General features: G+C 50.3%; 41 protein-coding genes (2 of these 41 only partly in view). 13 read left to right on the top strand and 28 right to left on the bottom strand.

All coding sequences use genetic code 11. The annotated features are described in order from the left end of the window. The 14 genes from ACFOET_RS00725 to ACFOET_RS00660 form a co-directional block, all read right to left on the bottom strand. Positions 1-612, bottom strand: partial view of a glucoamylase family protein gene (locus ACFOET_RS00725; protein ID WP_379018527.1) — the 5' portion only. It extends 747 nt beyond the left edge of the window; only the first 612 of its 1,359 coding nucleotides appear in the window; it begins with the start codon at positions 610-612; its stop codon lies off the left edge, out of view. Positions 613-674: 62 nt separating this feature from the next. Then, the gene (locus tag ACFOET_RS00720; RefSeq protein ID WP_379018525.1) at positions 675-1,721 is read right to left on the bottom strand and encodes a metallophosphoesterase; all 1,047 of its coding nucleotides are present in this window, start codon (positions 1,719-1,721) and stop codon (positions 675-677) included. Between the two features lie 25 nt (positions 1,722-1,746). Next, complete coding sequence (locus ACFOET_RS00715; protein WP_379018522.1) at positions 1,747-3,291, bottom strand: RagB/SusD family nutrient uptake outer membrane protein; 1,545 nt, start codon at positions 3,289-3,291, stop codon at positions 1,747-1,749. Between the two features lie 24 nt (positions 3,292-3,315). Continuing rightward, positions 3,316-6,393: a SusC/RagA family TonB-linked outer membrane protein gene (locus tag ACFOET_RS00710; RefSeq protein WP_379018520.1), complete on the bottom strand. Its 3,078-nt coding sequence runs from the start codon at positions 6,391-6,393 to the stop codon at positions 3,316-3,318. 341 nt (positions 6,394-6,734) lie between these two features. After that, a complete protein-coding gene (locus tag ACFOET_RS00705; RefSeq protein ID WP_379018518.1) occupies positions 6,735-9,659 on the bottom strand; it encodes a helix-turn-helix and ligand-binding sensor domain-containing protein in 2,925 nt (974 codons plus the stop codon). Positions 9,660-9,757: 98 nt separating this feature from the next. After that, a complete protein-coding gene (locus ACFOET_RS00700; protein ID WP_379018516.1) occupies positions 9,758-10,948 on the bottom strand; it encodes a TlpA family protein disulfide reductase in 1,191 nt (396 codons plus the stop codon). Between the two features lie 3 nt (positions 10,949-10,951). Further along, positions 10,952-12,109 carry a redoxin domain-containing protein gene (locus ACFOET_RS00695; RefSeq protein ID WP_379018514.1) on the bottom strand — a complete coding sequence of 386 codons (1,158 nt, stop codon included), beginning with the start codon at positions 12,107-12,109 and terminating at the stop codon, positions 10,952-10,954. 49 nt (positions 12,110-12,158) lie between these two features. After that, complete coding sequence (locus ACFOET_RS00690; protein WP_379018512.1) at positions 12,159-13,718, bottom strand: PKD-like family lipoprotein; 1,560 nt, start codon at positions 13,716-13,718, stop codon at positions 12,159-12,161. A gap of 41 nt (positions 13,719-13,759) precedes the next feature. Then, entirely contained in the window at positions 13,760-14,518 is a 759-nt protein-coding gene (locus tag ACFOET_RS00685; RefSeq protein ID WP_379018510.1) for a DUF4843 domain-containing protein, read from the bottom strand. A 9-nt stretch (positions 14,519-14,527) separates the two neighbouring features. Next, positions 14,528-15,958, bottom strand: a complete 1,431-nt coding sequence (locus ACFOET_RS00680) for a RagB/SusD family nutrient uptake outer membrane protein (RefSeq protein WP_379018508.1) — start codon at positions 15,956-15,958, stop codon at positions 14,528-14,530. A gap of 24 nt (positions 15,959-15,982) precedes the next feature. Continuing rightward, complete coding sequence (locus ACFOET_RS00675) at positions 15,983-19,339, bottom strand: SusC/RagA family TonB-linked outer membrane protein (RefSeq protein WP_379018506.1); 3,357 nt, start codon at positions 19,337-19,339, stop codon at positions 15,983-15,985. A gap of 203 nt (positions 19,340-19,542) precedes the next feature. Then, positions 19,543-20,517 carry a FecR family protein gene (locus tag ACFOET_RS00670; RefSeq protein WP_379018504.1) on the bottom strand — a complete coding sequence of 325 codons (975 nt, stop codon included), beginning with the start codon at positions 20,515-20,517 and terminating at the stop codon, positions 19,543-19,545. A 37-nt stretch (positions 20,518-20,554) separates the two neighbouring features. After that, positions 20,555-21,139 (bottom strand): RNA polymerase sigma-70 factor, encoded by a 585-nt coding sequence (locus ACFOET_RS00665; protein ID WP_379018502.1) that lies wholly within the window; start codon positions 21,137-21,139, stop codon positions 20,555-20,557. A 277-nt stretch (positions 21,140-21,416) separates the two neighbouring features. Continuing rightward, positions 21,417-22,493, bottom strand: coding sequence for a Gfo/Idh/MocA family protein (locus ACFOET_RS00660; RefSeq protein ID WP_379018500.1), 1,077 nt, complete (start codon positions 22,491-22,493; stop codon positions 21,417-21,419). Between the two features lie 244 nt (positions 22,494-22,737). Here ACFOET_RS00660 and ACFOET_RS00655 point away from each other — a divergent pair, with 244 nt between their 5' ends. The 5 genes from ACFOET_RS00655 to ACFOET_RS00635 all read left to right on the top strand — a co-directional run bounded on the left by ACFOET_RS00655 (position 22,738) and on the right by ACFOET_RS00635 (position 25,052). Then, positions 22,738-23,325, top strand: a complete 588-nt coding sequence (locus tag ACFOET_RS00655; protein ID WP_379018559.1) for an ABC transporter permease — start codon at positions 22,738-22,740, stop codon at positions 23,323-23,325. Next, a complete protein-coding gene (locus tag ACFOET_RS00650; RefSeq protein ID WP_379018498.1) occupies positions 23,322-23,486 on the top strand; it encodes an ABC transporter permease in 165 nt (54 codons plus the stop codon). The genes ACFOET_RS00655 and ACFOET_RS00650 overlap by 4 nt, the downstream gene beginning before the upstream one ends. A gap of 66 nt (positions 23,487-23,552) precedes the next feature. Continuing rightward, positions 23,553-23,846, top strand: coding sequence for a nucleotidyltransferase family protein (locus tag ACFOET_RS00645; protein WP_379018496.1), 294 nt, complete (start codon positions 23,553-23,555; stop codon positions 23,844-23,846). Further along, complete coding sequence (locus ACFOET_RS00640) at positions 23,830-24,276, top strand: HepT-like ribonuclease domain-containing protein (protein WP_379018494.1); 447 nt, start codon at positions 23,830-23,832, stop codon at positions 24,274-24,276. The genes ACFOET_RS00645 and ACFOET_RS00640 overlap by 17 nt, the downstream gene beginning before the upstream one ends. A 290-nt stretch (positions 24,277-24,566) precedes the next feature. Beyond that, the gene (locus ACFOET_RS00635; RefSeq protein WP_379018492.1) at positions 24,567-25,052 is read left to right on the top strand and encodes a glutathione peroxidase; all 486 of its coding nucleotides are present in this window, start codon (positions 24,567-24,569) and stop codon (positions 25,050-25,052) included. Between the two features lie 24 nt (positions 25,053-25,076). Here ACFOET_RS00635 and ACFOET_RS00630 read toward each other — a convergent pair whose 3' ends face one another. The 14 genes from ACFOET_RS00630 to ACFOET_RS00565 form a co-directional block, all read right to left on the bottom strand. After that, positions 25,077-26,252, bottom strand: coding sequence for a n-acyl-d-glucosamine 2-epimerase (locus ACFOET_RS00630; RefSeq protein WP_379018490.1), 1,176 nt, complete (start codon positions 26,250-26,252; stop codon positions 25,077-25,079). Between the two features lie 29 nt (positions 26,253-26,281). Further along, entirely contained in the window at positions 26,282-27,217 is a 936-nt protein-coding gene (locus ACFOET_RS00625; protein ID WP_379018489.1) for a DUF4434 domain-containing protein, read from the bottom strand. Between the two features lie 19 nt (positions 27,218-27,236). After that, positions 27,237-27,920: a GDSL-type esterase/lipase family protein gene (locus ACFOET_RS00620; protein ID WP_379018487.1), complete on the bottom strand. Its 684-nt coding sequence runs from the start codon at positions 27,918-27,920 to the stop codon at positions 27,237-27,239. Position 27,921: 1 nt separating this feature from the next. Then, complete coding sequence (locus tag ACFOET_RS00615; protein WP_379018485.1) at positions 27,922-28,608, bottom strand: GDSL-type esterase/lipase family protein; 687 nt, start codon at positions 28,606-28,608, stop codon at positions 27,922-27,924. A 26-nt stretch (positions 28,609-28,634) separates the two neighbouring features. Continuing rightward, complete coding sequence (locus tag ACFOET_RS00610) at positions 28,635-29,921, bottom strand: MFS transporter (RefSeq protein ID WP_379018483.1); 1,287 nt, start codon at positions 29,919-29,921, stop codon at positions 28,635-28,637. A 6-nt stretch (positions 29,922-29,927) separates the two neighbouring features. After that, complete coding sequence (locus tag ACFOET_RS00605; protein ID WP_379018481.1) at positions 29,928-31,367, bottom strand: DUF5009 domain-containing protein; 1,440 nt, start codon at positions 31,365-31,367, stop codon at positions 29,928-29,930. After that, the gene (locus ACFOET_RS00600; protein WP_379018479.1) at positions 31,357-32,550 is read right to left on the bottom strand and encodes a copper amine oxidase; all 1,194 of its coding nucleotides are present in this window, start codon (positions 32,548-32,550) and stop codon (positions 31,357-31,359) included. The genes ACFOET_RS00605 and ACFOET_RS00600 overlap by 11 nt, the downstream gene beginning before the upstream one ends. A 26-nt stretch (positions 32,551-32,576) precedes the next feature. Then, positions 32,577-33,908: an alpha amylase family protein gene (locus ACFOET_RS00595; protein ID WP_379018477.1), complete on the bottom strand. Its 1,332-nt coding sequence runs from the start codon at positions 33,906-33,908 to the stop codon at positions 32,577-32,579. Continuing rightward, a complete protein-coding gene (locus ACFOET_RS00590) occupies positions 33,908-34,615 on the bottom strand; it encodes a GDSL-type esterase/lipase family protein (RefSeq protein ID WP_379018475.1) in 708 nt (235 codons plus the stop codon). The genes ACFOET_RS00595 and ACFOET_RS00590 overlap by 1 nt, the downstream gene beginning before the upstream one ends. A gap of 15 nt (positions 34,616-34,630) precedes the next feature. Further along, positions 34,631-36,022 (bottom strand): alpha amylase family protein, encoded by a 1,392-nt coding sequence (locus ACFOET_RS00585; RefSeq protein ID WP_379018473.1) that lies wholly within the window; start codon positions 36,020-36,022, stop codon positions 34,631-34,633. Between the two features lie 68 nt (positions 36,023-36,090). Beyond that, complete coding sequence (locus ACFOET_RS00580; RefSeq protein ID WP_379018471.1) at positions 36,091-37,773, bottom strand: DUF5018 domain-containing protein; 1,683 nt, start codon at positions 37,771-37,773, stop codon at positions 36,091-36,093. A 19-nt stretch (positions 37,774-37,792) separates the two neighbouring features. Beyond that, positions 37,793-39,496, bottom strand: a complete 1,704-nt coding sequence (locus ACFOET_RS00575; protein WP_379018469.1) for a RagB/SusD family nutrient uptake outer membrane protein — start codon at positions 39,494-39,496, stop codon at positions 37,793-37,795. Positions 39,497-39,508: 12 nt separating this feature from the next. Continuing rightward, on the bottom strand, positions 39,509-42,703 hold the full coding sequence (locus ACFOET_RS00570; protein ID WP_379018467.1) for a SusC/RagA family TonB-linked outer membrane protein: 3,195 nt from the start codon (positions 42,701-42,703) through the stop codon (positions 39,509-39,511). 52 nt (positions 42,704-42,755) lie between these two features. After that, positions 42,756-44,642: an FAD-dependent oxidoreductase gene (locus ACFOET_RS00565; protein WP_379018465.1), complete on the bottom strand. Its 1,887-nt coding sequence runs from the start codon at positions 44,640-44,642 to the stop codon at positions 42,756-42,758. Between the two features lie 335 nt (positions 44,643-44,977). Here ACFOET_RS00565 and ACFOET_RS00560 point away from each other — a divergent pair, with 335 nt between their 5' ends. The 8 genes from ACFOET_RS00560 to ACFOET_RS00525 form a co-directional block, all read left to right on the top strand. Beyond that, complete coding sequence (locus tag ACFOET_RS00560; protein ID WP_379018463.1) at positions 44,978-46,213, top strand: ROK family transcriptional regulator; 1,236 nt, start codon at positions 44,978-44,980, stop codon at positions 46,211-46,213. Positions 46,214-46,472: 259 nt separating this feature from the next. Further along, entirely contained in the window at positions 46,473-47,117 is a 645-nt protein-coding gene (locus ACFOET_RS00555) for a DUF6266 family protein (RefSeq protein WP_379018461.1), read from the top strand. Positions 47,118-47,465: 348 nt separating this feature from the next. Continuing rightward, positions 47,466-48,140, top strand: coding sequence for an ABC transporter ATP-binding protein (locus ACFOET_RS00550; protein ID WP_379018459.1), 675 nt, complete (start codon positions 47,466-47,468; stop codon positions 48,138-48,140). A gap of 138 nt (positions 48,141-48,278) precedes the next feature. Beyond that, the gene (locus ACFOET_RS00545; protein ID WP_379018457.1) at positions 48,279-48,401 is read left to right on the top strand and encodes a hypothetical protein; all 123 of its coding nucleotides are present in this window, start codon (positions 48,279-48,281) and stop codon (positions 48,399-48,401) included. Positions 48,402-48,447: 46 nt separating this feature from the next. Further along, positions 48,448-50,820, top strand: coding sequence for an ABC transporter permease (locus ACFOET_RS00540; RefSeq protein ID WP_379018455.1), 2,373 nt, complete (start codon positions 48,448-48,450; stop codon positions 50,818-50,820). Positions 50,821-50,905: 85 nt separating this feature from the next. Continuing rightward, on the top strand, positions 50,906-53,323 hold the full coding sequence (locus ACFOET_RS00535; protein WP_379018453.1) for an ABC transporter permease: 2,418 nt from the start codon (positions 50,906-50,908) through the stop codon (positions 53,321-53,323). Between the two features lie 85 nt (positions 53,324-53,408). Next, complete coding sequence (locus ACFOET_RS00530; RefSeq protein WP_379018451.1) at positions 53,409-55,757, top strand: ABC transporter permease; 2,349 nt, start codon at positions 53,409-53,411, stop codon at positions 55,755-55,757. Between the two features lie 69 nt (positions 55,758-55,826). Continuing rightward, a protein-coding gene (locus tag ACFOET_RS00525) for an ABC transporter permease (RefSeq protein ID WP_379018449.1) crosses the window boundary here: on the top strand, positions 55,827-57,671 show its 5' portion. It continues 591 nt past the right edge of the window; 1,845 of the gene's 2,436 nt are visible here — the first part of the coding sequence; it begins with the start codon at positions 55,827-55,829; the stop codon falls past the right edge of the window.

Here is a 57,671-nt window from a genome sequence, read left to right as displayed (position 1 = left end):
GTAGAGCACGTTCTGTCCGCCCTGGCGGTACCAATCCCACTCAATGCCTTTCCAGAGGGCATCCGCGCGTGCAGCCAGTTGCTTCTCCCGTTCATCGCCCTGCTGGAAGTATTCCCTGACACAAATCAATGCTTGCGCCATAAAGGCGGTTTCCACCAGGTCGCCGCCATTGTCATTTTTACTGAAAGGTTTCACCTCGCCCGTCGGGCCGTCTATCCAGTGTGACCATGCCCCATGAAAACGCTCCACCTTTTCGAGAAAGCCGAGGGCCCGTTCGAAACGCTCCACACCTTCTTCCCGGGTTATGAAATTCCGTTCCATGCCCACCAATATCGCCATCAATCCAAAGCCACTGCCGCCTATGGTCACCACATCCCGGTCGTTTTGCGGATACTCCCCATCAATGTGGATGCGCTCGCGGGCCAGGCCCGACACAGGTTCCGCGCCTTCCCAAAAATATTGGAACGTCTGTCGCTGCACCAAAGTTAGCAGGGAGTCGTCGGAAAGTCTTTGCCCGGTTGATGTAGCGTCTTCCCGCGACGCCTGATTCGGGCTACAACCCATTATGCTGCCGACAGTGATCGCCACCAATACCATGCCCGTCCCAACCATGGCTGATTTCGTCTTTTTGATTGATAATTTACTGTACACGCTAAATTATATTATTATGAAACTCAATTACTCATTTTATTGCCACTTTCCAGGTAGGCATGCCGGATATGGAACTGATGCGCTTTCTCTTCTGAATACGCATCGATGTACGGAGAGTACGTCGAAATCAATACCGTTTTTTCCTGCGGTTTGATTTTCACTATCCGCAGCCAGCCGTTTCCACCGTTTACAGAGCCACGCACCCCTTCCTGAAAGTTGGCTAGACACTGATATACCGGATATCCGGCATCATTAATGCTGACCAATGTACCCACCCCGCTATTCAACACATGCCCGGAAAATACAAACCGGATATTAGCGTGTTTCCCCACCAGTTTCTCCCAGATTTGCTCTCCGTCGTTTACGGCATGCGCTGCCGTATCCTTTCCTATGCCATAACCCTGCGGGCGCCAGTAATCGCCGGGCCCCTGCCGCGTACTGTCGGAGTACATGTAGCTGTGCGTGTTGAGTATGACCAGCCGATCCGGATGATCGGCGACAACATTGTTCGCCCAGGTCAACACTGATTCACGCGGGCCGAATTCCAGCGAGAGCACCAACCATTTATAATCACCCGTTTCCAACAGGTAGTACGCATTGTCAAGTCGTCCTTCTTCAAATATTCCACCAAAAGCAGGTAGCTTGGCCATGTGCTTAACAGGAAAGAAGGTGTTGAATAGCGTTGTATTACGAACGTCCGCAAACTTGCCTGGCTCACTGCCCATGTCATGGTTCCCTACGGCTAACACGTAGGGAACCTTATCATCAAGACGCTGAAAAGCATTGCGCACCAATCGCCACTCTTCCTCGTTGTTGTTTTGTGTCAGATCTCCTTGCTGAATCACCATAGCGATATTCGATGCTTCTCGCTCAATCCAGTCGATTTGTGCTTCGAGGATTTCAGGATATTTCTCGGCATATGTCTGGGTGTCCGGTAGCAACACAAATGTAATCTCTTCCTCCTCCGTAGGTGTACAGGCGGCGATAAGCACTGCGGTCAACACGAACACGATACCGCTGCACCACCCGCCCCTTTCGTCAATCATTTCACCACTTTTCTTCAATAGCATGATATTTCCGAAATTCATTTGCTACCTATCGCTGCATGTGTTCCCTTAGCTGCGGTAAAATATCCAACTGTTCGAGCGGGTATGGCAGAAAACGATGTTCATTCGGGTTGTAATTGCGGCCTTCGTGGTTCAGTTCTTCCGTACGATTATGGCGTACCAAGTCATAAAAGCGAACTCCCCATTCCATCCCGAATTCGGCAAATTTCTCGTCCAGCACATCATCCAGGGTGACCCCATTGATTGAGCCCAGGTTTGCCCTGTCCCTCACTTCGTTAACCGCCTCGTCTGCAGACATCACAGTGCTCGTGGCCCCGCTGACCAACGCTTCGGCATGCATGAGCAGCACTTCTGAATAACGTATAACGCTAAAATTGTTATTTGTGCCGTATACGGTACGGCCGGGAGTCAGTTGGGCAGTGGGCAGGTAGTGCTTGCCACTAAGAAATCGATACCGGGGATGGTCAAGAAAGACGTCATTATCCGGCGTTCGATTGGTCACCCAGTCTGGCAGGTCAGCATAGTTCGGGTCCGATTGAATGTCGGCTATACCAGCAGGCGTAAACAGCACCGATACCGGGAGCCGGACTTCCTCGTTGCGGTCAAGCATAAACTTGACGTACTTCATTGTTGGCTCCCAAAAACCCCAGCCTCCTCCTGCACCCGAAACGGCTGGCGTCCAAGCAGCGGCCGGCGGACCATAGACAACGAACGAGAAACGATTGTCAGTTCCCGTTCCGGTGCCATAGTCCGAAAACTGGAATTCCAGCAGCTTTTCGTCGTCCAACTTGCCGGGAATTTTGAACAGCTGATAATAATCTTGCGCCAGAGAGAACAGTCCACTCTGTATTATTTGGCCGGTGGCATCTGCCACTGCTTGGTAATTCTGCCGCTCCAGGTTGGCCATCGCTTTCACGGCGAGTGCCGTATAGGCAGTGACGCCGCCGCGGATATCCGTGCGCTGGTTAGGACGTACCTCGGGCAATAAGGGGATAGCTTCGTCCATCAAGTTGGAGATATGTTCCATTACCTGCTCGAACGTCGACACCTCCACATTAAAGAGGTCTGACGGCGCGGATGAATGCGGGATAAGGATATCTCCCCACAACCGTGCAAGCTGAAGCAGCTTAAAACCCTGCATCACTTTGATCTCGGCAATATACCGCTGGGCGGTAGCTGCATCGGCGCCGGCCTCTTGGTATCGCTGTATGGATTCTATCGCGCCGTGCCAGTATATCAAGTCACTGTACAGCCGCTGCCACGTACCGTTGACGATCCAAAAATTACGGTCGTAATTAAACACGTCAGTTTGTTGCAGCGGCACCTGATCGCCGGCTGCGTTCACATCATCTCCGCGTACGCCAACTGTTGTGTGCACCTCCCAAGGCAAGTCATATAACTCCCCATAGGCGCCATATAATACCAGCACCATGTTCTGTGATTGGGAATAATCAATTTCATCCGCGATTTGCTCATTTTCAAGCGGGGTATCCAACAAATCACCACATGAAGCAGCCAGCATTAGCGCTACTATCACCATTCCAGTGTACTGGATATATCGTATCGGTTTCATATGTAATCTCTTTTAGGATATAATTTAAAGTTTGATATTTAGTCCTATCGTGTAAATCGCCGGTATGGGATAGGTCTGCCGATCAATCCCATTCGGAACCTCCGGGTTAAAACCGTTATAATTGAACACCGTCAGCGGACGTTCTGCGGTGAGGGTAACCCGGGTTTCCGGCAACATCACGCCCCAGGTTTCCTGTCCGAAAAAGGTGTAGGAAAGGCGTACATTCTGTATGCGGAAGTAAGAGCCGTCTTCGACAAGATAGTTACTCATGTTTTGGTTCCATCCCCGTCGTAACCCTGAAGCCGATGGATAACGGTTTGAGGTACCGGGCCCCCGCCATAGGTTGGTTACCAAATCAGCATCCAGGTTGGTATCGTTGGTGAAAATCAGCTCACCCCGCTTCCTATTCATGATGCTATGTCCATGCTGGCCTTGGAACAATGCTGCGAATTCCAACTTCTTATACCGGAATCCAAGGTTGGCTCCCCAGGTGAATGTCGGCAGGAAAGACCCCAAGACCATTCGATCCTCGTCGTTGATGACGCCGTCACCGTTGAGATCCCGGTAGATAAAATCACCGGCCTGCAATTGATTTTCTCTAATGAATTCCGGTGTATAGCCGCTCGCTTGCACCATACTAGATAGATTGTCGTCATCAAAACGACCTTCCTGGAACACGCCCACCACATCGTACCCAAAAAATGCCTGATAGGGATGGCCGATGATCGAGCGCTGGCGGAATTCACTACTTCCAGCATTCAGGCCATTGGGACCCCCCAATCCGAGCACCGAATTTTTGAGTGTCGCAACATTCCCTCCGATGTTGTATGAAAAATCTTCAGAAATACGGTCTTCCCAATTGAGGTTTACCTCCAGGCCTTGATTTCGTATTTCGCCAACACTACGGCGTTGCGCATTGTTAAACGCCGGCTGAATGATATTTACAGCAAGGTTGCGTGTGTCTCTGATGAAGTAGTCGGCATCCAACGACAAACGGTTGTTGAGAAAACGGGCATTCAGACCAAAGTTCGTTTCCACAGTGGTCTCCCACTCTTCGATCAGGTCGAATGTTGGGGTAAGCCGGCGCCCAACAAAGCGGGCGTCGTCGATGGCGAGGTTGTTTTCAACGAACGTAGGCCTACCTACCGCCGGACGGATCGCATCGTTGCCCAACTGGCCCCATGACGCCCTGAACTTTAAGAAGTCAACGCCATTGACGTCGAAAAAGTTTTCTTCACTAAGCACCCAGCCGGCCCCTATGGTCGCGAAGTTACCCCACTTCTTCTGGAACTTGTTGTTACCATCCCGCCGGAACGTACCGTATAATAAGTAGCGGCTATCATAGTTATAAGCAACCCGTCCGAAAAAGGAAAGGAAATGCAGACGCGCGTTGATGGTCCTACCACCCGTATCGCCTATATTGTTCAGGTCATAATCCGTAGCATTTGACAGGTACCAAAACTGCTCGGTTTCCCATGCCGGAGCCGGATTGAGTCGCGTTCCCCGCGCGAACAAGAATTCGTTAAACTCACTTCGGTAGGATTGACCCACCACCACATTGAAATTGTGCTTATTGAAATCATTCGTATAAGTGAGGTAGTTATCCCACACCTGGTCGAACCCAGAGCCATGTTCCCGCCTAAGCGCAGATTGAGACAGCGTCCGCCCGTCGTTATATTCAAAGTCTACCCGTCTGGCATTGACATTTTCCAGACTATAGTTATACGCCGTACGAAAAGACAATTGGTCTGGAATAAGATTAATATCCGCATAAAAGTTGCCAAGGACTTTGCCGATGTTATTGCGGTTATCTACGTATAGCAGCGGATACAGTGGATTTTGACTTCCTCGGTATCCGAGCAATTGGGCATTCCCCAGCTGATATGGCGTAGCCTGTGTGTTTTGATCATCATAAGGGGGCAAAATCGGAACGGCAAAATAAGCGCGGAACCACGCGGCATCGTCACCAATGTATTGACGCGCAGCACTGATATTGATATTGCCACCCACGGTCAACCAGTCTTTAACTTTAGCATCTACCTTCGAGCGGAAATTAAATCGGTTATACGAATTCCGCGCTTCATTAAGCAAGCCTTCCTGAGCGAAGTAGTTGCCACCGATGGAGTATCGAACGCTTTCGCCCCCGCCATTGAACGAGAGGCTATGGTTCTGGATAGGTGCAGGGCTCATGATTTCCCGGTACCAGTCAGTGTTTACATTGGGCACATTGGGATTTGACGGATTGGCGCCAAAACGCGCGATCGCGTTTTGTATAAAGGTACGGTCTGCCGCACCTTCGCCGAGCTCATGCACATATTGAACAAACTGCTCCGCATTGGCCAGTTGGAGGACGTTTTGCGGGTTCTGCACGCCGTAATAGCCGTCGTACACAATTTCTCCCGGGCGGTTATAACTTCCCGATTTCGTCTCGACCAATATCACACCGTTTGCGGCGCGGACACCATAAATGGCGGCAGCCGATGCATCCTTTAACACGGATATGGTCTCGATGTCGTTTGGATTGAGAAAGTCAATATCGTCAAAAAACATACCGTCTACTACATACAAAGGCGCGGCACCACCTTCAAAAGACCCTATACCGCGCAGCCGTACAGTAGGCGTGGCCCCAGGCGCACCGCTGCTGACAATTTGCACACCCGCTACCCGGCCTTGCAGTGCCTGCATGGGCTGGGCATTGGGTGTTCGGGTAATCTCTTCAGATCGCACCCGGGAGATGGCCGTTGTCAAGTCTCTCTCACGCTGTGTCCCATACCCCACGACGACTACCTCATCCAGTTCGGTACCTTGGTCTTCCATCACCACATCTATCGTGGTACGATTAGCAACGGCTATTTCTTGTGTAGCGAATCCAAGCGAGCGGAACACCAAGGTATCCGTGCCTGAAGCTACAATCGAATAGTTACCTGTCGCATCGGTTTGGGTAGCTGTGGATGCGCCCTTCACCATCACGGTAACGCCTGGTATACCGTTTGACGTTAATGCATCGGTTACCGTTCCGATCACTCGCTCACCCTGAGCATACGCGGTCGCGCTGCAAAGCAGAAATAGCCATAAAAAACAGCTGGTAAATACATGTCTCATGTCACTTAATTTAATTGGTTTTGCGTATTCTTTATGTGTTAATTAGATGCCGGCATGTCTGCTGACACCATCACCACAACCATTGTTATATGAAAACCCATGGGTTGCTCATATGTTTCGCAAATTTGTGATGTAATTAGTTGAAAGGTGAATTACCTACCTATACATTGCTACATCTACTGACCAAGCACTGCTCGATCCCCTTCTCGATTACAGCTCATACCACTGTGAGCCAGTTAGTATCAAACCAGTGACACTACAGCAAAATTGTCGAGATAGTGTATCGAATACACAGTCTGCTATGAGAGGTAATGATGTAGTGAATAACGGGTGAAATGGTATCACAGCTCCAGCAGAAACTCAGTCAGGTTTTTATTGTGTGGCAAACCGAGCTTTTTGCGCAGACGGTACCGGCGTATCTCCACGCCGCGCGTGGTGATGTTCAGCAGCGAGGCAATCTCTTTACTGTTCATGTTCATTCGCAAGTAGGCGCACAGCTTGAGATCATTCGGAACCAGCTCTGGGTAGTCGGCCTTCAACTTCTTGAAAAAGTTCTCGTGGGCTTCATTGAAGCTTTCTTCAAAGATGTTCCAGTCGCGCTCATCACTGCGGGCGTCCTCAATGATGGTTTTGATTTTGCGAAGCTGATCATTGGAGAGCTTACGCCCATCGCTGTCCCGAAGCTGTAGCAGCTCTTCATGTACGTTGTTGAGCAACTCATTTTTATACACGATGCTCATGGCTGAGTTGGCCAGCTCCCGGTTCTTGCTGGCCAGCTCCTGTTCCAGCCGCTCATTTTCCAGTATAACCAGCCGCTGTTCATTCTCCTCGGCTTCCTTTCTCAACAATTCTTGCTGCTGTCTGATCATGTTTTCCTGCACAAGCCTTTGGTGTTTATGGATTTTATGCCTGTACCAGCTACGCCCAGCAAAGAAAAGAAGTACGAACGCTATCCCATAGACCACCAAGGCAACCCATGAAAGATACCAGGGTGGCAATACCGTAAACTTGAAGTCCGTAATGGCAGATACCGTGCCATCCGGTGCCATGGCCCGTACCCGGAAAATATAATTGCCATGCCGTAGGTTGGTAAATTCTCGCTGTGCAGCCTCATTCCACTCAGACCAAGTGCGTGAATGGCCGATGAGAAAGAACTGATAGCGCAATGGTATGGCACTGTACCATGGTGCAGCGTATTCGATGCGGATGTTGTTGTTTTTATAAGGAATCGTGAGTGCACCGCCCGGCCCATACCGTATGCCGGAAAGGCTGTCAGTGATGTTGTTGACTGCACGGATCAGCGGAGCGGGCAACTGGTACTTACCCATTGTCTGATCAGCAGCTTGGTAGATCGCAAACCCATCATCCATGCTGATTAGGTATACATCGTCTTCAACTTGGCTGATGTGCTCATAAAATTTCATCATCCGTCCATTGAGGGCGGCAAACTGCGTGGAGTCGATCGTTACCACGCCCTGTGGTCCGAAAGAAACCAGCGAAATCCGGGAGCGGTTGATGAACCAATAGCGACTGCCGCCTGCATGAACTATTTTGTTTGAAAAAGCAAAGGACCCCAATTGTTCGTTCAGCTGCTCGTATGGGTAAAACCGGTCGGTGATGTCTTCATGACGGTAAAATCCACTGTCGGTAGCAAATATCGGGCTTCCACCCAGCCCAAAAACATTGATAAACGTGCTCGATGGCAAACCACTTGCGGAATCATAGACTCGCACCTCCTGTGCCCGCCTGAGCGTACTATCTAACGCCAATCGCCGCAATCCTTTGTAGCCGCTTGTCCAGATGTCGGTCAGCGATACGGGTTCAATAAACTGCGCCGGTTCATTGAATCCGCCGACGCGATGCGAAAACTGCCACCCCGCTCCTTTTCTGTTGAAGACGGCCAGTCCCGTATAGGTACCTTGTAGTAGGATATGAGCTTGATTAGGCACCCGCTTAAGCGCCCACCCCCCAGTGACAGTTGACAACTTCCATAGCTTGCTTCCTGATACTTTATAGGTTCCGTCATTGTGGCCGCACAGCAGCTCGCCATCCACCACGGTGAGGTCCCAAACTTGCCCCTGTGAGCCTTCCACCAGTGTAAATGCAAACGGTTGGTAGCCTTTGCCCATAGGCCATGGACTGTAAAACAGGCCTTGGTTGGTACCCAGATAAATATTTCCATCGAAAATGCGGGCAGCGTAAACCGTGCCGATGCTTCCGCTGTTATCCGCATAATAATACAACGGCGCATTAATTTCGATACGGTCCACACCATTGTCCAGCCCCGCCCAAATGTTCTGCTGATGATCGGAATGGATTGACAACACGGTGTTGTTCTGCAAGCCGTTGCCTTTATGCACATGTTGTACGATGTCACCCTGCTCATCAATGATTACCACGCCTTGAAGTATCGTACCGAACGCGTAATGGCCGCCCCCCAGTTTTAGACCATTGTTAAGCTGGGCTGCCCGTAGCAATCCGTCAGCTGTGTTCTGCCACTTTCGTACTATACCGGCGGTATCCATGATAAACAAACCCGACTTGGAGGTGCCGATGAGCACGTCGTCGTTTTCGAACGGCAGCATGGTCAGTATGTTAGCACCGTTTAGCTCCTCGGTGTCCCGCAACCGAACCAGCTCGTCTCCCACCAGCTCGCGAAGACCAGACGGCAGCAGTTCGACAAACAGCCGCCCCTGCACCTGATGCAGGAAAAGAAAAGGCTCACCGCCACCCTTTACAATGCGCACGCTGTTGTTTTCGTAGATATATATTGTAGAAAACGACTGGAAAAGCACCCGGTCGCCATCAATGACGATTTTCCAGACCTCGTCCTTTACGGCCTGCCCGCCATCCAGCAGCCTACTTACCGAATGATACTGTAGGTGCCCATGGTCCGACGTCTCCCAATATCCGAACTCGGCCAACCCACCAGTATAGATCCTTCCCGTGCTGTCAACGGTCACGCTCCGTACTGTACGTTTATTCGGCAGGTGATGCAGCGTCCAGTGCTGCCCGTCAAAGACCAGCATGCCGTCAGTATTGGCAACGTACATGATGCCGTGTTTACCGGTGGCAACCGCCCAGTTCTGGTTTCCGGCTTTATACTCCGATTTTGTGTACTGCTGTACTAACGGCGAGCCAATACGTTGTATTTCCTGGGCGCGTGATGCACTGAGTAAAAGGAGTAATAAGGAAACTGTGATTGCTATCGATTCTTTGAACATCCGCCCTGCACATGAATACAGGCAAACATAAGGATTTTCCACAAAAAAGCCTTCGCTTACACTGCGAAGGCTTTGGGTTATCCGCGATTTGGCTGTAGCATTTGCGGGGATAAGGCGGATGCACAAGATGTGTCTACCAGCTAAGCGCCGTTGCCAAAAATTTCAGACAGCCGTGAGTTGATCTTTGTGCTGTATCCCGTATACTTCTCTATGATTCGGCCTTCCGGATCGATTAGATACAGTGTAGGTATGCCAATGATCATGAAATTGCGCATGGTCTCTTCCTTGTCAACGCTGAGGACCTGCGGCCAAGGCATGCCCTCCTCAGCCATGGCCCTACGCCACGCTTGCTCGTCCGTATCGATAGACACACTTAGCACGTCAAACCCGTTATTTTTGTAAGCATCATAAAGCTCGCTGATTGCCGGAATGGCTTTTCGGCAAGGGCCGCACCAACTGGCCCAGAAGTCGATAAGCACATACTTCCCACTAAAGGAATCTAGGGCAACGGGATTCCCCTGTGGATCGTTGTAGGTAAAAGCCGGGGCTTTACTGCCTGGTTTCAATGCGTTTCTGATAGCCGATTGATCGGCATACTCCTTTCGCAATTGCTGCACTTCAGCGAGGTCGGGATATTCGGTGGCCAACACCCCAATCATCGTTGAAAAAAATTCGTTCTCTGCATCTGTTGGCAGCAAGCTGAGCAAGTATACCGATGCAGGGTCGGCGATGTGTTCCGCGATCATTTTCTTTAGTCGGAGCCTCTCAAATTCCTCCTTCTTTTTCACCAACCCATGGCGCTGTACATAGTGGAGCCAGGTCGAGTCCTTTCCAGCGTTTCGGCGGGCTGCAAATACCTCGTCTGCCAATACGCTGATTTCCTGGGCTGCCAAATATTGATTATACAGCGCCGTGTTGATCAATCTTGTCGAGGCTGAGGTACTTTTCACGTCTACAAACCCTGAGTTTTTGGTCTTGACACGTGCTGTGTCATACCCCCTGGCATCAATATACACGTCGCAATCAGACCAGAAGGTCGCGGTCTGCCATTTCAGAATGTCAAGTTGATAGAGACATGGACTTACAGCACTTGCATGCAGGCGGAAGCTCCCGTCGGCGTTTACCTGCGCTGAATCGATAAGCTTGCGTGCTTTACCGGACCCCTGGTAGAGCCATACCTGATTGTATTTTTCCAGCACCGGCGGATTGAGGAAAGCTACGTGGCCCTCGATCACCATTTGTTGGTGGTCACTTTGTTTGCGCTGTGCATATAAGGTTAGGCTGCCCGCTACCGTACATGCGAGAAGCAAACTTAAGATCTTCGTCTTCATTAGTTAATGATTAAAAATGTCTTTAAGTTGGTCATCCAATTGCTGAGCCCCAGATCCTAGCCAACGCGCGATAATTTTTCCTTCCCTATCCAGCAAGATCTGCGTAGGATAGCCTTCGATTTGATACAGCTGGGTAACATCCTGCTTCATGTCTACTTCGTTGTTCAGCACATTGGTCCATGTTAGCCCATCGGCTTCAATGGCAGCTTTCCAAACCTTCTCAGCCTGTTCCTGGCTGTTTACCTTCTCGCTGGCGACGCCGAGAATCTCCAATCCATCGGCCTGATATTTTTCATAGAGCGACTTAAGGTGCGGATTAGCGGCCCGGCAAGGCCCGCACCAGCTGCCCCAGAAGTCGAGCAGCACATATTTTCCCCGGAATTGGCTTAGACTTACAAGCTTGCCATTTACATCAGGCTTCGTAAAATCAGGCGATACACCACCTACATGAAGAGACTTGGCTGCTGCAATGCGCTGCACAAGTCCCCTTCCGTATCTGGTATTTTTATAAGTGTCCGCCAATTTGTTATAGGCGGCTTCCAATTCTTCCGGCTGATATTCACGGGCGTTGCGCGACAGGTAATATACGCTGGCAAATGCGCCGGGATTCTCATTGATATAGCGCTTACGGGATGCGGAAATAGCTTGATGTAGCTCAACCATGCGTTTCATGGTGGCCTCCTGTTCTTCTTTCAGTCCCATAATCCGGAGCTCAACCATCCGCTGTCGCAATTGATCCATTTCCAGTACGTCTTTTTCTTCGGCTTTCCGAAACGCGGTGAAGCTTTCATTCAGTTCATCACCAGTCACCGACGCCAGATGGAGATTCCGGGTACTACCCTTGATAGTGAGGGAAGCGTTGGGTGTCAATACAATTTCAAGCGGCTGCGCGGGCATATACATGCCAGTTTTGCCTCCGCCCAAATACAGATTACGGTCCACAGATGTTGTGAGCGTCGTTACAAACGGCTCTTCGCTCGCCGGTCCGCTTAGCGTAAACGAACCGTTTATAGCCTGTACGGAAACATCCCCATTGGGGCCTTTTACAATGATTTGTTCATTCTCTTGGCCGTCAAGGTGACCGCTGATGGTAAACTGCTGGGCCTTTGCCACAGTTAGCGTACAGGCCACGGCCCAAGCAATTGCGATTTTTCGCGTCATGTTACTTTATTTATGTTATGATCTTATTTAATAAACTTATGTACTGATCTTATAAGAAAGGTTTCCAGCCCATGGCCTTTATTTTGCCAAAGCCGCTGTATGACTTCTCCGTACCGGCAATAATAGCACCACTCGACGGGTTGACCTCCATTTGATATACGGTCCCGGTTCTGGTAGCTTCATTATAGGTGGCAATGTAGAGGATCCTGCAAAGATTTTTTGGATCAAAGAGCACACCGGCAGCCCGATTGGTATTGTAATATTTTTGCAGCGCAATATCGGTAATGGTTTGGCCCTCAGGGGCGGTCCACAGCATCTCGGTGGCGCCCGGTGTATAACGGAATTGATATAGGCTGGCATTCGCACTGTAATAAAACACTTCGCCGAAGTATCCGGCAGCAATAGCGTTGATGTTACCAATATCCGGACAGGTATTCATGTCGTATTTGCCCTTGCCAATGAAAGCAGTCTCTCCTTCCATGAAGTTAGCCGTCAGCAGGTAGTGGCCGCCGTAAGTATCCCTCATGACCATATGTTCCCAATTGTTCCATCCCAAGTCCGCGAAGATAAGCTCCATTCCTACCTCATTCACATCAAAAGGCGTGCCCTCGCTTTGGACTGTCGAAATCGGAACCACTTCAGAGCCCCGCTGCATCACTTTCATAAACCGCTGGTTGGTTTGGTCATACAAGATCGCTTCAAAAGCCGGCGATGTCGCTGTGGCAATCCACGGCGCCAGCATTCCATAACTGCCCCCCAGGGCATCGTTAAATGCTCGGTCGCCCGGTGCGATTACGGTGTAATCCAGTACATGTAGTCGGTTATCATTGATCAAGAACTCCTTCCGGCTCGGAGTCGCGGTCACCAATGCAGGTGCGGCCACTGCCGGTCTGGTCCAGAACAGTCCATCGTCAAAAGAAGCGACGCGTTCAAACGTGTTCAGGTTTATCGAGGCAATGTCTTCGCTACTTTGCACATAGAGCTTCATTCTTCCTGGCATGTTGGCGGTGGAATAAATGATGGAACCAGGTGTACCTCGCAAGGGGGCACCATTTGAGGCGGAATAGACATCCATGAACACCCGTTCGGCCACCTGTGTTTTGGAAATGTCATTATTGCTGATAATCCCGACGTCGGTCGCGCCGTTGCGCTCGTACAGCACCATCCAGCCCTCTGCCAGCGCAGGCGTGATCGCAACATTGAATTTGGAGAATGCCTTGACACCGGTCTCCTTGTCGGTGACGGTAAACAGCACTTCCCAAGTGAGCTCCCGTTGATTCATCTCGGCATGGAGCGCGATGGAGTCAGATAGGGTATGCCTCTCAATGATTTCCCGGTCGATCTGCGCCGGATACATTTCCCACGAAAACTCAAGCTGAGGGAGTTTGGCGTCAGCAGGGTCGACGGTAACACCCCCATAGCGTACTTTTGGGCGGATAGTTAGGGTATCGAACCGAAGGAGGGTATATGATTGCGGCACCCCTTCCACATCAATCTCCATCGGCGCCAGGGTCAGGTGGTCATAGTTCCCCCTGTCCTTATGGCAAGAAACCGTACTGGTTGCGGCGATAAGCGCTAAAAAAGCAATTAGTATTCGATTTATATTCATGGTCATCAATATTTTAATGAATAAAACTCATTTTTATCCAATTACGGGAAAGTAACGATTTCGCCATGTTCGTCCCTGAGAGGTGCTTCGGGGTTGTTGGCATTGTACTGCAGAAGCTGAGTTCTGCATCGATTTTGCCAATATTGCGCTTGCGTGTAGCTTACCTCATCCGGCGGGATTGGCGTACCACTATAACGGACCTTAAAAGTTGGTGCCCGTCCGATCGCAGTGGTGATGAACTGGAATTTAACATCGCTGTAAGCGCCGAAAAATCGCATAAGGGGCTGGTACGGTGCAGGGTCAATGTCCCAGTGCGCCGGCTTGGCAAACTGATCCATGAGCACTATGGCGATGTCCGATCGCTCTTGGATACCCCGCCTGAACACCCCGTCTTCCATCAATCCAAAAACAATTCTCCCCGGTTGTCCGCTAAATGTGTCCGTCCGTTTGATAAAAATCGAATACACGCCTTCATAAGCATGCGCAGGCAAGATATATGTCGGAAACTCATAGTGGACCCCCTGCTTGATCCGTGCAGTATCACCACTGATGGCGATCAGTTTAAATTCTCGGTCGTGGTTGGCCGGAAGGCCCATCAGACGCACCGAAAAGCTGATCGTATCCGCTTCCTGCACAGGCCTAAAGGCAAAGTTATAAACCATGCTGTCCGGCTTTTGCACATTGGACCCTAGCCAGATATTCAACGCGCTGAAGGATGGCTCGTACCGTGCGTCTATCTCCTTTTCGCAACTAAAAAGCACTACGGCACACAAAAAAATGCAAGTTATTTTGTTCATCATGAGATCCTCCTATCTATTATCAACTCGTCCTGGTGCATTATTGAATTCACTTACTGGGATAGGCAGTTTATAGCCTTTCAGCGCAATGATATCATAATTAGCCGCGCGCGGTATTCTAGGTGTGTTTTTCCGCTTCTGGAAAAAAAACCATTGGCCTTCGCCGATCAGTTCTTTCCGGAACTCCTGTGCCAGCACGAGGTCAAAATTGGTGGCGTCCACCGGAATCGCGGCCAGCCCCCGGTGTTGCCGTACCGTGTTGATCATTTCCCCGGCTGCTTCCATATCGGTATCCCGCAATGCTTCGGCTGCGATAAAATACATTTCTGCCAGTTTAATCAACGGGATTTTGTTACGGTATTCGACCGGCCATGTATCCGAATCCAACTGTTGGTATTTCTTTAGGTATTGATCACCTGCATTGGAGGCTGTAAACCAATATAGATACCTGAAATCTTCCACGGCATTATCATAGTAAGCCAGCCGCGTGTCTTGACCAATGTAAAACACGTTGTTACCACCAGTGGCGGTAAAGCTATTCTGATAGATGGTATTGAGCCGTACAACATGCAACGCAAACAGATGCTCAGTAGAGAAAGTCAGGTCAACATTTTGGCTCACAAGGTTCGCCTGCTGTACCCATGGAAATTTATTGGATTGAATCACCTCCATCGCATTGGCCAGCGCCCGGTGGTAATCTTTCTTGTATAAGTAAACACGGGCCAGCAGGCCTTTTACTGCATAGTAGTTCAAGTGCACCTGCCGGTTCATGAGGTAGCCGTTGTCATCAATGGAGGTCACCGTCCGCCCAGTAACCAGCGGGTCTCGCTTCAACAGTTCGGCTGCTTCATCCAAATCGGCGAGCACCAGATCGAGCACCTCGTTTACAGTCAATTGCGATGCAACTTCCTTACCAGAAGCCGTAAAATAGGGAATTGCCTTTTTGTCTGGATTCTCTTCATGGCTTGCCCCGAAAACCCGGAGCACATCAAAATGCAGGAATGCGCGTAAGGCGAGAGCCTCTCCTTTGATCACTTCATAATTATCTACGCTGAAGATTTCGCGCTTGTCGTCAATCTCTTCCAGCAACTTGTTGTTGTTGGCAATGGCGTTGTAGATGCCATTCCAGATCGCGTCGATTCGGTTCAGTGACGTCAAGCTGCTCTCGTAGTCAAACATCCGGTCCGGATCGTATGTGATCGATTGGAAGTCCCACTCGTAGCCGATCACACCCATCAATCCGAATGTCATCTCCCGGCCATACAGCGATTCGGTGGTCAAGGTACTATATACACCAGCTAGCGCCTCCTTGAACCCGGTTTCTGTCGCAAACAGGTCCAGGTCCCTCACCTGGGATTTAGGTTCGACATCCAGCCAATCGTTGCAAGACGACAGGGATGCTGCCAGCAACGTAAGAAATATCGTGTTGATATATGCTTTCATCTTTATTTCATTTTATTTAACAACTTAAAAGGTAGCCTGTACTGACAGGGAGAAGGTACGTGCAAACGGAAAATCAAGCCCGCGTTCCGCTCTTATGTTCGACAGCCGAGCTATATCATTCGAGAATGCCGTCACACGCAAGCGTTGCATGCCGGTGCGCTCCAAGAAAGACGTGTTCATAAAATCGTACGAAACGTTGACCGAGCCCAGCTGAAGCTCATACAGGTCTTGGACAAACCTTGACGTTGGATTTGTGCGCGTCGGAACGGCCGAAATACGCTTATAAAGCACTTCATCACCAGGTGCCGTCCAAGTGTCCGTAAATACGCGGCGATCCACGTTGTACTGGATGTCTACGTTCTCCACGCGATCTACGAGGGTTTGATTGTAATATTGCCCGCCGATCCGATAGATAAATCCGCAGTTAAATCCCCACCCCCTATGTTGCGCATTGATGCCAAAACTCCCCCGCAGTTTAGGATTGGTATCCCCAACTACAACTTGATCATTCGGATTCCATACATACGTCAATTCGCCATTTGCGGTGCGAAAGATTTCACTCCCTGTGATTGGGTCGATCCCCTGCGAAGGCACCGCCCACAATGCCGAGGTAGACTCTCCCTCGCGGTATCGGACGAATGGCCGGGTTGATTCGCCCCGCTCCTCTTCCAATTCATCGTTCAGGCTATTCAGCGCATCAGAAATTTTCATCAGTCTATTTCGGTTTGCCCCAACGTTCAAGAAAAAATTCAAGAAACTATTGGTCGATGGGGCATGAAACACCCGGAGGCTCATTACGGCGTCGACCCCCGTGTTTCTTACTTCCCCAAGATTTTCCTTGATTGTATTGAACCCAACCGAACCCGGCAACGGCAGGTCGGTTAACAGGTTGTTTGTCGTGGAGATGTAATAGTCAAACCGCAAAGTGAAACGTTGCCACAGGTGAACATCTGCGCCGAAGTTGTAGTCTTGTGTCTGCTGCCATTTCAGTTCATCATTGGCCAACCCCATTAGTCGTGCTCCTACAATGTTGTCGTAGTATACATCGGTAAAATAGTTATAGGTTGCCATCGCTTGGTAGGGATTGAAATTCTGGCTGCCGGTATAACCGGTAGACGCCCGCAAGCGGAATTGATCTAGCCAACTTTGATTGTTTAAGAACACCTCCCGGTGCAAGTTCCAGCCTATCCCGGCAGACCAGAAGTTGCCCCACCGATTATCCAGACCGAACACGCTGGAACCCTGTCTCCGGAAAGTAAGGTCGACCAGGTAACGTTCATCAAACGAATAGTTGAGGGCAGACAATAAGCCCGTTTCTCTTGTCAAGGCATCAGTCCCTGTTGGCCGGCCGTCCTGCATATACTGGCGGGCAAAATTGATGTTGTCTACCCGGTCGTTTAGAAACCCTTCCGCCTGCATACCATGGTTTTCACTTTTTGTTTCATACAGGTTCCAGCCGGCGTTCAAAAAGACTAAGTGCTTGCCGAGCAGTTTTGAGTAATTCAACGTTATGTCCGATTTGATCGAGGTAGCCGTGCCATTGGTGATGCTGTATTGCCCCCGCCGGAAAAAATCCTCCGCAGCGTATTCCGCAAAGCGGGTATGGTTGGCAGGATAAAAATCCTCGCGCTTGTTTGTGGTATGCGTATAACCGAACCGGCCGATGACTTTCAAATTATCCATTATGGACCACTCCGCCTGGAAATTGTTCATGATATCGGTATAATTCGAAAAGTTCTTAGTACCTAAGTTCGCATCGTATAACGGGTTAAAATAATTAATTGGCGTGCCGGCTCCGGAAGAAAACTGCCCCACCACTTTTTTGAGCGAGCCGTTTTCTTCATATGGTGTCCAATACGGGTTCAGCCGCGAATACGCAGAAAACGAACCATACGGTGAATCGTTTGCATGGTTTCCGGTTACCATCAGGTTGTTGCGGAACAAAAAATTGTCCACACGGTAAGAAAGGTAAACATTGCCTGAAACCGTGCGGCGGCCCGACTCCTTCATGACACCGGCGATTTCATTGAACGTAAAATCAGCGCCATAGCGAAGGTGTGGATCGCCGCCTTCCAACATGAGTGTATGTTTATGCCCAGCCGCCGTCTTGACGGGCTGCGCAAGCCAATCGGTATTCACGCCGCGAGCCACTTCTGTATACAACCGGTTATATTCTTCCTTCAAGAGCTGATCGTTGTAGTAGTAGGATGAGGAGTACCTCCCCGCATTGAGTTCCACTTGCAATTTTTCAGCCGCGCCAGCCAGCTGATATGACGTCAGGTCCGGCGCGGTGATGTTGAAATCGCCCGTATAGCTCAGCCGCAATTTACCCATTTCAGGCCGTTTGGTTTCCACGACAATCACACCATTGGCCGCCCGGGACCCATAGATGGCTTTTGCAGGCGCGTCTTTGAGGATCGTTACAGAAGCTACCCGGTTGATATCCAAATCATAAATTTTCTGAAGGTCGCTTTCAAAACCATCCAAGATAAAAAGCGGCATATTGGGGCTGCCCGCGTATTCACCCCGGATGTCAGGCAGGCTGTTAGCGCCCCTAACCTGCAGGTCAGGCAGCACATTGGGATTAGAGCCCAGTTCAACATTCTCAATCTGCACAAAACTTGGATCAAGCATCTTCAAGCTTTGAATAACATTCTGATTTCCTACCGTACGCAAATCCTCAGCGTTGAATGTCGCCGCCGAACCGGTAAAGCTTTCCGCCCGGCGTGTGAAGACTCCCGTTACTACGACAGACTCCAACGTGTTGTCATCTTGTTCGAGCATTACATTGATCTCCGTTGCCGAACCCGGTTTGATCTCCTTCGGAACATAACCTATTGAGCTGAAGACCAATGTAGAAGCATTTGTGGGAACCACAATTATGTAATCGCCGTTAATATCGGTCTGTGTCGCGGTAGCTCGATTCTCTTTGAACACCACAGTCACCCCCGGTATCGGCACATCACCCCTATCGAGCACCTTCCCCTTGATTCTTGCGACCTGGGTTGATGTCATCCCCATCATTGGCACCGACGTCGGCTTCGTCACAGTTTGGGCATCAACGGCCTTTTTGGTAATGATCAGTTTGGTTTCTCTCTGGACGAAGGAAAGGCCGGCCAAGCTAAGCATGTTTTCGAGAATATCAGCCACAGCCATGTCTTTGGCTGATAACGTCACCCGGTGAGCGACCACCATCTCTTCACTGTATATGAAATTGAAATTGGTCTTTCTTTGTATTTGGTCTAGTGCTTCTTTAAGTGGTATGTCCTTGAAATCGACATCGATTTTCGTCTGGTTCGCCAGCTGTCCATGTGCTAATAGCACATTCATTACAAATACAATGGCTAGCAGACAGGAAAAAACGTTTCCTGCTTTTTTCATCTTAATAAATTGTTTTCAATGGCATAGCAATACGTGGGTCTGAGTTAGGTAAACTCACGCAGGCTTCCTACCTTTGAATGTGTTATTTTAGTAATAATTCAGATTTAAAATGCGCGACGACCCGTAGTGAAGTGATTGGCGTTACCTTGCTTAGGGTCTATGAAACCGGAATATTCCATATTTCGGTTTCTTCTCTTGGGTAGTTATTTCATCATAGGCCTATTATTTTGCTGGTTTGGTCTAGTAATCTCAACAGTATTTTGCACAATCCGGTACTCCACGCCGCCTGCCAGCGTCAACAGATCCAGTACCTCCAGTAGGCCGTCGGCCTTTTCGAACCTGGCCGTAAAGCGAAGGGCTTTCAAGTCAGCATCCCCAAATTGGATGACCACTCCAAACTTATTTTCAAGTATGCGTGCTACGCTCTTGAAATCCTGGTCAACAAACGCGAGGCGCCCGTCTCTCCATAAAGCTACATCTTCGGCCTTTACCACTCTCCGGCTCGTTATGCCCGATTCCTTTTCATAAACCAATTGATCGTTGGGCGCTAGTATTTCATTTGCTATGCTGACCTGGCCACTCGCAACGGTGATCTGTTCTGTCTCCATCCAAGCATACGCATTGATATTGAACGAGGTGCCGAGCACGCGGGTAGTCGTAATGTTCGTCCTTGCAAAAAACGGCCTGTTAGGGTCCTTTTGAACCTGAAAAAACGCCTCTCCGTCCAGCAGCATCACCTCCCTTTTGTCGCGTGCGAACCGCGACGGGTAACGGATAGTACTCGATTCATTCATTGAAATCTCCGACCCATCACTTAATGTCAGTGTTTTGAGTTCTCCTTCGCCGGTACTGACCACAATTAGCTCAGCTGGAAAAATGATACGCTGGAGCTCATGACGGTACTCAACACCTAACCAGCCGACGACAGCAATGAGCAAAACAGACGCGGCCGCACTTATAGTTTGATAAAGCCTTCGATTTCTTTTCTGATCACGTTGAATATCATCCAGCAAGCGCTGTAGGACGGCTTGGCGAACTTCACCCTTTTCACCCATTCTCGATCGATCCCACATCTTGGGCCGGTTCTTCAGCGAATCAAAAGCCTCATCCAGTCCCACGCCAGGATTTTCTGGTTGCGGTCGCGGTCTACGGAAAGCTCTTGATAGCGGGTTCTTCATGACATGCTTTACAGTAAAGACACATCAAAGTGGCGGATCACCCAAATAGAAAATAAAAAATTAGCAGGCGAAGAAAATCCTGCATACGCCACCTAATCCTTTTTAAGGCTATGTTGATTTGATTTTCGACGGTTTTGGTTGAAATGTTTAGTCTTTCGGCAATTTCCTTATTACTTAGGTGCTCCTTTCTACTAAGAATAAGAATTTGTCTGCATTTATCCGGCAAGTCGTCCAGGCTACGCTCAAAAATGCCGCGAATCTCTTTTAAAGCCAATTCGTGATCGGCTTGTTCGGAAGCCAAAAGGAGCATTTCCTGTTCCGCTATGGCTACGTGTTTTCTTTGTGCCCGGATTTTGTTTAATACGGTGTTTTTAACGGCCACATACAAAAAATTACGGAGCGAATTGATATTAATTTTTCTCCGGGATTTCCATAGCTTCAGAAAAACATCGTGCACCACATCTTCACAGACTTCCCGATGAGGGAGGAAATGAAAGGCACAGGTATACATCTCCTCCCAGTATTTATCATAGATCGCCACGAAAGCCGCTCGGTCATCATTTTTTATCAGACCAACAAGACCTTCGTCGGATAAATCTGTCAAAACGCTTGCTTTTTTCATTAGGAACAGTCAAAACTACAAATATTCAGCACTTATTTTTATTATGCTACCATTTTTTTTCACAAGAACCAAAGATTTTTTGCAAACACCGGAGCGCGGCGCCATTATCGAATTGTCAATTGGCATTCCCGCCGAATACTCGGCTACCGATAGCTAACAAATAGCAATAAAAAACGCCATCCTCAAGAAAGATGGCGTTTTCTATATTTAAATGGAGTAACGTTATTTCACTGCTTCAACCGCCACGACTTTAAGGTTGCACACGCACCTTCCGCCGCTATGAGAGAAGCGCAACCGGCATCCCAGTTTTAACCGACTCATCACAAGCAAAGGCAATGCGAAGGCTGTCTAAGGCTTGTTCGGTCATTTCGGTCAGTTCCAGGTCTTCCCGTATTGCCTTTAGAAAAAACCGCTGCTCCCGGTTGCATAACTCTTGATGGTCGGGCTCGTCCGTCAGGTCTATCCACTCATCTTCTTTGATGAATGCATTTCCATTGTCAATATCGGCATGGTGGAAACGGAGCGACTCGGTTCTCGTATGCGCTGATACGCTGTCGGAATTCCCGCTTGCGCCCGCTTCCCGTGCAACGATGGAAACAGCGCCTTTTGGCCCGATGACATCCTTGATGAAGAAAGCTGTTTCGCTCACCATCGGTCCCCAGCCCGCCTCATACCAGCCTACAGAGCCGTCCTCAAAACGGATTTGGAGCTGACCGTAGTTGTAGTTGCCTTCCGGGATGTCGTCCGTGAGCCGCGCGCCGATGGCATTCACCTGAACCGGACGGCTTCCGGTCATCTGGCACATCACGTCGATGTAATGCACCCCGCAGTCTACAATGGGGCTCAGGCTATTCATCAGGTTGCGGTGCACGTCCCACATCCGGCCGTGGCTCTGTTGGTTCAGGTTCATCCGCATCACCAGGGGCTTGCCCAACCGGCCGCTCAGCTCGACAAACTTCTGCCACGAAGGGTGGTAGCGCAGGATATAACCAACCACCAGCTTTTTGCCCGCCCGTGTTGCGGCCTCGGCCACCCGCCTTGCACCGTCAACCGTATCGGCCAGTGGCTTTTCAATGAACACATGGCACCCGGCCTCCAGTGCCTGGACGGCGTACATCTCGTGTGTATCCGGATAAGTTGAAATACAAACCGCATCCGGGCGCGTGTCATCCAGCGCTTTCTCAAAATCGTCGAACAAGGCGTACCCACCCCCAAGCTGCTCGTTCAGCCGCTTTTTGCTGGCACCGCGGGCAACCAATCCGCAGATCTCAAATTCATTCATCTGATGGTAGGCTAGGGCATGGGAGGCTCCCATATTGCCGCAGCCAACGACCAATATACGTATCTTTTCCATGCGTCTTGTATTCTCTTATTGCTAAGTGGGTTGTTAAAACTTTTTTTCCCCCGGCCAAATTAACCAAAACAGTTGTAATACAGGAAATGGTTGTTTTGTTAGTGCACAAACTGAGGCAATTCAACAAATGACAGATTAAATAAACCCACACGGTAATTCGGCAACGGCCAATCCAACCATACCGTCCGATATCGAACAGCAGGTGTCCGATTCCGAATAGCACACGCTTCATAAAAAACTAGGCATTACCGCTGCCTCGCTCATTTTCCTGTGGATGGAAGATGAGGTGAGCTATGATGAATTTCCCAACAAGGAAAACAGCTACATCGTAAAGTCGAAGCAGACGTTTGACGGCATTTCTAACGTCTTTGATGGGGTTCCGGGATTGTTGGGCCCTGCGATTAAAGAAGAAATACCGGGCATTAAGTACGCCGCCCGTGTGGCGTGGAAGCAGTCGTCATTATTCAGTGTTGATGACCAAGGCATCTACCAAAAGGGCTACTATGCAGAGCCTGATTTCATGGATATATTTGCGCTGCAATTTGTGGAAGGCGACAGGGCAACCGCCATAAAGAAACCGAATGACCTGGTCACCACCCAGTCTACGGCAGAGCGGCTCTTTGGGAAGGAACCGGCCTTAGGCAAAACGGTCAGGATCGACAACAAAGACAACCACTTGATATCCGGCGTGGTGAAAGACCTGCCAAAGAACAGCACTTATCAATTCGACTGGCTTGCTCCTTTTGAGGCATACGAGAACCAACAACAGCTGATGGTACGGCAGTGGCTCAATTTTTCACTAATGACCTTCGTGCCATCGCTTGGTGGATGATGAGCGACTGGCTCTCCAATTACCAGTACCGCACCGAGCTGCATTGGTGGGTGTTTGCGCTGGCTGGGGCCGGCGCGATGGTCATCGCCCTGCTTACCGTGAGTTCCCAGGCCATTAAGGCCGCGTTGACGAATCCGACGAAGAGTTTAAGGGATGAATAGTGCATATCGCTAAATACTTCCATATTTGCAGTTGCATATTAGCAATAAAATCACGACTTTAGCGCTATGGAAAAGGTGCGTGATTTTGCTTCGTTGCAATCCTATCTAAGATCTAACCAAATTTTTGATCGCTATGGATTAGATCAAATTGGGGTCTTTGGGTCACTGTCCCGAGACGAGGCGTTCCATGATATTGATTTAATGATCGATACACCAATCCCGTTTGAAGCCCTGATTAACCTTCAGGCACAGCTTGAGTCCGACTTAAATACTCCGGTCGACATTTTGATTAAAACGTTAGCAGAACCTATCATATTACACCGAGCCATGAAGGATATGCGGTATGCAACAAAATCCTGATAACGACTTAACTTACCTCCTTCGTATACTGGAATCCATACAGAAAATTCATCTATATGCGTCGCCGTACGACGATGTGCTTGATTTCTTCTTTGCCAACGACCAAAAAGATTTCAACGCAAGTCTTATGCTGATAATTAATATCGGTGAACAGGCTACACGGCTCTCCGACTCGTTAAAATCGGATTATCCGGCCATACCCTGGCGATTGGTTGTTGGGTTCCGAAACAGGGTCGCTCACGACTATGCCGGACTGGATACTTTTAAGGTCTTTGATCTGATCAAAAACCACCTCACGCCATTGAAGGAACGCATCGAGGCCCTCATTAACGACCGTCTACTCAACAACAGTCTATGGAAAGAGGAATTGACAATCGCCAAAAACAGCACGTATTATAAGCATATTGATTTTGCACGACTGGTTAAATAACCCCATCCAGTAATTCGGCAACGGCCAATACAACCACACCGTCCGATATCGAACAGCGGGTGTCCGATTCCGAACAGCACGCGCTTCTTCAAAAAACATAAAACAAGTTTTAAGAAAGTCCTCGGAAATTAACACAGGCTACGCTAAGGGGATTATAGGTTTTCGAAGATAACCTAAGAAAGCTATCGTATCGGTGATAAAGTCAAATTGGTGCTCGAAGAACATCGATAGCCCTGAAACCCAAAAGCCAAGCCGTGGAAAAGATAGGAATATTTACGTACCTTAGCTTCATGGCAACAACGTTTTACGATTTATCGGCCAACACGCCACAGGGAAGGACCGTTCCAATGTCAACCTTTGAAGGCAACGTTATCTTGGTTGTCAATACCGCGACTAAATGCGGCCTTGCACCGCAATTTGAAGGCCTCGAAGCCCTGCACCAGCGGTATAAAGACACCGGACTCGTGGTACTGGGGTTTCCTTGCAATCAATTCATGGGGCAGGAGCCTGAAACCAACGACACCGTAGAGGAAACATGTAAAATCAATCACGGGGTGACGTTTCAACTATTTGAGAAATGCGACGTCAATGGTAAAAATACCCATCCGGCATTCAAATACCTGAAAACCCGGCTGGGAGGCCTTTTCGGTAGCCGCATCAGATGGAACTTCACCAAGTTCCTAATCGACAAGGAAGGGAAACCCTTCAAGCGATACAGCCCCCCAACCAAGCCTGAAGCCATCGAGCCCGACATACGTAGGTTGCTGGATGCATGAATATGCATCATCACCCCATTCGTATTATACGGTGACAGGATTCCGCTTAGCCAGTTCGAGTGTAGTGTAAATCTGGTATAAAGCCCGCGGTACATGGAAACATCCCTTCCATTTGCCCCCTTTGACCGGCAATAGCACCTCGCCTTGCCGGTTTAGGTAGCCAAACCACTCACCATATGCCGGGTCAGAAAAGCGCTGGAAGGTGTAGTCGTGCAGTTTCACAAACCAGTCTTTGCAGTCTGGCCGCCCGGTCAATTGCCACGCCTTGGCCATACACACCAGTGCCTCCAAATGCACCCACCAAAGCTTTTGGTCCCATTCCAACTGCTGCGGAGGCTTGTTTTTAATATCCATGAAATAAAATAAACCACCATATTTTTCATCCCAGCCGTAATCCGCCGCCCTTAACGCGATATCGACGCATCTGTTAAGCAGATCGGCGTCTTTGCGTCTTACAGCCAGGTCCATCATGAACCACATCGCTTCAAGTATATGCCCCGGATTGACCAGCCGACCGTCGAACGAGTCCGAAAATGAGCCATCCATAAACACATGCTCCACGATCAACCCTGAATCTTCCTGAAAAAACACCTCCATGACTTCGTAAATAACCTCATCAATCAAGCCATCGACCACCCGCTTGTCGAGCAGATGTTCGATTTCAAGTGAGAGATTGCTCAAAATCATAGGCAGGGAAAAGCCCTTTAAGTCACGGGTACCCGCCACCGATTTGTTATATATGCCTTTGGTGTTGTGCCTCCGTTTCAGAATATTCATAAATGTATCCCGCGCTACCTGCGCATACTCATCCTGTGGTTCGATTCTGTACAAAGCGCCCAGGCCCATCGCGGCGAAACAGTCGGAAAAGATGTTATATGGCTGCACCAATGGTTGACCTTGCCGATTGAATGCAAAATACCAGTTGCCCTGTTCGTCCCGGCCGTGTTTCAGGATGAAACTCGCACCCTGTTTGGCCATTAGCAACCACTCGGGATTCGGCGAGACCTTGTCGTACATAGCCGAAAGCGTCCATATCTGCCTACCTTGCAACCACATGAATTTATCCGTATCATACACCGACCCGTCACGTGATAATGAAGTGAAAAATCCTCCGTATAGATTATCCTTTGAATGCTTCATCCAAAAAGGTAATACATTCTCCAGCAGCTCTTTCTTGTATTGTTTAATATACTCCAACATGATATCGCTTGTAATAAAATAAAAAATAGTTAAGTCAATGATTCCATATATTCCTGGTACCGGTTGAAGAGGTGTCCGGCCTGCATATAGGCAGATTGGGGGCTCATAAAATGCGAAAACTCAAATGTGATGGCCTTGTCATAGCCTGCCTGCCGGGCAGCCTCGAGCTTCAGCCTCAATTTTTCAAACTTAATCGGCAAAAACTTGATAGGCATGTCGCGGTCAAACGATTCGGCATTCGTCCAACAAGCCATGCCGTGTGCGTCAGCCAACCGCTTATTCACCGCAAAGAAATCCCCGAGTTCATGGTAGTCGATATGGCCGTCTTGGAAAGCCACCGCATCTACCGCTCCCTTGATTTCCGTAAAAATTTCTCCCCATTCTTCCTCGTGGGCTTTGAGCGACACGCTCTCGGCTTTGGTCAATGAAGACGACGCCGCTAACACCGCCTTTTTCCCATCTATCCATGGCGAAATGAAGGTTGGCAGATTGCCGCTCACGTCCTTACACTGCATGCCTAACGTGCGGAATGCAGCTGCCGCGCCCTTCGTTTTCCGGCTGATTTCCATGCTGAGGTACCAGCCACCGAAGCTGGAATAATGGCCGTATTTGGCCCACACCTCATCGATGACATACCGGTTGGCATCGATTTCGTGCTGCATATCGCCGGTATCCCAATATTTTCCGCTATCGTACAGGCCGAAATAAAACTTCATGCCGTGCTTCTCCGCCAGCTGCAGGAAAAGTTCCACCAAATCCACGGGCGGTTCATAGCAACCCAGGTGCTGCTGAAGCCAAGGCGATGGATAGGTGATGAACCGTCGGTAACCGCTCCGGATCAAGATGACCGTGTCGATACCGATGGCCTTCATATGGCCGAAGTCGGCATCCCATTCTGCCTTTCCCCAGTTCTGATGCGGTATATCGTGGCTGATTTCGTCAATAAAGGTTCCAGTGATCCTCATCGTTCATGTATGTTGATTGCTATAAAAAACGCTTTGCTTTCAGGTAAGCTACCCAATGCTGGTAGGCTTGCGGCTTAAGGTGGATACCGTCCGACGTAAAGTCTGCTTTAAGCACTTCTTCGTCGGCTAACACCCCGCGCAGATCTACGAAGGTTAAACCCTGTTCGTGGGCGATACCCCGGATTCCTGAGTTCAGCGCTTTAATTTGTTCCGACTTGTTTTTCAGGTAGTCATAAGGCAGCACCGATTCATTGAGCGGCAACACCGCTTGCAGATATAAGGTCGTATTCGGGCTTTCGCTTTGAATACGGGATACGATCTGCCGATAGTTCTGCAAAATAACATCTACCGGCAAACCCCTCCCGATGTCGTTGATACCAATCATCAAAAACAATTTCTTCGGCTGGATCCGGATTACCCCGTCCAGGCGGGCCAGCACGCCAAATGTATTATCGCCGCCAATTCCCCGGTTAGCCACCGCGTAACGGGTTCCGATTAACTCCTGCCAGTCGCCCCGCTCGGTGATGCTATTACCCAGAAACACCACATCGTAGCGCGTGCCTTCCAGCTGCTGGTACAATTTCTCCCGTGAATCATAGTACCAGTTGCGATAACTGCTATCGATCGTTGCAGTCTCCTGGGCCAAAGCCGTGCCCATCCATCCGGCAAACAGCCCCAGTATTATCGTTAACCGTGTCATCATTTTACAACGCTTTTATCTGTTTTAAATACGCCACCAATGGCACATATGCCGCGACCTCCAGGTGGATACCGTCTGGCGTGATTTCGTTTCGAAGGTATCCCCGTTCATCAGCCACTACAGGGTTAAGGTCAACAAAGATTGTTTTTTTGTTCTCGCTGGCTATCACTTTCAATGCTGCGTTCAGCACGGAAATATCTTCGTTTTTCACTGCTTTGAAGGGCTCAATCAGTATGTCCGGATTCACTGGCAGCACGCTGTTCAGGTATATCACCGTTTTCGGGGAATCCTTGCGGATCCGGGCCACCATGCGTTTATAATTCTCAATGATGTAACCAGGTGGCACATCCCGCTTCAGGTCATTTACCCCGATCATTAAAAATATCTTTGCCGGCTTGTGTGAAAGCACCTCGTCTAAACGGGCGATTACGCCGTAGGAGATATCGCCGCTAATGCCCCGGTTAATGACGGGCCTGCCGGGCAAGATATCGCTCCACCGGCCAGCCTCGGTAAGGCTGTTTCCCAAAAACACGATGGCCTTTTTAGTACGGGGCAGCGACTGGAAATATTGAACCCGTTCAGTATACTGGGAAAACACATAATTGCTGTCAACGGGGTGCTGTGCAACGGTAGTGCCAATACATAACCCACACACCGTCACGCCTGCGCATATCGTTTTTTGTATGTTCATTTTTTTAACTAAATCTGTGTCTATGTCTATGTTTGTTCATCGGGCAGCGCTTCGGGCCTTCGAAGCGGAACCAACCAGGAAACCACAAATGCAGGGATGGTGGCAATCAATACCCAAACAAAGAAATCCTTATAACCCAGCAGATCACTGATCACCCCACTGACCATTGATGGTATCATAAATCCGAGGTTGACTAACCCACTTCCAAACGCGTAATGTGCCATTTTATATTTTCCCGGGGCAATGTTGTGCATGATGAACAATATAATCCCGATAAAGCCGAAGCCGTACCCGAAGTACTCAATTGCAATAGCTGCGGCAATCAGTTGAAGATTGGTCGGCTGAAAGGCCGCCAAAAGCGCGTAAGCCACAAAGGGGATGTTGAAGAACGCACACAGCACCATCAACCGCGACCTGTCCAACCCCTTCTTAGAGACGTAGTGCCCTGCTACGATGGAGCCCAACACGAAGGCTATGGCCCCGAATACGCCGTAGAACAAACCAATTTCCGAGGTGCTCAAGCCCAACCCGCCTTCACTCCGTGCAGCCTTGAAGAAAAGCGGTGTGATCTTAACTGCTTGCCCTTCAGCAAAACGGTAAAAGATGATGAAGAAAAGGCTGAATACAATGTTCTTCTTCTGGAAGAATGTAACCACAACATCCTTAAGTGTGTGCAATCCTTCTTTCAACGAAGTGCTTCTGCCCGATTCTTCTCCAGAGGGCAGCGCTTTGATGCTGTACATGCCGATACCCACCATGATCAAGCCATAAAAAAACATCACCACCATCCAAGCCGACGGTATACTGATCCGTTGTTCCAGCTCCCCGGCGAGGTAAACCAACAGGCCGCCGGAAAACACCTTGGCGACGTTGTAAAACGCCCCTTGCCAACCTACAAATTTTGCTTGCTGGGTCGGGTTCAGTTCATTGAGGTAAACGCCGTCGGCAGCAGTGTCGTGTGTAGCGCCACTGATTGCGATAATGGTCAACAACGCTATGGAAACACTAAAGAATTGATCCAGTTGGAGGCTCAACCCAACCAAGCCGAACACTAAGCCCGTGAAAATTTGCGTCGTATATACAAAGAACTTTTTTGTTTTATACAACTCAAGGAACGGCCCCCACAATGGCTTCAGTGTCCAGGGCAGCATAATTAACGACGTCCAGAAAGCAATCTGTGCGTCTGAAACGCCCAAATTTTTATACATGATCGAACTGGCGCCAGATAGGGCCACAAACGGCAAGCCCATGGCAAACCAGGTCGTTGATATCCAAAAAATGGGCGATAGCGCCTTTGTATTGTTAGTTGTCACGCGATGTTACGATTTCCAAAACCATTTTCTTTTCGTGGCATAAGCGGTTGTCCATACCACCAATACTGTCACCACCACCGTTCGGACCAAAGCCAACAGCGCATGGTACTGCTTCAACCCATCCAATAATGGCAAAATATGTAACAAACCAAGGACGGGCATTACCAAAAAAGCGCCCGCGGCATATGCAATCATCGGATTTTGACCACATCGGATAAGCGCCAGCGCAACCGCGTTATGACGGCCCACCGTGGCAATACGGTCACATATCAGGTAAGCAAGAAACGCCAAGCCACTGGTTAAAAACCAATAGCTGAACGAAGAAGGGTCTTTCTTGATGCCGCCTTCAAAGGGCTCGAAGAATACACCCAGTACAACAAAGAAAAACCCCCATTGAAACAGGCGCCGGTATAGCGTCAGCTTACCCGTGCCCGTATTCCGCAATATGAAGAACCCGGCAACCCCTAATAGGGCATTGCCTGCTAAGTTGGCCACCAACTCCCGCGCATAGAGGGTATAGACATTCAACACCACAAAAAGCAGGCTGACCAGGACGATGGACCATGCAGAGCGGTAGTCGCTTTCTTCAAAACGGCCTTCAGCCTCCTTCCGGTAATTAAGCAGCAAGTCGCCCAGTATGGAGCCGGGCAATACCACACAAAGGTATTTAAGGAACGAAAACTGGTAGAACCAAGCGACCGAGGGATGAAATCCCCAAAGGTGGGCCGTCCAACTACCGGGAAGTCCATGCGTAAGCCATACCCCTGCAAACAGTGCCAGCACGCCCATCCGCATCAACCAGTTTCGAGAGGTGAGTACCCATATCAACGAACCGAAAACAGCCATATTAGCGAGTACCAGAATAATGATGTTGCTTTTCCACAGGGAAAAAAAATTGCCCGTATAGTGATGATGGCCCCATACCAATGCTGCAACCAGCGCAAAACCGGCCAGTTGTAAAAGATAGCCCCGCGTTTTACTCCACTTATGCGGCATAAATATGAGAAAAAAGCAGCCGAAAGCGACTAAGGCGGTAAGCCAGTTAATTGGATTACCGGCCTGGAGATTGCCGGGAGTAAGGTAGGCCAACGCCAACGCGAAAAACAACAGCAGAGCACCCCGTTTCAAGATGCCCTTAAACAACAGGAGGTATTGGTTCCTCTCCAGTTTTCCACCCAGCGCCAACGGAAAAGCCGCCCCCATCGAAAACAGAAAAAACGGAAAGACCAAATCCACCCAAGTGATGCCGGGCTTATCGGGATCAAATGTGAAGGCGGGCGGCCCTACCTGGGCATGGTACATCCAACCGGGCCAATTGCCGTCATAGGGAATCAACGATGCCAGAACCATACCGATGATGGCCATACCACGCAGCAGATCGAGCCCTAGGGCACGGAAAGGTACGGACGCCGTTGTTCCAGCCATCACCACTGCACTAGTCAACATCAATGGGTATCAGCACCAGCGGTGTTGGCAGACAGGAAGCCCCTGGCGGCGAATACGTAAAACGGATCTCTTGCTCTTCTCCCTCCGGCGCTGGTTTATACACCTGCACCACGATAGCTTCAGGTGCAGCTTTGGTAATCAGGCGGTCTGAGGGCAACTGCACGATACCCGCAGGATGCACCCCATTGTCCATCACCATTGTCAGCCCCATGCCCCCGCACCATTGATTGTCGGCCGAGCGCGAATTCCAGGTTACCAACGCCAGCCCCTTGCCGTCGGAACTTTTCCATTTCAACTTCACATCATATAACACCCCATAATTTCCGGCATTCCGCGCAGGCTCTTGCGCTTCGCCTACGGTACCGGTTATCCACGGGTCATCGCTGCCATCTGCGACGATCAACTGTGCAATGCCGTCTTTCGTATCCAGCGGCTCGGTATTGGATATCCGGTAATTTGATACGCCAAACAGCCCCCTGCCTGCATTGACATGGCTGTTCGGCACCACCGAATCGATACGGGCATAGGCCACTTCGCTGGGGGTGTCCACTGCCGTTTGCAGCACACTGATTTCCGCGGGCTGATCAATCACGAACTCGTAAAAGCCATGCACCAGCTCATCATACTTCACCGCCTGCGTTTCAAGCTCCTCATCAATAGCTAACAGCCCGCCCGGTGCGACCTTCCGTACGGTCTCTGACGGCTGGGAAGCAAAAAAGTCGGCCAACCCTTGCTTACCTACCTGAAAATAATTCTTGCTTGCCGGCTGCGAAGAATAGCGGAGCATCCGGATGGACATTTCGTAATTTCCTGTATTGCGGATCAATGCCGTTATTTTCCGCTCCATCTGGTGCGGTTCTTTCACCCCGTTCACGTTGTAAACATACAACCTTACTGCGCCGGGCTGCACCTGTTCCCGCAGTACCATGGCCTCGGGCAGCCGGATGTATTCCGGATCGTCCGATATAATGAACTGCGGCCCCGGAAGGATGGTCTTGTTATAGTCGATCTTGCTGATATCCGTAGACAACAAGTTCTCCAACGTGACCACTGCCCCCTGTTTAGCCTGTAGTAACTGCGCCTGCTGGGAAGCGTCGGGCAGCTGTGCCACCTGTGCCACCGTACTACACCCCCACATTCCGACTATGACGGCGATTAAACAGCCTTTATTAACGAGATTCATCTGATTTAAACGTAATAATTAGTAAACTACTTCAATCCTTCTTCCAAATAATCCCACCAGCCAAAGTTGATGACATGCACAATATCGAAAACCATCACACCCTGAGACTTGGAACGGCACATCTTGATGGCCTTAACAAATTGCTCCGGATCCCCTTTATACTGTTCCACATATAACCCGGCGTAAACCGGAACTTTGCCCTTGGTGACTTCGTTAACCAACTCTGCTGATCCTTCTACAGTATACCAGCTTTCAGCCCCTACCTGCAGCCCCGATTCCGTATGCCTTACTGCTTGGTCAGCCAATGCCTCCGTTTCTTTCTTTTCCACTTCCACGTAATAGTTGCCCGTGGTAAACAGATCCAGCGCTTCCGCATAGCCGAATTGTTTATATTCGGGCGTTGCCCACTCAAAATCAATGGAAGGGTCATATTCCCTGCTGGCGAAGTTAACACCCACATCATAATATAGCGGATACCATGAACCGGTATAGTCGCCAAAGGAAATATCGGGATTAATCTGCTTGACTTCTTCGCGCGCACGGTAAATGAAATCGTGTATTACCTTGGCGCGCCATTCCAACCAATTTTTGTAAAGTGGGCCTTCGATCCGATCTTTTCCCTCGCCGGAATCATATGAAAAAATAGCTGCCGGGAAGTTTTCGACCGGTCTTCCCAGATACGCCTCAAACAAGTCGCGAGAGGCATCGGAGAAATCGGCTTCAATGCCGTCATAGCGCACCCTGTCCAGGATAATTCCATCCAATTGTGGATAGCTAGCCACCAGCTCCTTGATAATCGAAAGTTCATAATCCTGCACTTCAGGCAGCGCAGGGTTCAGCATGGCAGAGTACTTCTTTTTCTGCTCGGTGATGGGTGTCATCCCTTCGGGCAGGTACGATATCGTTTGCCAATGCTGCTTGTCCTCATCGGTATACACCACGCCACGGTCAAAGAAATTGTGGCCTGCTACAAACACATTCGTCGAAGCGTGGACCGCAAGCCCGAGGCGATGCCCCTCTTCAATGAAAAAAGAAAGCATATCCCATGTCGTATCCTTTGTACCGCTTTCGTATTCCCCTTCCCACTGGATCATCTGCGGAGCCAATTTGCTGGGATATAACACCTCTCCAGTAATCGGCTTGACGTCTACCACCACATCGGAAATGCCGATGGCCTTCGATTTTTCCAGGTAGAACGTGATGGAATCTTTTTCGCTGAAACGCTTGAAATTCGCCGTGGCATCAAACCAAAGGATGTTTCGCCGTTCATGCGCGGTATCGTTTGGTTGATTTTCGGCAGTGCATGCGATAAACATTCCACCGGCCAAGCATGTTACAAAATATGCAAGCTTCCTCATTATTTCTTGTTTTTTAATCCTTCATCAATTAAGTAAGGCGCAATGATCGCCTGCCAGATGGCATACCCCTTTTCGTTGAGGTGAATTTGATCTTGTATAAACAGCTCAGGCCTGAGCTTGCCGTTGCGGTTATACAACAACTGAGCAACGTCGATATACTGCACGTGTGGTTTGGTTTCCGTGAGCTCCCGCACCAGTCGATTAGCGCGCAGATACGCCGATTCCCATTTTGCCCGCGCCGGACTCGGTTTAGTAGAAACGATGCTGACCACTGTGCCCGGTAAGCGTACTTCCACCAAGCGCACAAAGGTGATCACATCTTCAAGGTATTGCTCGGGCGTCATTCCCGAGGCGATATCGTTGTCTCCTTCATAGAGCAATATTTGGCAGGGTTTGTAGGGCATTACTACCTGATCAAAGAAATACAGGATATCGTATAACTGCGAACCACCAAACCCCCGGTTAATGATCCGGTGGCTTGGAAACGCTTTATCGGCATCCTGCCAGCGCGTAAATGACGAACTGCCAACCATAAGAATTGCGCCCTGCGTTATGCCGTTTTTGGCATCCTCGGCCTTAAAAGCCGCTATTGAAGGCCGCAGCTGTTCAATCCGGTTACGATGAAGTTCAGGCACCTCCTGCGCACTGCCACGCCAAGCTAATGACAGTAGACAAAGCAATAAAGATAACCTCAATAGTTTGTTCATTGTCTTTTTTTTACGTTACTCACCTTTTATCCCTGCCTTTACCGCGTCAAACAGCGGCTGCTTCAATTGGTTGTACGGCGCGCCATACATGTGTACCACGTCAAACAGCATGATCCCCCCTGAAGTGCGCGACAGGATATATTTTATCGCCCGGGTGATCTCGGATTTCGAGCTGTAACCCACATTGCCGATATCCAAGCTGCCATACAGCGGCACCCTATTTTTAGTGATGTATTCCGAGCCGTTAAGGGACCCTTCAATACTCCACCAGTGGTATTTAAGATGTGCCGTGGTGGGATTCTCCGAAAGCATGATCTGGGTGAAATAATTCCCGGTCATTAAGATGTCCAGTTCTTCGGCATAGCCTGTCTCGCCGTACCCCGGATACGCCCAGTCAAAGCGGACTTCAAAATCCTGGAACGGGTCATAATCCTTGCTGGCCCAATTTACCCCCATTTGATAATAAGTTCCGTACCAAGCGCCAACGTATACACCAAAATCTACTTCGGCATCGACTGACTTAACCGCAGCCTTGGCCTCTTTGATGAATGACTGAATAACAGACGACCGGTAAATCAGCCATTGATTGTAGTATTTTCCGGTTGTTGCAGGGAGCATCTGGCCATCACTTTCGCGCCAGCTTTCAACAATGTCCTGTGGAAACCGCATCTGCCGGGCCTGCGTATTATTATATTTCGTTTCCAGAAATTCGACAAACTGCTGCTTGCTCAATTCGGAAAAGTCGGCAGCAATGTTCGAATACCTGCCGTAGTCAAGAATAAATCCGTCCGGTTTAAATGTCCGGACGATTTCACGGACGATATTAAGTGCGCGTTCCCTGACTTCGGGAGCCGCCGGATTGACAAATACATTCCGGCCAGTCGCCGAAATAGGCCCAAGTTCACCAGCCGTATTGGTTACTACAACGGATTCGTAATTTGACCGATATTCCGGATGGTCATATACGTACCCGAAACCGCGCCGATCACCGTCCACGAACGTGACGATGGAAAGGTACACCTTAAACCCCCGCTCCCTCGCTTCAGCAATCATAAATGGCACGTAATCATCCAAGCGATTTTTCCCATCCAGCGTTTTGACTTCGTCGGTATAAGCGCTTGGATACATTGTCCACCCCGAGCTGTTTTTTACATCAATCACCAAGCCAGTTACCCCACAATCCTTCAACGTGTCGAGCACCGCACGAGCCTCATCCTTGTCGTGGAAACGGCCATACGTTCCAAATACATTTGACCGAGCATCCACCCACACCAGCACTTCTTTGCCGGGTGTAATGTCTTCTACATCATCGTCACCATGATCGCCCGTATCGGGCTTACCGACGTCTTTCTTGCAGGAAAACAGTGCGAAAAAAACGGCACCCCAAATAATTAATCTCAAATTCATACCAGTAGTTATAAAGGCAATACGGGACATACCGTATTGCCGTGAACAAAATCTTTCATTAGCGAATGTTAGATATCGACGCAATCAAACTGTACTCCGACCACATAACCATTCGTAAACATGAAATAAAGATACAGGTAGAAGCCATTCTCCGACACCCGCATCGCCACGTCGCCAGTACCGTTGCCGTTTACAGCTCCGGATGCTGCGGCTGGGCCGTATCTCCCTTTTTCCGGCGCCCATATTAGGCCCGGGGCCGTATTCGCAGAAGGGTCGCCTGAGAAACCAGCTTCAGTATCAATCAGGAATACCTGATCGGCCGACCCCCAGGTAAAGCTATTCACATGGTTATAGGCAACGAATTTTCCGTTATTGAACTCCGTGAAGTCGACCGCATTAGCGATAAAGTTCGCGTTTAACCGATCTAACGTCGCTGCCACTGCATTGCTTGTGCCGCTAACCCGGGCCAGCCGGTTATCAGAATATCCGATTACATAGTAATCGCTCTCCAAATTGGTCGCAGACGTGTGGATCACGTCGGCATTGTTATTGCTCCAGGAGTATCCCGATATCGTGACAATTTCCGGAGTCTGCGACACCAGGCTTCCGCCAACCACGCTCCACCGGGCAAAGCTACTGGATTCTACCCCCACAACCGGAGCCGTAATGATGGCATCTCCGTCTACACTGCCTTGAATCGAAAATTTACGGCCGAAGGATGTCCCTCCTGCGTCCCACTGGATAAACGGTTCTGGCGCCGCGGTTACGGACGATAGCTTCCAGATATTGAAGACATTGCCGTCATTGGGTGTCAGGTTCGATACCAGGATGTTTCCGCCAGCGTCTCCTGTTGAATAAAAGTTCCGCAGACTTCCCCTGATCGGGCCCAAATCGATTTCCCCTACCCTTTCGCCGGTAAACGCGTTGATGTAGACGCTGTTTTGATCACGCGTATTGAGCACCACGAAATCGCCGATCGCAGCAATACCCCCCGTCATATTATCGACTGAAATGCCCAGATCGCCTTTAAGCCGCTTTTCAAAAAGAATCTTGGCACTTCCCGGTCGGATGCCTTTCGGCAATTTGGTCGCCTCAATGGTCCGTATGGTGTAGTTACGCTGTACGTTACCTACGGATGATACGACAAAAGGTACCGGCCCTGCCAGATCAATGCTTTCACCATCTTCGATGGATCCCGACGAGTGCCTGTTGATGGTATAAGTAAACACTGTATTGGATAACACCGTCCCCGGCACAATTGAAAAATTGATGACATCACCCTGAATGATCGCCTGCAGCTCCTGCCGCTGTCCGGTCTCGTCGTCATAAGTTAGCAACGCGCGGGAAACCTCGGTATTCCCGACTTTCCTAGCCTTCACCACATAGGTATTGACAGCACCTGAGCCCGATGTAACGGTCAACGTCCGCTCGGCGGTCAGATCCCAAAAACCGTCCAGTGAAGGCGTCACCGTGGCGTCTGAAGGTACCGTAACCCGAAGCAACATCCGAGAAAGATCCATCTCATTATCCGAGTCAATCGGATAGAAATAGTCAATATCCAAGAAAATCGTATCCTCGACAACCCGGCCTACAAACAACCGATCCCTTCCCCGGCCTTCAATGGTGGCATACACGTCACTGATTTCATTGGCTTCATTCCGCTCTCTATACTCCAATTTCTGGCACGAGACCATCACCATCCCTACCAAAAGCGTTAGAAACGCTAGGGATATTATATTAAATGTTTTCATGTTCAATAACAATAATCAATTACCAACCCCTGATCTGATCCAAAGCATTGTTTCGTTGCACCTCTATTTCTGGAATAGGCAGGTAGTACAATGCAGGCGTAAAGCTGCGGTCGAAATTATCGGCCTGCACCACCTCATAGCCAAACCCATCGCCCATCGCGACTGGCCGGTGGCCGGTAAACCGCGTCGCATTCAGCACTTCGTGCGCCTTGCGCCACCTTCTTAGGTCCCAGAAGCGGTGCCCTTCGAAAGCAAGCTCCACTATTCGCTCGTGTTCGACCAATTGCATTACGCCCGTTTTATTCGCCGCAGCAACAGGAGGCAGGCCACGTTTCTCGCGCAACACATTGATGGCTCCCACCGCACCACTGATATCATTGACACCCGCCTTTGCCTCGGCGAGGATCAGCAGGACCTCAGCATAACGCAATTCGATCCAGCTTTGCGTACTCCTATTGATTACAAAGTCTGTATTCGCCGGATCCAGCATTTTCCGAGCATAATAGCCTGTAACCGTACGTTTGGGATCACCCATTGTTCCGTAGGGAATGAAGCCTTCGAGCACATCGCTTTCTGTCGTATTGATTGTCCGTCCTTTCCACGAGGCTCCATTGTATAATATTGTTGCATAAAACCGCGGCTCTCGGTTCGCATAAGGATCGGCACTGTGCGCTGGATTCGACCAAGAAAATGCACTTCCGTCAGCCATTTGGAATTCGTCCACCAGTTCGGCGGTCGGCACGCCGTACACCAGCGTCTGTCCGGGCGCATCACGCGGCGGCGTGAAGCCCAAATCATACTGATGTGTTACTTGAGGCGCAGCAAAATCAACCCGGAAGATGGCTTCTTTGGTGTTCCTATTCGTGAAAATGGAGGCGAAATTCTCGTCCAATGCATATAACCCTTCGTTTGCCAGGTTTACGACCTCTTGCGCCGCGGCTGCTGCATTGCCGTAATACTCCGTGGCTTTATCTGCCGGTACACCGGTCAGCGGATCAACATTATATTGCCCGCCATCATATTCAGCTGAAGACGCCGCATACAACCACGTCCGTGCCAGCATGGCGTAAGCGGCTCCTTTAGTGGCCCGGCCGGCGAGGTGGGTTTTATCCAGGTGTTCCGCAGCGAATGCAAAATCCGCGGCAATGAAATTCCAGCAATCGTCTTCGCTGGATCGGCCATGGTCTTTCGTTGCGTACTGCTCCAGGTTCTCAAAAAGCACCACGCTTCCGTGGATACGCATCAACCAGAAATAAGCATAGCCACGCACAAACCGGGCTTCGGCTTCATACTTGAGTTTCTGATCGTCGTTCAGCACGGACTTTTTGTACAGGCCATCGAGGAATTCGTTGACCCGACGGATACGGTTATACCCTGCGCTCCAGTAATTCAATCCGACACTTGCCGGATTGAATTGGTTGGCGTTGGATACCAAGATATTGACGGTGCCGTTGCCTGCCGTCGATGATGTGTACTTCATGATATCGGCCAACGCATCCGTAGCGTTGTCATAACCCAACCCAGGGAACAGGCCGAATTGGAAGCTTTTGAATTCAGCATACAATCCATTGACGTACAATTCAGCCGTACTTGGATCCGACCAGATCAGTTCTTCGCCATAGCGATTCTGGGGGATCACGTCTATGCTACAGCTTTGTGCCGTCACAGCGGCTGCTGCTGACAGCATAAGAATGGACTTTTTGATATATTTTATTGTGCTCATGTTAATCTCGTTTTAAAAGGTGACGTTTACACCGAAAGCAAAAATCCGCTGCTGGGGATAGAACCCGTTGTTTACGTTGGGCATCTCCGGATCCAGATATTTTAAGTAATCAAAGGTAAACAGGTTGGAACCGGTGACTGTAAGCCTCAATTGCTGGAGCCTTGCCGGGGCAATCCACCGATGGGGGAACGAATAGCCCAGCTGCATCGATCGGACGCGCAAGTAATCCCCCCTTCGTTCCCAACCCGAATTAATATGCGCATTGTTAGCGGATAAGTTGGCCCTATAGGCGGTAAGCCGTGGGAACTCTGCGTTCGGATTATCAGGACGCCATGAATTTTCTACCAGGTAGTAAGGTGAATTTCCGTAGCCATAAAATGCCCGGGTAAAGGCGGTGTTATCGTCGACACCGCTAGTACCGCCTGATCCTTCGTACGTGCCCGCAAGGTTGACACTGGCTAACCCAGCGCCCTGCAACAAGGCCGAAAAATCAAAACCTTTATAGGCGAGGTCGATATTCAGACCATACATCAGCTCGGGAATATTTGACCTACCGATGTAGGTCATGTCTTCCGCCCGGGTAAGCTTTCCATCACCATTCAGGTCGCGGTATCTGAAGAATCCCGGTGCCATAATGCCGCTGCTGGGAGAAGGGGTGTTGCGCGCCTCTTCCCACGTCTGCACCATGCCGTCGACAACAAAGCCGATCTTGGTTCCCACCGGCTTGCCAATTAAACTCTGCCAGGAAGGGATATTATCGGCTTCATCCAGTCGAAGATAGCGGTTGCGCGACCAGTTGACATTTCCGGTAACGCCCAGCCTAAACTGGCCGAACGCCTGATTGTAGCGTAGTTGCGCATCAAAACCACGATTGTCCAGTTCACCGACGTTGACTGTGCTTGGGAAATAGCCACCTATCGAAGGAGGGTATAGGCTTGCCACACCGGCCAAAATATCGGTAGTGTGTTGGTAAAACCACTCGAAATCCAAACCGAATCTGCCATTGAGGAAACTTGATTCAAAGCCAACGTTTGTAGTGGTCGTCGTTTCCCAGCGGATATCCCGATTCGGAGGAGCGTTGGTATAAATAGCGGCTACCGGCTGGCCATCTATGACCACTACGGGATTCGTGTTTTGCGAAAATGTCGGTACGTATCCAAAATTTCCATAACCTTGTCGGTCACTACCTGCACGGCCCCATGAAGCTTTCAATTTAAGGTTATCCACAAATGATACCCCTTCTTTAAAAAAGTCTTCCTCGCTCAACAACCAGGCTGCGCCGGCCCCGGGAAATGCTTTCCACCGATTTTCCGGGGCGAAATTGACCGAGGCGTCCCAGCGCGTTACCGCTTCCAACAGATAGCGTCCTTTATAGCTATAGTTAACACGCCCCACATAGCCTGCCCGAGCGTCCATTACGCCGGTAGACCCCGTAGGAGCTATCCGGTCTTCGTCAGCCCTGCTCCCGTAATCAATGTCCTGGATGACGGTAATCGGCAAATTGCTTGCTCCGGCTGAAAACAAATTGCTTCCCGCGCGGGACCACTCGTAGAGCGCTAAAAGCGATAAGCTGTGGTCGCCTAATGTCTTGTTATAGGAAATACTCGGCTGAAACGTCTTTCTGAAATTGGTGTTGTAACTCTGGCGAACGGAATTTTTAGTAATCCCTGGCACGGTATACAAATGCACGAAATCTCCTGTCACTTGCTCGCGGCCACGGCCCATCGTTTCATAGGGTGTCAGCCAGCCTTTATTCTCCTGTCCGGTGTTGTCATAGGATGCGATCACCTTCGCTTCGAGCCCCTCTACTCCCGGTACTTTGAAGTTGACGTTCATGGTACCCTGAAAAATATTCGACTTATGCCGCTGGTAGCCGGACTGTTCTACCGACGCGATGGGATTGACAAAACCAGCATTTGAATTGTAACTGACAGGAAGCCCGTTTGGCGCATACATCGGCAAGTTGGGCAACATGCGTGCCGCTTGGGCAAACGGATTCATATACGCTGAGTTATCGGGCGAAATTCCCGGTGTGTTGGTCAATTGCTGACGCAACCCGAGATTGATGCCTACTGTCAAATATTGATTGACGGTCGCATCCACTGTAGCGCGCACATTATAGCGTTTAAAACCAGTATTAGCTATTACACCGTCTTGGTCCAAGTGTGCCAAAGACGTAAAATAACGGACATGTTCATTTCCTCCGTTGATCGTAACCCCATGATGTTGGGAATAGCTATTGTTGTCGAGCAACATTCCCATCCAGTCCGTGTTGCCAAACAACGGATTGGTATTGGTACCGTTACGCACCGCTTCAATCAAGTCAGGTGAATACAAGGCAGGTATTGGGTTCATGTCATGGTTAATGAAGTAGTCATTATCCACTTCAATGGCTCTATTGTACCATTCCATGTAATCCGGCCCGTCCAGGAATTTCGGGAAGCGAGTGTTCTGACCGATGTTCAACGATCCGTCATAGGTGATGCGTGGCGCCGAATGGCTCCCGCTTTTCGTTTTGATTAAAATGATGCCGCCAGCAGCTTGTAGGCCGTATGCCGCCGTTGCCACCGCGTCCTTGAGAATTGTGATACTCTCAATTTCACTTGCATCCAAATGATTAAATGAAGGGCGCTGTACCCCGTCGATAATAACGAGTGGGGTCCGGTTCGATCCATAGGTGCCGACACCCCGGATGTACAACGTCGCATCATCCGCCCCGGGTCTTCCCGATTGTTGAAGCGTGGTCAGGCCGGGGAGTCGCCCCGCCAGCGTGTTCGTGATATTCATGGCCGGTGCCTTCCTGATCTCCTCGCCCTTAATTTGGGCAACAGAACCAACCACCGATGAACGCTTCTGGGTTCCATAGGCAACCACAATCACCTCATCCAACAATTGATCACCTTCTTCCAGAACAACGGAGATATTGCCTTCCTCGTTTACCGTTTGCTCCTGATCCAGGTGTCCTATATAAGCAAACTCCAACACGACCGGGAAGGCGGCAACCCGTACGTTGAACTGGCCATTTGCGTCTGTACTGGTCGCTGTACCGGATACACCTTTGATTTTAACACTCACGCCAGCGAGCGGAATACCCGCTGCGTCCCGGACTGTTCCGGTCACCGCCGACTGCTGCGCCATGGCCATGGAACAGGCCAACAGCAGCATCAGACCCAACATCAATCTGATGACTCGTTTTTTGCTGTACATATAAAGCATACTTTAAGGGTTTAAATGAAATTTTGATTAGTAAATGCTGTTCTTATTTATCAATGGAAGGGTGTCCTTCGAAATTAACGGGAATCGTAAACGGGTCGTGGAAATAGTCGACCAGCACGGCCGCTTGCCTTCGATCCAATTGCGAGACGGCCGTCGGGTCATCCTGCAGCTCGAGGGCAGACCAAACCCCTTCCAATTCATCTATCGTAACGGAGCGCCCACACAATGCCATCACCTCCATGAGATAACGTATGGTCAACGGTTCGCCGGACGCATCCCAGTAGTGGCTTAACGCTGGGTAGAACGGCCGTAATCCGTCGACCAGCTCATATTCGCTGATCGCCCGTTCAGGATAAAACCAGGTTTGGTTAGCCCATTTATAAGGTACTCCAACGCCTTTGATGATGCCTGTAGCGCCTATCCGCTGCATTGCCTTGAAATGCGGGTCTTCCGTCGGCACGTCAATGTAGGGCATGATATAGGCACGAGATTCCAACAACGCCGCCTGCACATCGCGGATGGGCACCTGTGAAGGGTGGACACCCCGTTCCACCGCCAGCGCCGCGATGGTGCCAGCCGCCTGCCCGATGCCCAGTACCACCGGCTGCAGCCGCGTCGCTCCGTTGACGATATTGCTCACACCAATGCTTTTTTCGGCAACAATCAAACCCTCGAAGCTTTCAGGTATCAGCGATCCCATCGGTACGTTATAAGAAGGCACCCTGATCTTGACGAAATCAATCTCTGGAGCATTGCCGTATTTGTAATGGTGATGGTCAATGGTGTAGTCGCCTACGGCAATTCCGGTCCGGTAATAGGCTTGGGGCGTATCGAACGGTGTCATGACGTGCTGCAATGCAAACAACGACTTGGCCTTCAGCCGCCGTGATTCACGGTGGTAAGGAATCATCGGGAAACCGTCTTCCGTGGGGTATTCATCGTAGGCAATTCCGAGGTTTTTAAATCCAAGTTCATGTTGGATGTAATAAACGAAACGCAGCGTCATCTGCTTGGCTTCTTCCAATAACACCTCCCGCTCTGCCCTGGTCTTCTCAACAACGTTGAGGTAGATATCGTTGCCTTTCTTCGGCCAGTTGATCATGTACTTATTGTTAGGCAACCGCCCATAGGTGAGCATCTTGAAGCAGTCGTTGTTGTCCTTATTAAAGGTAGCCGGATCAGACACATCACAGCAGCCGTCGAACTCGTCCTTCCGGTAGTTTTCAGGTCTGGGGATGGTCGCGTCCGCACCCTCGCCGAAATCCTTCAACGTTATCACATACGTCAGATCCTGTACAATGTCGTTGCCTTCTTCAAGGGCATAAGGCTCATTGGTCAACGATCGACTGTCCATGCCCAGATAATAGGGCACCTGGAGGTATGCCATTACATCTCCCAGTTCGGTGGCGTCTATCAGCACCTTTCCAGAGATATTTTTTTTCCTGCTTTTCCGATCCTTGACGGTAATTTCCCACCCTGAAGTAGTTTTATGAACCGCTTCCCATGTCGTTTCATAAAGCACCTCAATACCCTGTTCCTTGGCCACCATCCGTTTCAGGATCTGGTTGCCTACAGCCGGTTCGAATAGCGTATTACTCACCCATCCTGTTTCGACGGCTTGAGGACCACCGTAATAGCTGTACAATTCCTGCCGAAACTCGCCCCATAAGCCGGCAGGTAAGCGATGATTCCCATCAATAGCTGACACACCCGCTGCGGTAAGCATACCACCAAGCCAAGGTGTCTCTTCAACCACCACTACTTTTGCACCCATGCGGGCTGCCTGAATTGCAGCCATGGTGCCACTGGCTCCGCCGCCCACGATGAGTACATCAGCCGTTTTAGCCTGCCCTGATGCGAAACCGTTCCAGTGGAACACGGTGATAACCATCAGTATCTGTTTAATTATTGCCCCTATCGTCAACTTCATATGTTTGCCTTAAAGTCAATCCTTTGGCGGCTTTAGCCTCGATAAGCGATTAAAGACACCCTTTATCATTGTATGCTCCCGAAGGTTAAATTTGGTTCACTATAGCGTATGCAGTAATGCCTCGCACATAATCCAATCCGGCTTTAGAAGTTATTTCTAAAATCAACGGCTAAATAACAATATTATTTTTTAAACATCAAATTAATATTAAATTATTTTAATAATTATCACACATTTGATACGTATATCGCGAAATCACCCACCTCGTTTGTTTTTCTTATTAAAATAATTTAATAAACATTATCTTTGGCGTTACGATCATCAAACACCGCTTTATGGAGAAAAAAATCAATTTTTTTGAAGCGCTGCATAGCCAGAAGCTCTCTGGGGTAGCCTACAAAAACATGGTTTATAAAAAGCGCATCCTTGCCCATTTAGCCAATATGGGTAACTGTACAATCGCCGACTTAAGTAAAGAACTTGCCATTAGTATTCCTAAAACCAATGAATTGGTCAATGAACTGCTCGATGATGCCATCATCACCGACGATGGCAAGACAGAAGCTGGCGTAGGACGCAAAGCGAACATGTATGGCCTGGAAGCCAACTCCGCGTTTTTCGTTGGCGTAGAAGTGAGCAGCTATCACATCAACATTGGACTGATGAACTTCAAACGCGAAATGGTCAGCACCCGGGAGCACATTGACTATCAATTGGACAACACCGAGAAATCACTCAACGCCCTGTGTCAGACCCTGCGCCACTTCATCGACTCATGTGAAGTGGCCAAAGAACAAATCCTTGGCATCGGCGTAAACCTATCGGGGCGTATCAATAATAAAACCGGTTACAGTTTTAGCTATTTCAATTTTCACGAGGATCCACTCAGCAAAATCATCGAGCAAGAAATTGGTATACCCACGTACCTTGAAAACGACTCCAGAGCGATGGCCTATGGGGAATTTTCCAGCGGCATCGTAAACGGTGAGCGGCACGTCTTATTTGTCAATATTGACCATGGCATAGGGTTAGGTATCATGATCAATGGCGAGCTATACTATGGAAAATCTGGCTTCGCCGGAGAGTTCGGGCATATTCCGGTTTTTGACAACGAGATTATCTGCCGCTGTGGCAAGAAAGGCTGTCTCGAAACCGAAGCGTCAGGCATCGCACTCCGGAGCAACTTCATTACACGCCTCAACGCGGGTGCGACCAGTATTGTAGGAAAGAAACACAAAGACGTCAGTGCAATTACGCTCGCCGACATCGTGGAAGCGGCAAAAAACGATGACACGCTGGCCATAGAGTTGATCGATGAGGTGGGCGAAAAGCTTGGCAGGGGCATGGCGACCCTGATCAACCTTTTCAACCCGGAGCTGGTGATTCTCGGCGGCATATTGGCAAACACAGGCGAATACCTGAGCCTGCCGATGAAAAATGCCATCAACAAGTATTCACTTAGCTTGGTAAATAATGATACGCGTATAAAGACATCCAAGCTCGGTGAAAAAGCCGGACTGATGGGCGCTTGCCTGATTCTTAGGGATCGGCTTTTAGCCATCACTTCCTGAACTTCTACGCCTGCGCCGACGGCACATGCTGTATACTAAATCGGCCAACCTAAGTCGGCTCACCGCCACAAAATCCATACAAGCGCCAAGCCTTTTCTTCAAACAATTAGTATATTAAAAGGACTCTATAGGGATTTCATAGGGAGATCATAGGGGCAAATCCCTATTATCTCCCTATTATCTTCTATTTAAATACCTGTTACATTTTAATTATTTGAACCGACTTTGTATATTTGGACTATAACCAATAGAACAAATTATGGCAGTATTCAAAAACGGACCGAACGGAAGCTTCAGCGGAAAAGTAGGCAGCGTCGTCGGCTATAAGTGGAAAGGCATCGATGTCATACGTGGGCTTCCCCGTAAAAGCAAAAAGCCTCGCAGCGAGGCGCGGCTGGCGAATGAACAGGCGATGAAGCTCATCATGGGCATCCTGAAACCTTTGAAGCTCTTCATCCGGATGGGCTTCCGGTATGCGGCTGAGCCCTTGAACATGAGCGCTTTCAACCTCGCTTTATCGGTTAATAAAAAGCAGGCGATCAAAGGGCAGTATCCCGATCTGGAGATCGACTGGGACAACCTGCATATTAGCCGGGGCGACCTCGCAGGGGTCAAAAGCCTGACCGCTGAATGGACCGATGCAGGCCTCCGGGTCAGCTGGGAGAAAACAATCGCCAACGGCCCCGGCCACGCCAGCGACCTGTTGTCACTCGCCGTGTACTCGGCCGAAGAGGATTTCTGGTATCCCTTTTTCAACGCGGCTACCCGCGATACAGGTGAATGCACGCTCTCAATCGACCGGGATTGGCGCTCCTTCGAGGCACATGTCGTTGCGCTGTTCGTGTCGTATACCGGAGATGCCGTGTCCAACAGCGGGCATGTGCATGTCCTCGCAGGCGCCTGAACCAGCCCCTTCCTCCACAGCAGAATCGTCGAAACTACCTCCTTATCCTGCGCCGGCGGCGAATCAGTACGCTACCGGCTACCCGCTCCTGTCCGCTTGCGGACAACAGGTGTTCGATATCGAACAGTGCACAACACAGACAAAGCCTAATAATGCTTATTTTCAATGATTTACAAAATTGGAACGATAATATATGCCAGCGTATAAAAAAGGAGTAAGGAAAAGGCTGATGGAGCAAGGATTATTACCGGATGATAACCGGTTGCCGAATCCGAAAGCCAACAAACATGTAACGAACCACGCATAGGCCAGATCGCTGAAAGCCGATGCCGCAAGCTAACATAGCATATGATCAAAATTACCGAACTACAAAAATTTTACCGTACCGAAGAAGTGGAAACGGTTGCACTCAATAATTTGAGCATCCACGTGAAAGAAGGCGAGTTTGTCGCTGTGATGGGGCCATCCGGCTGCGGCAAGTCCACACTGCTCAACATCGTGGGTTTGCTGGATGACCTCGACAACGGCAGTTACCTGTTCAACGGCATTGAAGTTGCTAAATTCAACGAGCGCAAGCGCTCCGACCTGCGTAAGCATAACATCGGGTTCGTCTTCCAAAGCTTCAACCTCATTGATGAGCTGACGGTATTCGAGAACGTCGAACTTCCGCTCATCTACACGAAAGTGCCAGCGGCCGAGCGCAAGAAACGGGTGGAGGAAGTGCTGGAAAAAGTGCAGATCATGCATCGCCGCAACCACTTTCCGCAACAGCTCTCCGGTGGTCAGCAGCAGCGCGTAGCCGTAGCCCGCGCGGTAGTCAACCGGCCGAAACTGATCCTTGCGGACGAACCTACGGGTAACCTCGACTCCAACAACGGTAATGAAGTCATGCAGTTGCTCACGGAGCTTAATGAGCAGGGTACCACCATTGTGATGGTAACGCATAGCGAGCATGACGCCCGCTACGCCGACCGCATTATCCGCATGCTCGACGGGCAGGTGTTGATGGAAACCGTGGGGTAACGGCAATGGGTGGCCGGTGATGGGTGGCCGGTAGTCGGTTTTGTAACGCCGGGAACATGGATGAAAGGAACAATATCAAATAAAGACATTTGGCAACGACTGCATTGCTTACCATCTTGATCTCGTGCTTGGGTCTGTTTGGACTGGCAGCCTACATGGCTGACGGGCGCACTGGCTGCAGTGATTACCCTGGTGGCCGTCGGTTGGCAGGCTATCAAAGCCGCGCTCGCCAACCCCGTGGACTTGCTGAGGGATGAGTGATTTTCGGCTGTAGGCTTAAGTGATGGCATAATAAAGCAAAACAACGATGAAAACTCAGTTAAAAACCGCTTGGCGCAACATAGTTGGCAATAAGTTCTACAGCATTATCAATGTCTGTGGATTAGCATTGGGATTGGCAACAGCCGTGCTGCTGTTGCTATGGGTACAGCATGAACGGAGCTACGACCGGTTCCATCGCGACCATCAACGTATATACAAAATTCTCGCCCATTTCGAGGCCAACGGGCAGCACATCGTATGGGAAGGTGTACCGGGCTCGTTATCGGTCTATGCCCAATCCATTCCACGTGTCGAATCCATCGTCCGCGTTTACAGTGAATATGATCAGGTATTGGCCAATGCCGACCGCAGCAAAGTGCTGGATGGTTTTGCCGCCGCCTGCGTAGACAGCACCTTCCTGACCGTGTTTGATTTTGAGCTCCTACAGGGTAGCCGAGCCACCTTGTTTCCGAATAATAACAGTATCGTCGTCACCGAATCAACGGCCCATAAGTTTTTTGGCGACGGCGATGCGATGGGCAAGGTGCTTCAATTCCGGGGCGACAATTTTACCGTTGCCGGTGTATTGCGTGACTTCCCGGACAACTCGTCCCTCGCGTTCGATGCACTTTTCCCCATGGGTTATTACGCGCAGCTGTTCACAGCAAACGGCGGCAATGGCGACTGGAAAACCATCGACGTGGACTTGGGCAGTTATGTGTTCCACACCTACGTCAAATTGCAGGAGGGCACAGCCCCGCAAGAAGCCGAACTCGGTTTCACAGCGGCGTACGACAAAGCGCGTGACGGCAAGAGCGATACCCGCTACGGCCTACAACCCCTTACCAGCCTGCATTTGGTAGCGGCCGACGGCAACAACGCGCCAGCGCGGATGGTACAGATCTTTCTCATCATCGCCATCTTGGTACTGGCCATCGCCGCCATCAACTACATCAACCTCTCAACGGCACGGGCCCTGGTGCGTGCGCGGGAGGTCAGTATACGGAAAATCATCGGTGCCAATAGACGGCAACTATTCTTCCAGTTCATCGCGGAGACCACCTTGCTGTTTTGCTTCGCGCTACTGGCTGCCTTCGGGCTTATTTTCGTGCTCCTTCCCGTATACAACCTCATTGCCGGCAAACAATTGCATGTGTCGCTTAGCGATACCGGCGTTTGGACGGTAGTGGGCTATTCCGCCGTGGGTACCTTGCTGGCCACCGCCATCTACCCGGCATTGCTGCTGTCGGATTTCCATCCGCTGCAGGCCATGAAGGGCAGGATTGCCTCCGGCATTGGCTCTGCCTTCTTCCGTAAAATACTGGTGGTATTCCAATTCGCTATCTCCATGGTATTGATTGTGGCTACGCTGGTCATCGGAAAACAGCTGGAGTATATCCAAAAACTGGATTTGGGCTACGACAAAGATTATGTCTTTACTGTGCCGTTGCCCAATGCTGTAAGCGGACATATCGATGCCATAAAAAATGAACTCGGCGGCCAACCGGGAATTACCGGCGTTTCTTTGGCTGACATCTATGACCTTTCTAATTATGAGTCGTCTACCGGCGACCTTGACTGGCCGGGGAAACCGGCGAACAGTCAGGTCATCATCAATCAGGCTGTCATCGACCAGCACTTTATTCCCACCATGGGCGTGCAACTACTGGAGGGCCGGAATTTTTCCGGCACACCCGCAGATAGCAACCTGTATATCGTCAATGAGGCGGCAATAAAAGAAATGGGCCTCGTATCGCCCTATATCGGCCAACCCATCAGCTTCCACAATCGCGCGGGCACCATCATTGGCGTCGTGAAAGACTTCAACTACCAGCCCTTAAAAAAGAAGATCGAGCCCCTGCTGTTTTTCCGCTGGTGGAGCGGCAATATCCTGTATGTGCGTACCGATGCCCAAGCAGCACAACAAGCCATTGCGGCAGTAGAAAAACAATACAAACGGTATGCAGGAGACATTCCTTTCCGCTTCAGTTTCCTGGATAAGCAGTTTGAGGCTAAATATGCGACAGACCAGCGTACCGGACTCTTGTTCAACATATTTGCCGGTATTGCCATCTTCATTTCATGCCTTGGGCTGCTGGGCCTGTCTACCTACACGGTGCGCCAACGGGTAAAGGAAATCGGTATCCGCAAGGTACTGGGGGCGAGTGTGGGCAGCATCGTGGGACTGCTGTCGCAAGGCTCCATCCGGCTGGTGCTGATATCGATCGCCGTGGGTACGCCCGTCGCTTGGTGGGCCACGAACACATGGCTGGAAGATTTTGCCTACCGCATTGACGTCGAATGGTGGATGTTTGTGCTGGCCGGTGCAGTAGCGGTGGGTATTGCACTGCTGACTGTCTGCTGCCAAGCCGTCCGGGCGGCGGTGGCCAATCCGGTGGACTCGCTCAGGGATGAGTGATTAAATCAAATCTGAGGAAATTGCTCATCCGTCCGAAATGCTTATCGAAGGGCCGATGAAAGGATAAAAACAGAACACTAAAAAGATGCTTAGAAACTTTCTCAACGTCACGTTCCGCAACTTACGCAAGCGCACGGTATTCACGGCTATCCACATCCTCGGGCTGAGTGTAGCTTTTGCCGCCGCCATCCTGCTGTTTCTCACGGCCATGTTTGAATTGTCTTTCGATGACTTTCACGAGAACCGCGACCGTATCGGACTGGTCTATGATGTGTCCAACCCCACCAACGGAAAGGAATACGGAGAAACGAAACCCGTGCCCTTTGGTCCGGCGCTGAAAGCCGAACTTCCAGCCGTGGAACGTATGACCCGGTTTGGAAACGGGGGCGTCGTGCTCCGTAACGGCGACCAGCAGTTTGCTGCGTCGCCGAAATTTGTTGATCCGGACTTCCTCCGCATGTTCAGCTTCCGGCTGCAGCGGGGCAGCGCATCAGCATTGGATGCATTGGATAACATCGTCATCAGCGAAACCATGGCCACGATCCTTTTCGGCCGTACCGACGTGGTCGGCGAATCCGTTGAAGCACAAATCAACGGGCAATGGCAAAATAAGGTCGTGGCTGCGGTAATGGCAACCCTCCCTGCCAATTCCAGCCTCACCTTCAACACATTGCTGCGCTTTGAGCACATGGTGCCCGACTACCATAGCTACCTGGATAAATGGGGGCATGCCAACCACAGCCTGTTCATCCAATGGGCGGGCGATAAACTCGATCCCGTGGCTTTCAACAGACAGGCAAGGCCCTTTATGGCCACGCATTATGACGGCGAAATCGCCAACCTGAAACGCGACGGGGCCGCCCCGGATGATAATGGCGAGTACCTGGCATTGAAGGCGCTGCCAATGAGCGAATACCACTTGAATAGCCCGGGTATCGGCGGGGGTGGTCCGCCAATGTTTCCATGGGCGCTGTTGCTCATTGCTGGGCTGATCCTTTTCATCGCGGGTTCTAACTTCGTCAACCTTTCGTTGGCGAGCTCTTTCATGCGAAGCCGGGAGATCGGCATGCGCAAGACGTTGGGCGGCCGGCCCTGGCAGCTGATGGCCCAGCTTTGGGCCGAGTCGCTGCTGGTGTGCATCTTTGCGTTGACCCTGGGCGGCCTGCTGGCATGGGCATTGCTGCCGCAATACAACGCCAACATGAACTATTCGCTGGCCATCGGCCAACTGTTTACCGGATGGAACTTTCCCATATTTTTCGTTGTATTTCTCCTCCTTACCGCCATTGCGGGGGGGTATCCGGCTTGGTCCATGGCGCGCGTCAACACCATTCAGACACTGAAAGGCAAATTACAGCTCAGCACAGGTGGTGGCTTGCGCAACGTGCTTACGGTGGTGCAATTTGCCATCGCCGTGGTGCTCATCATCGGCACGTTGGTGATGAGCAGCCAACTGCATTACCTCCATACCCGTCCGCTTGGATTTAACAAAACGGAAGTCATCAGCATCCCTGTCGGCAATGAAATAGACGGGGAGACGGCCCTGAAGCGGATGCGCGCAGCGCTGGCTTCGCTCCCACAGGTGGAAAGCGTAAGCGGCTCGGACATCAACATCGGCAGGGGCAGTGACGGCAGCACTTCCACTTCCCGCGTCGGCTTTGGCTATGAAGACCGTACCATCCGCACGCATTGGCTGCGGGTAGACTACGACTACCTCAGCACACTGGACCTTCAGCTTGTGGCAGGCAGGGATTTTTCCCGCGATTTCGCCACGGACACGAATGCGGTACTCATCAACGAACAGATGGCTGCGCAGCTGGGTGGCATCGAGAAAATACTGGGACAAACCATTCCAGTCAATAATGACGGCATGCAGGTGATCGGTGTGGTGAAAGACTACAACTTCAAGGATCTGCGGCAACAGATAGAGCCGCTAACGATGTTTATCAATCCGAATGAATTCGCCGTGGAGTACCTTTTTGTAAAAGTACGGCCCGAAAACTTAGCGGCTTCGCTTGCTGCAGTGGAAGCTGTATGGAAAAAAGTAAACCCGCGGTCAACGGATGGCGCGTCGTATCTGGACGAAAATACGGACAACCAATACCGGCGCGACCGGCGCTTTACCAACATCATCATCAGCGGCGCGGCACTGGCCATCCTCATCTCCTGCATGGGTCTATTTGCCATTGCGCTGCTGTCCATCAACCGGAGGGTCAAGGAGATTGGTGTCCGCAAGGTGCTGGGGGCCAGTGTATCAGGTATTATCCTCTTGCTATCGCGCGATTTTATGAAGATGGTGGTCATCGCCTTCGCCATTGGCGCTCCGGTGGCTTGGTGGTTGGCAAACAAATGGCTGGAAAGCTTTGCGTACCGCATTGATGTTCATGCAGGGCTATTGCTCCTCGGCGGCTTCATGGTGCTGGTGGTTGCGCTGGCAACAGTAATTACACAGTCGCTTCGTGCCGCGCTAGCCAATCCGGTCGATTCATTGAGGGATGAGTGATTTCAGCTTATGGGTTATAACCGTTAGGCTTAAAAGCGTATTGCTTATAACCTGACGCTTACTTCAAAAATCAAAAATGTAAAAAATGATCAAGAATTATTTCAAGACTGCCATACGAACTTTGGTCAAAAACAAATCATACGCTGCCATCAATATCGCCGGCTTGGCCGTAAGTCTCACCGCGGCCATGCTGCTGCTACTTTGGGTATGGGATGAATTGAGCTACGACCGTATGCATACCAAAGGCGACCGGATTTATTCCGCAAACGGCGCCATTGACCGAGAAATGCAGAACATTTGGGCAACTTCGGCGCCCTTGGCCGTCTTCGGTAAGGCGGAAATTGCCGTAGTAGAAGAGGCTTGCCGTGTGAACGAATGGGGAGGCTCCATCTTGCTCTCCCATGGCCGTAAAACATTCAACGAGCGGACAATTTACGCCGATTCTACGTTCTTCCGCATATTTGATTTCCGCCTGTTGGAAGGGAGCCCGCTCAAGCCTTTCGCTGATAACAACTCCATCGTGCTCAGCCAAAGTACGGCGAATAAGTACTTTGGCAGCGAACCGGCAATGGGCCAGGTGTTACAAACAAAAGACGGCAGGAACTTCAAGGTAACTGCCATCATGGAAGACATGCCGACCAATTCTTCGCTGCGCTATGACCTGTTGCTGCCGGTTGGCATGCTCGCCGAAAACCGGAATGATATGGACAATGATTGGGGCAACTTCTATTTGAAGACCTATTTTTTGCTTAAGCCCGGCACAGATGCGAACGCTGTGGGTAAGCAATTGGCAGCAATACATCTTAAACACCGCCCATCCGAGTTTTTCAAGGATATCAACTACTTGATGCAGCCGTTGGAGAAGCTACATCTTTATAACGAAAAAGGCGAGGAGCAAGGGATGCGCCAAGTCAAGATTTTCTCCTTGGTTGCACTCGTCATCTTACTGATTGCCTGCATCAATTACGTCAATCTGGTGACTGCACGGTCTACCAGGCGTAGCAAGGAAGTAAGCGTTCGCAAAGTAGTGGGAGCTAACAAAGGCCATTTGTTCTGGCAGTTTATAGCAGAATCGTTTGTTGTCTTTTTCATCGCGCTGATCATCGCCATCGGGTTGATTGCGGCACTGATACCGATTTATAATAGTCTTTCGGGCAAGGGAATGGTGTTCAGCCTGTTGGATAGCCGTGTGTGGATAATCTTTGGTCTTGCACTGATAGCCGTGCTATCGATGGCCGGTGTGTACCCGGCTTGGATGCTTTCGTCGTTCAAGCCGGCGACGGCCCTCAAAGGCAAACTGCCTGGATTCGGAAAAAACGGCAACTTCCGCAGGGTTTTGGTGGTGGTGCAATTTTCATGTGCCGTGGTATTGATTGTGGCTACGCTTGTTATCGCTAGCCAACTCAATTATATCCGCAACCTCAACTTGGGGTATACCAAGGAGAATATTTTTACGTTTAACAGCTATAATTTCCAGAAAAATTATGAAACCATCCGGGACGAGCTTCAAAATCAACCCGGCATTGCCGGCGTGACGGTTGCCCAGCAGTCTATTCTCAATGTTGGGAGCGCCACAGGCGATATCGAGTGGGAAGGCAAACCTGCTGGCATGGAGAATTTCATGATTAACCAGTTGTCTGTAGATCGCAATTTCCCCGAAGTGATGGGCATGGAGCTCATAGCGGGAAAAGGGTTTACGGGGACGGCGGCGGATAGCGCTCATTATATTCTTAATGAGACGGCCGTCAAACAAATGGGCCTCGAAAACCCCATCGGCCAGACGATATCCTTTCATGAGGTGCCGGGCACCATAGTGGCTGTAGTAAAGGATTTTCATTTCAAAAACATGAAGACGGCCATTGAGCCCTGCATTTTGTTCATAAATCCAAACTGGGGGTGGAGTACCCTGTATGTGAAAACTACTGGAAGCGAAGCACAACAGGCGATTGCGGCTGTAGAAAAACTTTGGAAACAATATAATGCCGACTATGATTTCAACTACCAGTTCATGGATGAGTCGTTTGACAACATGTACAAAAGCGATATGCGGTCTGGAAAATTGTTCAATATCTTTGCGGGAGTCGCCATCTTCCTATCGTGCCTCGGCCTTTTCGGCTTGGTGACCTATGCCGCCGAAACACGATTTAAGGAAATCGGCATCCGAAAGACATTGGGCGCTAGCGCCAGTAACATCATCATGCTGATTTCCAAAGATTTTCTTGTCCTCGTAGCCATTTCCTTTTTGGTGGCCTTTCCGTTGGCCTGGTGGATGATGAACGGCTGGCTGAACAACTATGCCTACCGTACGGATATCGCTTGGTGGATATTTGCTGTCTCGGGCTTTGTCGCTTTTGCCATTGCGGCCATCACCGTTTGCGGCAAATCACTTCGCGCTGCGCAGCAGAATCCTATCAAGGCGATACGGACGGAGTAGTTTGGTGATGGGTGATCGGCCGATGGCCAATGAAAAAGAAGTAAGATAAAAGAATAAAGGCGTTTAAAAATGATAACGAATTATTTCAAAACCACATTCCGCCACCTCTGGCGCAACCGCCTCTTTACGGCGTTGAACGTACTGGGCTTGGCCATCGGCATCAGTGCCTGCTGGATGATTTACCGCATCGTTGACCACGAGTTCAGCTATGACGCCAAACTGCCCAATAAAGAAAATATTTACCAGGTCATCTCCGCTTTTTCCAGCGATAGCAAAATGGGCGGGGTGGGCGCGCCGCTGCACCAGGGGATACGTGCCGAAATCCCCGGATTGGAACAGGTGGTCCCCGTATTTTACCAACGGGTGAACAGCGCTGAAATCAAACGCAATGGCAATGACATTTTTGTAAAGGAAGATCCGCAACAGGTGATCGCCACGGATGTTTCATATTTTAACATGCTGCCGTACACGTGGCTTGCCGGAGACAAGGCGACAGCACTGAACGCGCCCGGAAATGTGGTGCTTACCCAAAGCCGGGCCAAAGAATATTTCCCGGGAGCCAATCCGGAGCACATCGTGGGCCAGACCATCCAGTATTACGGACGGGATACCGTGCGGCGGACCGTAACCGGCGTGGTGGCCGATTACGACATGCCTTCCGAATTTACCGCGCAGGAATTTTTTGCGCTGCGTGAGCAAACGTACGAAATGTATATGTGGACCAACACCAACGGAAGTGATAAACTTTTCCTGCAATTCAAGCCGGAAACGGATGTGGAAGCCACACTGCAACTCATCAACGAACTTGATGCACGGCATTGGAAAGCTTTCGCGGAAGAACGGGGAAGCGAGCTGCAACGGGGTAAAACCTATGAGCTGCTGCCGGTAAATGACATTCATTTCGCGACCGGTGTAAGCGACTACTTCGGTGTCGCCAAGACGAGCAAGCCGGTGCTGTACGGCCTGGTCGGTATCGGCGCATTTCTGCTGATCCTCGCCTGCATCAACTACATCAACATGAGCGTGGCGCAGATTCCTGTGCGGGCGAAGGAGATAGGCGTACGGAAGACGCTTGGCGGGGACCGGTGGCACCTGATCGCCCAGTTTCTAAGTGAAACAGCGGTAACCGCTTTTATCGCCTCCATCCTTGCTTTCGCGTTTAGCCGATTGGGGTTTGTGGTGTTGGATGACATCATTCCGGCAGGCGCGACACCCTACGGCGGCGTTTTGCTGTTTTTTGTCTTCACCCTCGGCGTGGTGTTGCTCATCACCCTGTGCGCCGGTCTCTATCCGAGTTGGCTCATTGCGAAGGTAAAAACCGTCGTCGTGTTGAAAAATTCCAAACTGAGCGCACTGCCGGGCCGGTTCAGCCTGCAAAAAGTGCTGATTGTTTTCCAGTTTTTCATTGCGCTGGTCTTTATCACGTGTACGATTATCGTCGGTGCGCAATTGCGTCATACACTGAAAGCCGATATGGGGTTCAACAAGGACGCTATTGCGCTGGTGAATGTCCCCTGGAAATACCTGAGCGATCCACGCTACCGCGACAAGCAATTCACGCTATTGGGCGAGCTCCGGAACATACCGGGGGTCGAAAATGCTGCCTTGGGCACGATTCCGCTGGCTCCGGCAGGTTCATTTGCGCCTTTCCAGCAGGACCCCGCGGGAGGGGAGCACATGGTGGAAAGGAAATGGATAGATACGGCCTACCTCGGTTTGTACGAGATGGAACTGCTGGCCGGGCGCAACATCCGCCAGACGGACACCGTGAGTGAATACATCATCAACGAGTCTGCCGCCAAGCTCTTTGGCTTCGCCGCGCCGCAGGATGCCATCGGCCAGCCCTTCGCGCAACGAGGCAACAGCCAGCACGCCATCGTGGGTGTCGTGAAGGATTTCCATACGCTGGATTTT

Origin of the sequence: Parapedobacter deserti, assembly GCF_042646065.1 — a bacterium.
Taxonomy (GTDB): Bacteria; Bacteroidota; Bacteroidia; order Sphingobacteriales; family Sphingobacteriaceae; genus Parapedobacter; species Parapedobacter deserti.
The sequence above is the reverse complement of the archived record's forward strand: the minus strand, read 5'-3'. Positions and strand labels throughout refer to the sequence as shown.

Coding starts and splice junctions, on each gene's coding strand:
- ACFOET_RS00720 (WP_379018525.1), bottom strand. CDS start 1,721: ATGCTATTGAAGAAAAGTGGTGAAATGATTGACGAAAGGGGCGGGTGG.
- ACFOET_RS00715 (WP_379018522.1), bottom strand. CDS start 3,291: ATGAAACCGATACGATATATCCAGTACACTGGAATGGTGATAGTAGCG.
- ACFOET_RS00710 (WP_379018520.1), bottom strand. CDS start 6,393: ATGAGACATGTATTTACCAGCTGTTTTTTATGGCTATTTCTGCTTTGC.
- ACFOET_RS00700 (WP_379018516.1), bottom strand. CDS start 10,948: ATGAAGACGAAGATCTTAAGTTTGCTTCTCGCATGTACGGTAGCGGGC.
- ACFOET_RS00695 (WP_379018514.1), bottom strand. CDS start 12,109: ATGACGCGAAAAATCGCAATTGCTTGGGCCGTGGCCTGTACGCTAACT.
- ACFOET_RS00690 (WP_379018512.1), bottom strand. CDS start 13,718: ATGAATATAAATCGAATACTAATTGCTTTTTTAGCGCTTATCGCCGCA.
- ACFOET_RS00685 (WP_379018510.1), bottom strand. CDS start 14,518: ATGATGAACAAAATAACTTGCATTTTTTTGTGTGCCGTAGTGCTTTTT.
- ACFOET_RS00680 (WP_379018508.1), bottom strand. CDS start 15,958: ATGAAAGCATATATCAACACGATATTTCTTACGTTGCTGGCAGCATCC.
- ACFOET_RS00675 (WP_379018506.1), bottom strand. CDS start 19,339: ATGAAAAAAGCAGGAAACGTTTTTTCCTGTCTGCTAGCCATTGTATTT.
- ACFOET_RS00670 (WP_379018504.1), bottom strand. CDS start 20,517: ATGAAGAACCCGCTATCAAGAGCTTTCCGTAGACCGCGACCGCAACCA.
- ACFOET_RS00665 (WP_379018502.1), bottom strand. CDS start 21,139: ATGAAAAAAGCAAGCGTTTTGACAGATTTATCCGACGAAGGTCTTGTT.
- ACFOET_RS00660 (WP_379018500.1), bottom strand. CDS start 22,493: ATGGAAAAGATACGTATATTGGTCGTTGGCTGCGGCAATATGGGAGCC.
- ACFOET_RS00650 (WP_379018498.1), top strand. CDS start 23,322: ATGATGAGCGACTGGCTCTCCAATTACCAGTACCGCACCGAGCTGCAT.
- ACFOET_RS00645 (WP_379018496.1), top strand. CDS start 23,553: ATGGAAAAGGTGCGTGATTTTGCTTCGTTGCAATCCTATCTAAGATCT.
- ACFOET_RS00640 (WP_379018494.1), top strand. CDS start 23,830: ATGCAACAAAATCCTGATAACGACTTAACTTACCTCCTTCGTATACTG.
- ACFOET_RS00635 (WP_379018492.1), top strand. CDS start 24,567: ATGGCAACAACGTTTTACGATTTATCGGCCAACACGCCACAGGGAAGG.
- ACFOET_RS00630 (WP_379018490.1), bottom strand. CDS start 26,252: ATGTTGGAGTATATTAAACAATACAAGAAAGAGCTGCTGGAGAATGTA.
- ACFOET_RS00625 (WP_379018489.1), bottom strand. CDS start 27,217: ATGAGGATCACTGGAACCTTTATTGACGAAATCAGCCACGATATACCG.
- ACFOET_RS00620 (WP_379018487.1), bottom strand. CDS start 27,920: ATGATGACACGGTTAACGATAATACTGGGGCTGTTTGCCGGATGGATG.
- ACFOET_RS00615 (WP_379018485.1), bottom strand. CDS start 28,608: ATGAACATACAAAAAACGATATGCGCAGGCGTGACGGTGTGTGGGTTA.
- ACFOET_RS00605 (WP_379018481.1), bottom strand. CDS start 31,367: ATGTTGACTAGTGCAGTGGTGATGGCTGGAACAACGGCGTCCGTACCT.
- ACFOET_RS00600 (WP_379018479.1), bottom strand. CDS start 32,550: ATGAATCTCGTTAATAAAGGCTGTTTAATCGCCGTCATAGTCGGAATG.
- ACFOET_RS00595 (WP_379018477.1), bottom strand. CDS start 33,908: ATGAGGAAGCTTGCATATTTTGTAACATGCTTGGCCGGTGGAATGTTT.
- ACFOET_RS00590 (WP_379018475.1), bottom strand. CDS start 34,615: ATGAACAAACTATTGAGGTTATCTTTATTGCTTTGTCTACTGTCATTA.
- ACFOET_RS00585 (WP_379018473.1), bottom strand. CDS start 36,022: ATGAATTTGAGATTAATTATTTGGGGTGCCGTTTTTTTCGCACTGTTT.
- ACFOET_RS00580 (WP_379018471.1), bottom strand. CDS start 37,773: ATGAAAACATTTAATATAATATCCCTAGCGTTTCTAACGCTTTTGGTA.
- ACFOET_RS00575 (WP_379018469.1), bottom strand. CDS start 39,496: ATGAGCACAATAAAATATATCAAAAAGTCCATTCTTATGCTGTCAGCA.
- ACFOET_RS00570 (WP_379018467.1), bottom strand. CDS start 42,703: ATGTACAGCAAAAAACGAGTCATCAGATTGATGTTGGGTCTGATGCTG.
- ACFOET_RS00565 (WP_379018465.1), bottom strand. CDS start 44,642: ATGAAGTTGACGATAGGGGCAATAATTAAACAGATACTGATGGTTATC.
- ACFOET_RS00560 (WP_379018463.1), top strand. CDS start 44,978: ATGGAGAAAAAAATCAATTTTTTTGAAGCGCTGCATAGCCAGAAGCTC.
- ACFOET_RS00555 (WP_379018461.1), top strand. CDS start 46,473: ATGGCAGTATTCAAAAACGGACCGAACGGAAGCTTCAGCGGAAAAGTA.
- ACFOET_RS00550 (WP_379018459.1), top strand. CDS start 47,466: ATGATCAAAATTACCGAACTACAAAAATTTTACCGTACCGAAGAAGTG.
- ACFOET_RS00540 (WP_379018455.1), top strand. CDS start 48,448: ATGAAAACTCAGTTAAAAACCGCTTGGCGCAACATAGTTGGCAATAAG.
- ACFOET_RS00535 (WP_379018453.1), top strand. CDS start 50,906: ATGCTTAGAAACTTTCTCAACGTCACGTTCCGCAACTTACGCAAGCGC.
- ACFOET_RS00530 (WP_379018451.1), top strand. CDS start 53,409: ATGATCAAGAATTATTTCAAGACTGCCATACGAACTTTGGTCAAAAAC.